The following is a 56273-nucleotide window of genomic DNA, read 5'->3' as shown; positions in this document are numbered from 1 at the left end:
GCGGATCTGGTGTTCTCCGATTTGACGCGTCTCGGGGCCAGCGATCACCAGAGACTCGGGGCGCGTGCGCAAATCCGATGAGACCAGAGGTTCATCCGTCCAGCCCAGAACCGGCGATTGTGCCACGACCTCTCGCAGCGCTGTTTCGAAAATTTCGGCCGACATACCGCGTTCCAGCGTCACGATCAGATCGACTGCTGACACGCTGGCCGTGGGAACCCGTACCGCCGCGCCCGAGATACGGCCCGCAAGATGGGGCAAAACCTCGTCGATCAGATGCATGGCGCTGGTGGTTGTCGGAACCATCGACAGCGCCCCCGCCCGCGACCGGGTCAGATCACCGCGGGGCGCGTCCACCATGGGCTGGCTGTTGGTATAACAGTGAATGGTGGTCATGTGCCCGGAAACGACGCCGCCGATCCCGTCCAGCACCTTGACCAGAGGCGCTAACCCGTTGGTCGTGCACGAGGCATTCGAAACGATGCGCGCAGACCCAAGCTGATCTTCGTTTGCTCCAAGAACAATCGTAACTTCGGTCGCAGGTGATGGGCCCGAGATCAAGACCTTGCCTGCACCTGCCACCAACCCTTGACCAGCCACATCCGAAGTTCGGGCAACGCCGGTGCAATCCATCAGCACATCCACGCCTGTCAGATCAACGCGCGACAGGTCGGGGCTGTGCGTCACGGGAATCCTGCGCCCGTCCACGACCAAATGGGCGGCGTCCTGTTCTACCTGTCCCGTATACGGACCAAAGGTGCTGTCATATTTGAACAGATAGGCACAGGTCTCCAGCGGTGCGATATCATTGATCAGCACCAGGTCGATACCATTGTCCTGCGGCATGGCCAGCAGCTGCCGCAGGATCGTGCGGCCAATGCGGCCGAATCCGTTGATCGCAAGTTTCATGCGCAAGCTATGGCAGCGCGTTGCGTTGACCTCAATGCCCGTTTTGTGCCGGGTTCAGTTACAGCTAACTTGGGAAAAGAACTGGCCCGAGATGTTCTGATACATGCTGGACACGATAGGTTTGCACCCGGTGGCCTGCTGGATCGCCGCAATGGCCTGTAGCGTGCGCAGTCGCGGCGGCGGGCCAAATGGATTGAGGTTATTGTTATCCCGCGTCGCACGATATACGATCGGACCATCCGAGACTTGGGTGATCGCCCAGGTACGGCTGAAGACCGAGACGGACTTGGTCTCTTCCTTGGCGACAACAGGGGTTGCGTTAAAAGCCGTCAAGCCGATGACAGCGGCCAGCGCCAACAGGGTTCCACGCAGTACCATTGAACAATCTCCAGTGCTAAAAAACTACGCGTATTTCATCAGATTCAACTCATCCTGTGAAGCCCTGCGCCAAAGAAACCGCTCGGAAACACACTGTTTTTACAGGGTTATGGGCATGCGACGCTACTTGTCCCAGAAGGTCGGGTATCAAAAACGTCCTGAAAAGCTGGAATGTGCGGCTTGCGGGCAGGGAGTGTGAGGGTGATGAGCGCGCAATTCTGGACCTGAGCCAAGCAGCGGCTTTGGAACTTGGGTCGTACCTATTGCGAAGGGTTCCGATGCCTTGGGACGGGGACGGCTGTGTTTGACTGATGGTCGCGGCGGGGGCTTGGACGCAAGGTCAGAGCCTGTATAGTGTTGATTGCAAATTCATTTCGAAAAAGAAGAGGCAGCCATGATGGCCCGGATTATTTCAGCTACGGTTTTGGCGGTGGCGTTGACCGCCGGCTCGTTGAGCTACGCGAAACCATTGTCGCGGATCATCGCAGAAATGGGGCTAAGCCCTGACGATTTCAAAGTCGTCAATGCGACGGCAGACGCGATGCTTGAATCCGGCACTCCGCAAGTAGGGGCCGAACAAAGCTGGAGCAATCCCGAAAGTGGGTCCAAAGGCACAATTCGGGTGCGAGGCGTGCGTGGTAATTGCGTGCAACTGCAACACTTTATCCAGCCCGACGGCACTGATCAAACGCGTGAGGTGGGCACACAGCGTTGCCGCAGCGCGGACGGCAAGTGGATTTTGACCCCTTGAACCGCCATCAATAGCCGCGTGTGCGGTCCACCTCATGAAGCAGGGGCGATCCTGCATTCAGCCGCCGGTAATTCTCGGCCACATCAGCCAATGCGTCGCCCAAATGCCAGCCGGAAACATGCGGGGTGATCGTGACACCGGAATGGGACCAGAGCGGGCTGTGCGACGGAAGCGGCTCGGTGCTTGTCACGTCCAGAACCGCGTGAGCCGGGCGGCCTACATCCAGCGCGTCAATCAGGGCCGCTTCGTCGATCAAGTCCCCGCGTCCAGCATTCAACAGCTGGCTACCCGGTTTCATAGTCCCCAGCATGTCGGCATCAAACAGGCCCTTGGTTTCAGGGGTCGAGGGCAAGATCGCGCAGACATGATCACATTGCCCCAGCAGTTCGGGTAGGGTATCGTCGCCGTGCAAACAGGTTACGCCGTCAATTTCCTTGGGCGAGCGGCTCCACCCCAGGATCTGAAAGCCGATTGCGCGCAGCATCAGGGCGCTGCGTGACCCGATATGACCCAGCCCCAGCACGCCGACCGTGGTATTGGGCGAATAGCCGGGCTCTTTTGGCAGCCATTCGGCTCGGGTCTGGGCGGCTTCGTAAAAAGGCATGTGGCGCTGGTGGCGTAGAACATAGGCCACGAACCACTCGGCAATGCCTTGCGCGGGCGCATCCGGTTTCAACCTTGCGACGCGGACGTGGTCTGGCAGATTTGGGTTGCCCACAATCGTTTCAACCCCTGCACCAAGCTTTTGCACCAGTTTAAGGTTGGGCAATTCTTTTAAGCGCGCGTCTCGCAGTCCAGCCACAGCCACCATGGTAATCTGATCCGCATCGCCGATCGTATCGGGCGTCCGCACATCCAGATCAGGGTCCACAGCTCGAATGTCACGGGCGATATCCGCATCACTCATCCAGCCGGTTAACCCGGTTTCGATCAACAGCGCCATTTTTGTCTCCACCTACTAATTTGATTGAGTTGACGTTTCGTCACCCAACTGGACATCATGTCGGCAGCTAAGTCATTCTCGGGCCGAAGGTAAAGCCCGTCTGCCGGGTGCAAGGAGGAAGCCCATGAACATGTCATTCACCCTGCGCGAGGAAAACCGCGCTCTGCTGCAACGGGTGGTCGAGATGATCCGTGACGAGGTGATGCCGCTGGAGGCAGAATATCAGGGCGAAATCGCCAAGGGCGACCGCTGGGAATATACCGAAAGACAGGCCGAGATTTTGGAAGGTCTGAAAGCCAAGGCCAAGGCGGCGGGGCTGTGGAACTTCTGGCTGACGGATAGCGAGAAGGGGATTGGGCTGACCACGGTTGAATATGCCTTTTTCGCTGAAGAGATGGGCAAGACCCCGTTGGGGGCCGAGGTGTTCAACTGCTCTGCGCCTGATACCGGCAACATGGAGGTGTTCGAACGCTACGGCTCGGAAAAGATGAAAGAGCAGTGGCTGAAGCCTCTGCTGGACGGCCAGATTCGCTCGGCTTATCTGATGACGGAACCAGATGTGGCCTCGTCGGATGCCACGAATGTGTCGATGTCCTGTGTTCGGGACGGGGACGACTATGTTCTGAACGGCGAAAAGTGGTGGTCGTCGGGGGCGGGTGATCCGCGCTGCAAGGTCTATATCGTGATGGTTAAGACCGCAGGCGAGGAACAGCCCAAGCACCAGCGTCAATCGATGATCGTCGTGCCTGCCGACACGCCGGGGATCGAGGTTCTGCGCCCGATGGAAGTTTATGGCCATGACGATGCGCCCCATGGGCATATGCATATCCGGTTCACCAATGTGCGCGTTCCTGCAGAAAACATCCTGCTGGGCGAAGGGCGGGGATTCGAAATCGCGCAGGGCCGTCTGGGGCCGGGACGTATCCACCACTGCATGCGCGCCATCGGTCAGGCAGAAAGCGCGCTGGAACAGATGTGCAAAAGGTCGCTTCAGCGCGAGGCATTTGGCAAGAAACTGGCGCAGCTTGGGGCGAATTTCGATATCATCGCCGAATGCCGGATGGAGATCGAGATGGCCCGCCTGCTGTGCCTCAAGGCCGCGTGGTACATGGATCAGGGCGATGCGCGGGCCGCTGCGCCGTGGATCAGCCAGATCAAGGTCGTGGCCCCTCGGGTCGCGTTGAAGGTGATTGACGAGGCGGTCCAGATGTTTGGTGCGCAAGGGATCAGTCAGGATACGCCGTTGGCCACGGCCTGGACCCACGTGCGCACGCTGCGTCTGGCCGATGGGCCGGATGCAGTGCACCGCCGTCAGGTCGCGCGGGCCGAGTTGAAGAAACACACGCAGGAAAAGGTGTAAGCATCGGTATGCAGGCAGAGCTCGACGGGAGCCAACCCGCCTATTTCCAAATCAGCCCGGATGGCGCATTTGTGGGCAATGACGCGGCTCGGGGACCTTGGTCCGCCGATCATTGCCATGCGGGTCCCGTCAGCGGCCTGATCGTGCGTGCAGCCGAAACCGAGGTCGGGCCCGAGAAGATGCTGACCCGGCTGACAGTGGATTTGTTGCGCCCGCTACCGCTGGCCGGACTGCGTGTCGCCGCCGAAACGACCCGCCACACCAAGACATTGGCGACCACTCGAGTGACGGTGCATGACCTTGACGACACGCTTTGCGCGACGGCCACGACCATGCATCTGGTGCGCCGTGACCTTGGTCCCGTTGCGAATGTGACCATGCCGCCGCCGCAGTTGGATGACGCAGTGACCGGGCCGTTTCCGATTGGAGAGACCCGCCACAACCTGCCCGGTTTCGCCAATCACTCCGATATCCTCTACCCCAAAGGCGGCAATCAGGGCCCGGGGCCCAAAACCATCTGGATGCGGACGCCGCCGCTGTTGGCGGACGAAGTGCAATCTCCTATCCAGGCGCTCTGTCCGCTGGCCGATTGCGGCAACGGAATTTCGTGGAACGCGCCGACAACCGAGATGGGCTTCATGAACACTGACCTGACGGTTCAAATCCACCGCGAACCGGTCTCGGACTGGCTGGCGTCAGAGTCGGTCTGCCATTGGCAGCCATCGGGTATCGGCATGTCGCAGTCGGTTTTGTTCGACACCCAAGGCCCCGTGGGCACGGCCCTGCAAACACTGGTTCTGTTTCCTCCGGCCTGAAGGTGGGCCGGTTTCTGCGCGTTGGCTTGAATGTGCATTGTCGCGGCGGGGACAAGGCCCTATCTTTGGATCATGCGTTTGTTGATCTCCTTGTTGACCTGTTGCCTGCCGATCCCGGCATTGGCCCACCCTCATGTTTTCATCGACACGGGGCTGGAGTTTATCGTGGATGACGCGGGCAACCTGACCCATGTGCGCGTCACTTGGGCCTATGATGAGCTGTATTCCCTGTTCGAGCTTGAAGACAGAAAGCTGGATCAAGATGGTGATGGTCTGCTGAGCGAAAGCGAGCAGGCGTTTCTGGCCGGGTTCGACGCCCAATGGCTGGAAGGCTACAACGGTGATCTGGTTCTTTGGTCCGAGGGGCGCATCGTACCTTTGTCGGGTCCGGCAGAGCCCACGGCCACCACCGAAAACGGCCGCATCGTCTCGACCCACCTGAGGGCGGTTGAGGGCGCACCAGTGGCGGCATCTGCGCTTTCTGCCAAGGCGTTCGACGAGACCTACTACACCGCCTACGAAGTGACGCGCCCTGTGACGGTCACGGGAAATATATCGTGCAATATCGAAAAGATTGTTCCCGACATTGACGGCCAGCTTGCGCAGATGCGGGCGTTCCTTCTGACATTGGATGCTGATTATGATCTTGAGGAAAACGATATCCCGCTGGTGGGCGAAGACTTTGCGACTGAGATCCGCGTTTCATGTCCAAGTACCTGATTGTCCCTGTCGCCTTGGCTTTGGGCCTGCTGCTGTGGTTCTGGGGCAGCGGAGGGTTTGACAACCTTGCCGCTTGGGCTGCTGGGGAACAGCGGGAATTTCAGAACCAGATCGCCCGATCCCTGCGCGCTGCGCGGGCAGAACAACCTCAGGCCGTAGCCACTCTGTTGACCGTATGTTTCGCCTATGGGTTTTTTCACGCCATCGGTCCCGGTCACGGCAAGGTGCTGATCGGAGGCTATGGGCTGGGCCGTAACATCGCCTTTTGGCGTTTGTCCGCGATCAGCGTGCTGTCCAGTCTGGGCCAGGCCGTCACGGCTGTTGTGCTGGTTTATGCGGGTGTTCTGGTGTTCCAGATGTCGCGGGACAGTCTGGTTGGCACGACCGAGCAGGTCATGGCCCCGGTCAGCTACGGCGCCATCGCTGCAATCGGTCTGTGGCTGGTGTTCCGGGGCCTGCGTAGTTTCGCCCGCCGAAACCGGGCCGAGAAATCTCACGCGCATCATCACCACGATCATCATCACCATGATCATGAGGTCTGTTCCGATTGCGGCCACCGCCACGGCCCCACCGCTGAAGAAGTGGCGCAGATCGGCAATTGGAAAGAGGCGGCATTGCTAATCGCAGGCATCGCGGCGCGCCCCTGTACCGGCGCTTTGTTCGTACTGATCCTGACGTGGCAGATGGGCATCGCCATGGTGGGTATTGCCGGTGCGTTCGCCATGGCACTGGGCACGGCGACAGTGACAACTCTGGTCGGTTGGACTTCGTTTGGCTTGCGTGGCGGGTTGTTGGCCTCAGCCTCTGCCACCCGTTTCGCGCAGGTGCTGGCCCCCACGATTGAACTGGTGGCAGGGTTGTTGATTGCCGTTATTGCTAGCGGGCTGCTGCTGCGTGCGATCTAGTTGAAGATGGGTTCGGGATAGCCGACCCGCGCCAGATACAGCCCCTGCGGCGGGCATACGGGCCCGCAGGCGGCGCGGTCTTGTGCCTCTAACGCGTCCCGCACATCTTCGGGTGACCAAGCACCGGCGCCCACCCGTTCCAGCGTGCCGACGAAACTGCGGACCTGATTGTGCAGGAAAGACCGCGCGCGGACGTGAAAGTGAATCTCGGGACCAGAGAAACCCTGCACCTGTTCAACCCGCAGCTCATCCAGCGTTTTCACCGGGCTGGCGGCCTGACAAATGGACGACCGGAAGGTGGTGAAATCATGCCGCCCGATCAGCATATCTGCCCCGGCCTGCATCGCCGCCACGTCCAGTTGGTGATTGATCTGCCAAACTTGCCCCGCGTCATGGGTCGCGGGCGCGCGGCGCATCAGGATACGGAACAGATACTGCCGCTCGACCGCTGAGAACCGGGCATGCCAATCGTCCTCGACCCGCGCGGCTTGCACAATCGCAACAGGGTCGGGCTTGAGGTGATAGTTCAGCGCCTCGGACAGGCGAAACGGGTCCCAATCCTTGACCAGATCGCAATGGGCGACCTGTCCCAGCGCGTGAACGCCCGCATCAGTACGACCAGCGGCGGCAATGGTATGCGCGCCGGGTTGAATGCGCGACAAGGCCTGCTCGATCGCCCCCTGAACCGAGGGTTGATCCTTTTGCCGCTGCCATCCGGCAAACGGTTCTCCAAGGTATTCGACTTTCAGCGCGTATCTGGGCATGTGCTGCTGGTAGCGCGCGGTGACGAGACGGGCAAGGGCAGGAAAGCGCTGGTATGTCGCGCACCGGCTACCTATCTTGGGAAAAACGATAAAAGCGGGACGACAATTTGGTCATTTCATCGCTGGCAGACAGTCTTGTGCGCGGATTTGAAACCGTGGGCGACAGCGTGTCCGAGGCATTGTTCGAACCGGTGATCCGTCTGGGTGTGACCGGCTTGGCACGGTCGGGTAAGACGGTGTTCATCACGTCACTTGTGGCCAACCTGCTGGACCGGGGCCGGATGCCCGGCTTAGTGGCGCAGCAAGAGGGGCGGATCAATGCAGCCTATCTGCAACCCCAGCCCGACGACACGGTGCCGCGGTTCGATTATGAAAACCATTTGGCAGCCCTGACCGGCCCAAAGCCGCATTGGCCGGACAGCACGCGGGCGGTTTCTGAACTGCGCCTGTCCTTCAAGGCCCGGCCTGCGGGGTTGCTGTCCGGCCTGCAAGGCCCGCGTAAGGTTCATCTGGACATCGTGGACTACCCCGGCGAATGGCTTTTGGACCTGGCTTTGCTGGACAAGTCCTTTGCCACTTGGTCGTCCGAGACACTGGACCGTATCGCCAACCGCGCCGAGGCAGCAGGCTACCTTGCGCAGGCCAAAGCCGCCGACCCAGAGGCCGAGCATGATGAGCCGCAGGCGCAGGCCCTGGCGAAGGCGTTTTCCGATTATCTCAACACCGCGCGCGATGCCGGTTACTATGATTGCACGCCCGGGCGGTTTTTGCTGCCGGGGGATTTGGCGGGGTCTCCGGTTTTGACCTTCGCGCCGCTACCTGTCGAAGGGAGTGGTGCAAGACGCAGCCTGCACCGCGAAATGGCCCGTCGGTTCGAGGCGTATAAATCGCAAGTGGTCAAACCCTTCTTCCACGATCACTTTTCGCGCATTGACCGGCAAGTGGTATTGGTGGATGCGCTGGGCGCGATTCACAAAGGGCCGCAGGCAGTTGAGGATATGCGCCGCGCGATGGGCGATATCCTGTCGGCGTTCCGGCCGGGGCGGAACGCGTGGCTCAGCCAGTTGCTGCTGGGAAAGCGTGTGGAACGCATCCTGTTTGCCGCCACCAAGGCGGATCATCTGCACCACCACCAACACGTCCGCCTAACCCACATCATGGAGGCGCTGACCCGCGACGCCCGCGACCGCGCCAGCTTTGCCGGGGCGGAAACGGCGGCATTGTCGCTGGCCTCGCTCCGCGCCACGACCGAGGAAATCCGCACACATGATGGGGTGGACTTGCCCTGCGTGCGCGGCACTTTACTGGACGGGAAGCAAGCCGCTTTCTATCCCGGCGAGTTGCCCGACGACCCCGCGCATCTGTTGGGGCCTGCGCGCAACGGGGCTGAAAGCTGGCTGGGCGAAGACTATGGGTTCATGGCCTTTGCGCCCGCGCAGTTGACCCTGCGCCCCGGTGACGGCCCTCCGCATATCCGGCTGGACCGCGCGGCCCAGTTCCTGGTCGGAGACCGGCTATGACTGTAGTCCTGCGCCCCGCCCGAAGCACCGATGCCGGAGCCACCGGAGAAATCCTGCACAGATTCGCCCGCGAGCATGACTGGATGCCCGAGCTGCATTCCCGCGCGGAAACCATCGCCTTTTGCGGCCGGATGATAGATCAGGATTGGGTCACCGTCGCGGAATCCGACGATGGTGTAATCGGGTTTCTGGCCCTGAACGGGGTCGAGGTACACTCACTATATCTAAGTGCCCCGGCACGTGGGCAGGGGATCGGACAGCGCTTGCTGGATCACGCCAAAGCCGAACGCTCACACCTGTCGCTGTTCGCCTTTCAGGCCAATCGTGGCGCGCGCCGGTTCTACGAACGCAACGGGTTTGCCGAGGTTGCCCGCAGCGATGGTTCTGACAACGACGAAAACCTGCCCGACATCAAATATGTCTGGCATCGAGAGGAACACGCAGATGGCTAAAGGTCCGGTCCTGATTGATCTGGAGGCCGAGGCCCCCGGTGCGGACGTGGCGCAGGCACCGCCGGTTCCGGATGTCGCCGCTCCGCAGGGGCAGGCGATGCAGACCGCTGCGCGGTTGGCAGCGCGAAAACCTTCGGCCTTGTCGCGTTGGTTCTGGGGGCTGGCGGCGGCCGTGATAGGGGCTGTAGTCTCGGTCGCGGCTTGGGATTTCGTGGCGTCTCTGTTGCTGCGCGCGCCGGTTCTGGGCTGGGTCGTAACGGGCCTGATCGGCGCGTTGCTGGTGGTCGGGCTGATCATCGCCCTGCGCGAGCTGGCTGCGATTGGGCGTCTGTCGCGGGTGGACGGGATGCGCCGCGCCGCCGATGCCGCGCTGGCCGAGGGTGATCTGGGGCAGGCACGGGCAGTCACGAACCGGCTGATTGCCTTCTACAAGGGGCGCGACGACACCAAATGGGGCCGCGATCGCCTGTCCGAACGCATGGGCGAGCAGTTTGATGCCTCCGGCCTGCTGACCCTGACAGAAGACGAACTGCTGGCCCCACTGGACGAAGCCGCCAGCCGCGAGGTTGAGGTCGCCGCCCGTCAGGTGGCCACGGTGACGGCGCTGGTTCCGCTGGCGCTGGCAGATGTGGTGACGGCACTGGCGGCGTCCCTGAGGATGATCCGGCGAATTGCCGAAATCTACGGGGGCCGCGCCGGATTTCTGGGCAGCTGGCGTTTGACTCGCGCCGTGTTCGTGCATCTGGTGGCGACGGGCGCGGTGGCTGTGGGCGATGACCTGCTGGAACCGGTTCTGGGCGGCTCGGTCCTAAGCAAACTGTCCCGCCGGTTCGGCGAAGGTCTGGTCAACGGCGCGCTCAGCGCGCGCGTCGGCGTGGCCGCGATGGAGGTCTGCCGCCCGCTGCCATTCTCTGACCGTCACAGGCCCTCGACCCGGCGGATCATCAAACGGGCGTTGGCGGGATTGTTTTCCAAGACTTGACCTGACGCAAAGACCTCTGCCCTGCTGGTTGCCATACCAAAGGTGGAGCCAGCCATGACCGAGCACGGACACAGCCAGCAGGAAATTGCAGCCCGGATCAACGCGCCCCCCGGTCGGGGCGTGTTGCGCGATGTCGTCTATGGCGGCATCGACGGATCGGTGACCACTTTTGCGATTGTCGCTGGCGTCGCGGGGGCAGGGCTGTCGCCGTTCATCATCGTGGCCTTGGGGCTGGCCAATGTGCTGGCTGATGGGTTTTCCATGGCGGCAGGCAACTACTCGGGTACCAAAGCCGAGTTGGACAATATCCGCCGCATCCGCGCAATCGAAGAGCGCCACATCCACCTTTACCCGGATGGTGAGCGCGATGAAGTCCGGGAAATCCTTTCGCAGAAGGGCCTTTCGGGGCGCGTTCTGGATGAGGCAACCGATGCCATCACCGCCAATCACGACAACTGGATCAACCTGATGATCGAGGGTGAATATGGTCTGGGCAGTGTGGACCCGCACCCGATGAAGGCCGCGATGGCGACGTTTCTGGCCTTTCTGGTTGCGGGCATGATCCCGCTCTTGCCGTTTCTGGCCGGGGTCGAGCGCGCCTTTGCGCTCTCAGCTTGGATGACGATGGGGGTCTTTTTTGCCATCGGCGCGCTCAAAAGCCGCTGGTCGCTAGCCCCGTGGTGGCGGTCGGGTGGTGAGACCTTGTTGATTGGGGGCGCTGCGGCATCAATCGCCTATCTGGTTGGATCGCTGTTTCATCCCTGACGACTAGAATTGTCGCAGGCGGCACAGTCCCCATGGCGGATATACCTCAGATGGCTAGGGTGAAGGCATCAACGTGGTGGCGAGGTGTGCTCTGACACTCACTGGGAAAAATATCCTTGTTCTAGGCGCTTACGGCTTCATAGGCGCGGCGGTGGTCCGCGCCTTGCGATGCCGGGGCGCGCAGGTCACGGGGCTTGTTCGTAAGCCTGTGCAAGGCGCGTTGCTACTGGACGGAATTAAGTTGGTTCAGGGCGATTTGCGCCGCTTTACGCACCCGCAGGATTGGGAGGCCGCACTCACTGGCATCGACTGCGTTGTGAACTGCGCAGGCGCGTTGCAGGACGGCCCCTCGGATGATCTTGCGGCGGTGCATCATCACGCCATTGCAGCGCTGGGTCAGGCCTGTGCAAAACAAAGTGTTTCGGTCGTACAAATATCAGCCATCGGGGCGACGCCCAATGCGGACACCGAGTTCATGCGCACGAAGGCCGCTGGTGATGCGGTCCTTGAAAGCAGCGGTGCGGACCTGTGGATTTTGCGCCCCGGGCTGGTTATCGGGCAATCAGATTTCGGTGGAACGGCCCTACTGCGGATGCTGGCAGCGGTTCCGCTGGTACAGCCGATTGCCTATCCAGCGACACCGGTCCAGTGCGTTGGGATGGAGGATTTGTGCCATGCCGTGGTTACCTGCTGCGCCGACGAAATACCGCAAGGCGCCTACGATCTGGTTGAGGATCAAGCCCAATCGTTGGGGGATGTCCTGGCCACCACGCGCCGTTGGCTGGGTTTCCCAGCGGCCCGTTTTCGGCTTGTCATGCCTCCGGTCTTGACCAAGGCAGTTGCACGGTGTGCTGACGCGCTGGGCTATCTTGGGTGGTGCTCGCCCCTGCGCAGCACGGCGATGACGGTCATGGCTTCGGGTGTTGTGGGTGATCCCGCGCCCTATCGCGCAGCAACGGGTCGCTCGCTCAGGCCGCTGCCCGAAATTTATGGGTCAATGACCAGCGCGCGTGAACACAGGCTGACCGCGCGCATGTCCCTGCTGGCCCCGCTCGTCATAGCTGTACTGAGTCTCTTCTGGGTCCTGTCCGGCATTTTCGGATTGGTCGGACTGCCCGAGGCTGCCGGTGTTCTGACCGAGGCCGGATGGACCGATGCCGCTGCCGTCAGTTCTGTCGTGTTCTGGTCTTTCGTCGATATCGCTTTGGGACTGGCCGTTCTATATCGTCCTTGGACCGCGCGCGTGTGCCTGGCGCAAGTTGGGGTGGCAGCGTTCTATGTGCTGGCGGCAACGGTCGTGACACCAGGCCTGTGGCTGGACCCGTTGGGCCCACTCGTCAAAGTGCTGCCTGCAATGCTGCTGTCGCTGGTTGCCTGGCCTATGGTGCAAAGCCGATGATGGATCCAGACCTGATCCTGCGATGGCTGCACGTCATCGGTGCAAGCGTTCTGCTGGGCACCGGAGCCGGGATCGCGTTTTTCATGCTGATGGCGCATCGGTCCGGCGACGCGCGGTTTGTTGCGCAAACTGCCCGTGTGGTCATTCTGGCTGACCTGCTGTTCACGACGACCGCCGTAATCGTCCAACCCGTGACCGGGACCCTGCTGGCTTGGCGGCTGGGTTGGTCCCTTGCCGACGGGTGGATCATGCTGTCGCTGGTGCTTTACGTCGTGGCGGGCGTGTTCTGGCTGCCCGTGGTGTGGATACAGGTCCGCCTGCGGGATCTGGCACAGACGGCTGCTGCACAGGGTGCACCGTTGCCTGATAGCTATCACCGCTTGTTCCGCATCTGGTTTCTATGCGGCATCCCGGCCTTTCTTTCGGTGCTGAGCATCCTCTGGTTGATGATCGCGCGCCCCGCGATCGAGCTGTTTTGAACCGCACCATTCACCGCAGGGGGCGGAAGCTCTGGACCATCCGCCAAGGGCGCCTTATAAGCGCGGCCATGTATGACCGGATGGCCATCATTATTCGAATTATATCCCCGGCGCTCTGACATCCTGAGACGCCGGGCAAAGGTGTTTGAGACTTCGCACCGACCGCTTCGATCCATACGACGACCAGATCATTCAAAGGACGCCCCCAATGTGCGCCGACACGATCCAGACACCTGACTACAAAGACACGCTGAACCTACCCAAAACCGATTTCCCCATGCGCGCTGGCCTGCCCAAGCGCGAACCTGCATGGCTGGAGCGTTGGGAAACCATCGGCGTCTATGACCGCCTGCGTGAGAAAAAGGGTCGGACGCCCTTTACCCTGCACGATGGCCCCCCCTATGCGAACGGCCACCTGCATATCGGACACGCGTTGAACAAGACCATCAAGGACATGATCGTGCGCTCGCACCAAATGATGGGCCATGACGCGCGCTATGTGCCGGGTTGGGACTGCCACGGCCTGCCGATCGAATGGAAGATCGAAGAGCAGTACCGCAAGAAGGGCAAGAACAAGGACGAGGTGAACGTCGTCGATTTTCGTCAGGAATGCCGCAAGTTCGCCGAGGGCTGGATCGATATCCAGCGCGACGAGTTCAAGCGCCTTGGCATCACCGGCAACTGGGCCGATCCCTATATCACCATGGACTACCACGCCGAGGCCGTGATCGCCGATGAGTTCATGAAGTTCCTGATGAACGGCACGCTCTATCAGGGGTCCAAACCCGTGATGTGGTCGCCGGTCGAAAAGACCGCTCTGGCCGAGGCTGAGGTCGAGTATCACGACAAGGAAAGCTTCACCATCTGGGTGAAGTTCAAAGTCGTGAATGCAGGCGATCTGGATGATGCGTTTGTGGTGATCTGGACGACGACCCCTTGGACGATGCCGTCGAACAAGGCGGTCGTTTACGGCAAGGACATCGCGTATGGCCTTTACGAAGTCACTGGCGCGCCGGATGAATGCTGGGCCAAAGTAGGTGACAAATTCCTGCTGGCCGACAATCTGGCGGCGGATGTTCTGGGCCGTGCCCGTTTGAACGACGATCAGTGGACCCGCGTCCGCGACGTAACCACGGATGAGCTGGCAGGCGTGCAACTGACCCACCCGCTGGCCGGGGCCGAGGGCGGCAATGGCAAATGGGATGACATCCGCGATTTCCGCGCCGCTGAATTTGTGACCGATACCGAAGGGACCGGTTTCGTTCACTGTGCGCCGTCGCACGGGATGGAGGAATTCGAACTCTACCGTGATCTGGGGATGCTGGAACAGGTCATCACCTATAACGTGATGGACGATGGCTCTTTCCGTGCTGACTTGCCGTTCTTTGGCGGCAAATACATCCTGTCCCGCAAAGGCGGTGAGGGTGACGCCAACAAGGCCGTGATCGACAAGCTCGCCGAGGTCGGCGGGCTGCTGGCGCGCGGCAAGATCAAGCACAGCTATCCGCATTCGTGGCGCTCGAAGGCTCCGATCATCTATCGCAACACGCCGCAGTGGTTTGCATCCGTGGACCGCAAGCTGGACGATGGCATGGGAGAGATGGGGGACACCATCCGTGAACGCGCCCTGCGCTCGATTGATGAACTGGTGAAATGGACCCCGCAGACGGGCCGTAATCGCCTGTATTCCATGATCGAAGCGCGCCCGGACTGGGTTCTGTCCCGCCAGCGCGCGTGGGGCGTTCCGCTGACCTGTTTCACCAAGAAGGGCGCCTTGCCCACCGACGCGGATTACCTGCTGCGTAACGAAGAGCTCAACGCGCGCATCAAGGCGGCGTTCGAGAAAGACGGCGCGGATATCTGGTACACCGACGGTTTCAAAGAGAAGATCCTCGATGGCATCGCGAACCCGGGCGAGTACGATCAGGTCTTTGACGTTCTGGACGTGTGGTTCGACTCAGGCTCGACCCACGCCTTCGTTCTGCGCGACCGCGAGGACGGGACCGAGGATGGTATCGCCGACGTCTACATGGAAGGCACCGACCAGCACCGTGGGTGGTTCCACTCGTCGATGCTGCAGGCCTGCGGCACCAAGGGGCGTGCGCCCTATCGGAACGTGGTGACCCATGGCTTTACGCTGGATGCCAAGGGCAACAAGATGTCCAAATCGCTGGGCAACACTATCGTGCCCGAAGAGGTCATCAAGCAATACGGGGCTGATATCCTGCGTCTTTGGGTGGCTCAGACCGACTATACCGCCGACCAGCGGATCGGGCCTGAGATCTTGAAAGGCACCGCCGACAGCTATCGTCGCCTGCGGAACACTATGCGCTTCATGCTGGGGTCCTTGGCGGACTTCACCGTGGCAGATCGTGTTGCGCCCGAGGACATGCCGCGTCTCGAACGCTGGGTTCTGAGCCGTCTGGCCGATCTGGATGAACAGGTGCGCAAGGGCTATGCGGCGTTCGATTTCCAGGGCGTGTTCAGCGCTGTGTTCACCTTTGCGACGGTAGATCTGTCCTCGTTCTATTTCGACGTGCGCAAGGATGCGCTGTATTGCGACGGAGACAATCTACGTCGCCGCGCAGCCCGCACCGTGCTGGATATCCTGTTCCACCGTCTGACCACGTGGCTGGCGCCGGTTCTGGTCTTTACCATGGAAGAGGTCTGGCTGGAGCGGTTTGGCGGTGATGACAGCTCGGTTCATCTGGTGGATTTCCCGGACACGCCAGCCGATTGGCGCGATGCGGAACTGGAAACAAGCATGGCCAAGGTGCGCCGCGTGCGTCGTGCGGTGACGGCTGCGCTGGAGGTTCAGCGTCAGGACAAAGTCATCGGCTCCAGTCTTGAGGCCGCGCCGATCGTCTATGTTGAGGACCAGGAAACCCGTGATCTGCTGGCTACTTTCGATGTGGACGATATGTGCATCACCTCGGGGTTGACTGTTACGGGTGATCCGGCCCCGGCCGAGGCTTTCCGCGTGCCCGAGATTGAGGGCGTTGCGGTGGTGTTCGAAAAGGCCGAGGGCGAGAAGTGTCAGCGGTGCTGGAAAATCCTGCCGGATGTCGGGCGTCATGCCCATACGGGTGTCTGCGGGCGCTGTGACGAGGCGTTGGCGTAACGTCTCTGGATTTGGAGTTCTGCGAGGCGCTGCCTCGCGCTCCGAGGTATTTTTGAACAGAAGAAGATTGGGGCGCAGCCTGTTGGGGGTTGCGCCTTTTCTCAATTCGCGGTCAGGTTCTGGCTATGCCGATGATTGCTGTCGATACGCGATTTGGACGTCTGGGGATTGAAGAGACGGGTGGTGCGATTACCCGTTTGGTCTGGGATGGACGCAATGAAGGTGAGGCGTCAGCCTTGTTGCGTGAGGCGGCAGCGCAGATGGCGGCCTATGATCAGGCGCGGTTGGAGCGGTTTGATCTGCCTTATCGTGTGGCCGGTTCTGACTTTCAGCGGCAGGTATGTGATCTGATGTATGCGATTCCACTGGGCGAGACTGTGACCTATGGGGATATTGCCAAACAGCTTGGACGCCCGGCGCAACCTGTGGGGCAGGCCTGTGGGGCGAACCCGATCCCGGTCATTATTCCGTGCCATCGGGTGTTGGGGGCAAATGGATTGGGTGGGTTTTCCGGTGACGGCGGCGTGGAGACCAAGGTGGCCTTGTTGCGGCACGAGGGCGCGGCAGGGTTGCTGATCTGAGAGTGGAAAGCTATTGCAATCCATCCGCTTGCGTCCCAACTTGTATCACATAGAGAATTCGAAGGATGTTTTTGGCATGACCGTTCAAGCCGACCCCGCCGCGCGCAAGAAAGCCATTATTGACCGTTTGATGTCACTGGAAGAACAGGAGCTGGCGACCGCGCAGGCGCATTACGATGCGTTTCTGAAGGATTCTCAGTTGGACGACCGGGAAGGGCACGACAAGGACGATATCGCGGCTTCGCGTGAAAATGCGGATCTGGCGGCGGCTTTCGACGCGCCCTTGCAAGCGCATCATGCCAAGATCGACGTGATCGAGAACACCGATTTTGGGCTGACCGATACAGTCCAGCCCGGTGCCGTGGTAAAGTTCAACAACCGGAGTTTTGTGGTCTGCGTGTCGACAACGCGGTTTGATGTGGACGGGACGACCTATATGGGGATTTCGACCCAAAGCCCGATCTATCTGGCGATGTCCGGCCTGCAGGAGGGCGACGTGTTCACCCATAACGGGACCGAGTTTGAGGTCGAGGAAATCCTTTAGGCTTTTTGCTGTGGGATCACCTGTTGGGCGATCCCTGCAAAGACCAGATACAGGCTGGTGATCACCAGCCCCCAATGCGCCCAGCTTTCGGGATGAAAATCCACCCAGGCGGCCCATCCGGCGAAAAAGGTCCAGGCGAGGGCCATGGGGAGGGTGACGCTGCGCCAACGCTCGGTCCGGACGGGATGTACGAATTTCAACGGCAGGAACATGGCCAGAGCCAGTAGGGAGACCATGAGCAGGATGACCCAAAAATTGGGTTCGAGCGCGAAGATCACAATGACGAACATGTTCCAGCAGCCGGGAAAGCCCGAGAACGAGTTGTCCTTGGTCTTCATCCGAGTGTCCGCGAAATACATTGCGCTGGCGAAGGTGATGACGATGATCGCAAACCAGCCGGTCCAGCCATCCATCAGCCCGGATTTAAACAGGGCGAAGGCGGGAATGAATACATAAGTCAGGTAATCGATAATCAGATCCAGCAATACGCCGTCAAACTCGGGGGCGTTTTTCTTGACGTGATAGTGCCGCGCCAGTGGGCCGTCGATGCCATCGACAATAAAGGACACGACCAGCCACAGATACATCAGACTCCATTTTTCTTCGACAGCGGCCAGCATGGCCAGCATCGCGAAAACGGCGCCGGTTGCAGTAAAGAGATGGACGGAGAGAGCTTTGAATCTGAGTGTCATGCGCGTGTCATGTACGATGCGTGTCCAAGATGCAAAGCAAAATGCCCTGTTTGGTGAAATTGCAATTGTGTCAGGCTTTCGGGTGAGTGCGGTCGTAGACTTCCATCAGCCGGGCGGTGTCCACGGCGGTGTAGGTTTGCGTGGTCGACAGAGAGGCATGCCCCAGCAATTCCTGTATGGTGCGAAGATCGCCGCCCGCAGACAGCAGGTGCGTGGCAAAGCTGTGGCGCAACGCATGTGGGGTGGCCGTCGCGGGCAGGCCCAACTGCTGACGCGCCTTGGCCATGACGCCCTGAATGGCACGCGGGTTCAGCGCCCCGCCGCGGACACCACGAAACAGTGGCTTGGTCTTGTCCAGCGGATGAGGGCAGAGCACCAGATACCGGTCCAGAGCTGCTTGTGCGGCGGGCAGGACCGGGACGATGCGCTCCTTGTTGCCTTTGCCAACAATTCGCAGCGATTGTGGCAGGGGGGCGTCAGCGCCGGTCAGCGACAGCGCCTCGGAAATCCGCAACCCGCAACCATAGAGCAATGTGACCACGGCCACGTCGCGCGCAGAGACCCAATCATTGGTCGATTGCAGTTCGACCGTTTCGATCAGGGCGCGGGCAGCATCTTCGTCGACGGGGCGGGGCAGTTTCTTGGTGAATTTGGGCGCGCGGGTCGACAAGACCGCGGTCGGCTCGAACCCTTCACGTTCTGCCAGCCAGCGGTAGAAGCTTTTGACAGCCGACAACTTGCGCGCCAGCGAACGCGCGCCGACGCCCGAGCCGCGCTGATCCGCCATCCAGGCCCGCATATCGGATACGGTGATCCGAGCCAGTGCTGCCAAACCCTGACGCTCGCTATGGTGCAGGGTCATAAAGGATAGGAAATCATTCACGTCGCTGCGGTAGGCGGCCTGAGTATTGGTTGATCGGCCTGAAAGCGCGACGAGACCCTCCAGCCAGTGCTGCAACGCGTCGCGGCAGGCCGGAGAGATCAGGCTCATGACAGCCAGTTGCGCATGGATCGTTCAAAAACACCGGCAAAGAAGGTCAGCAGGTCGGTGCCAAGTTGCGGTGAAAAGTGGTTGGGGTCTTTCGCGCTCATGATGATCATGCCGGGCAGGCGGCCTTCGCCCAAGTCCAGCCGCATGCAGGCTTCGGACCGCAGGTGATCGGCCTGATCGCCGAAGATACGGTGTGTGGGGTGGATGACCTCGCGCAGCACTACTTCGCGGGCGGGGCCGCTGCGATCGAAAGTCAGGTAGTTGTCGACAAAGCCGGGCTCGACTACGGCCAGCGCTCCGCCCAGTTTTTCGATCGCGGGGTCTTCCTGCAGGACGGTGGTTTCCAGGACCAGCGTGATCCGATCCACGCGCAGAATTTCGGCGACGTCTGAGCCAAGGGTGGTCAGGAAGTCCTCGAACCCTGTGGGCTCCAGCAGGCGCAGGATGGCGCGGTGCACCTGATTGGTACCCGCAAGGTTTTCATAAGCGGCCGCGATGACCGAGCGGTGGGTGTCTTCAAGCCGATCCAGCCGCGCTTCGAGCCGCTGCATGGCGATGCCGCGCAGGTCGACGATGTTATCTCCGCGCGCTTGTTCATTGGCGGCGACGAGGGCCTGCATCAGGTCCTTGTCGTCCAGCACGGCGTCAGGCTCGGCCAGAATCGCCTCGCGGAGAGTGTCCTTGAGTTTGGTATTGCTGCTCATGTCCCGTCCGGTCTTTTTTATGTTTTGCGGCCTTATAACACGGCTGGACCGATTTGCCTTGGGAAAAGTGAGCTTGCGGAAGGATTTCACGTCTTTTGCGCGACGGGGGCCTCTCCCGCCTGCAAGACCCTGATCTGCGATCAGGGCTGGCAGTTGGCCGGGCGCGGAGCCTTGCGGCACCGCGCGGCAGTGTCAAGGATCAGAGGATTTTCTGACCGGTTTTGGCCCAGTCCGCCAGGAAGGTTTCAAGCCCCTTGTCGGTCAGCGGGTGATCGGCCAGTTTCTTGATCACGGCGGGCGGGGCAGTGATCACGTCGGCGCCGATGCGAGCGCTGTCGGTCACGTGGTTCACGGTGCGGATCGAGGCGGCCAGAATTTCGGTCTCGAATCCGTAGTTGTCATAGATCTGGCGGATATCAGCGATCAGATCCATGCCGTCGAGGTTGATATCGTCCAGACGGCCGATGAAGGGCGAGATAAAGGTCGCGCCCGCCTTGGCGGCGAGCAGTGCCTGATTGGCCGAGAAGCAGAGCGTGACGTTGACCATCTGGCCTTCGTCGGACAGGGTTTTACAGGTTTTCAGCCCTGCCCATGTCAGCGGAACTTTCACGGCGATATTCGGCGCGATCTGGGCCAGCTTGCGGCCTTCGGCGATCATGTCGTCAGCTTCGGTGGCGACGACTTCGGCGGATACGGGGCCGTCGACCAGATCACAGATCTCTTTGGTGACTTCTAGAATATCGCGGCCCGATTTCAGGATCAGCGAGGGGTTGGTGGTCACACCGTCTACCATTCCCAGATCGTTCAGTTCGGCGATGGCGTCGATCTCGGCGGTATCTACGAAGAATTTCATGCGGGCAGTCCTTTGATGGGTTGGCCTTGGTTGCGGATGGCTTTACCCCAATAACACCGATGCTGAAACCCCCGACCCGAGGAGATGCGGTGAGCGCGCAGGAATATTTCGATCAGGGTGAGCTGGTGGCTGTGCTGACCACACAGCCCTTGGACCGGACGCTGGATTACAAAGCGCCCGAGGGCGGGTGTTTTCTGGGCGCGTTTGTCGAGGTGCCGCTGGGCCCGCGCAAGGTTCTGGGTGTGGTTTGGGGGCCGGGGCTGGGCGGTTTTGATCTGGCCAAGGCGCGATCCGTGATCCGTGTGCTAGAGGTCGCGCCGATGCGCGAAGAGATGCGTTTGTTTCTGGGCAAGGTGGCCGACTACACGCTTACACCGATGCCTGCGATGCTGCGGTTGGCGACCCGTGCGCCGGGGCTGAGCGATCCGCCGTCGATGCGGAAAATCTATCGTTTGGGAGATGCCGAGCCAGACCGCATGACCGATGCGCGGACCCGCGTGCTTGAGGTGCTGCGCGACTACGGCGGTTTGGCGTTCACGTTAAAGGAGTTGGCCGAGCAGGCGGGGGTGACGTCCTCGGTCGTCAAGGGGTTGGTCAAGCAAGGCGCAGTGCGCGAGGAAGACAGCCCACGTGATTTGCCCTATCCCCGGCTGGACCCGGACTTGCCGGGCAAGGCGTTGACTGACGATCAGGCCGCCGCGGTCGCGCGCCTGCAGGCTGGGCAACGTTCCGGGGATTATGGGACAACGTTGCTGAAGGGTGTCACCGGCTCGGGCAAGACCGAGGTTTACCTAGAGGCCGTCGCCGAAGCCCTGCGCATGGGGCGGCAAGCGCTGGTTCTGCTGCCCGAGATCGCCCTGACCGCCGAATTCCTGACGCGGGTCGAGGCTCGGTTCGGCGCGCGGCCTGCCGAATGGCACTCGGGTGCAACCATGACCGAACGCCGGCGGGTCTGGCGCATGGTCGGGCAGGGGGAAGCGCAACTGGTCGTCGGCGCGCGTTCGGCGCTGTTTCTTCCGTTCCGCGATCTCGGGCTGGTGGTGGTCGATGAAGAACACGACACCTCTTACAAACAGGAAGACGGCGTGCATTACAGCGCGCGGGATATGGCGGTGCTGCGGTCCTCGGTCTGCGGCGCGCTGGTTGTTCTGGCCAGTGCCACGCCGTCGCTGGAAAGCTGGGCCAATGCCGAGGCCGGCAAGTATGAGCGGCTGGACCTGACCTCGCGCTTTGGGGCGGCGGTGCTGCCCGAGATGAAACCCATCGATATGCGGGCCGAGCAGATGCAGCCGGGGACATGGATTTCGCCGTCGCTGCGGCAGGCGGTGCGGCAGCGGATCGAACGCGGGGAACAATCGCTGCTGTTCATCAACCGCCGTGGCTATGCGCCAGTGACGCTGTGCCGGGCGTGCGGGGAGCAGATCGCCTGTGATCATTGCGATGCGCGGATGGTTGAACACCGGTTTCTCAAACGACTGATGTGCCACCAGTGCGGTGAGACAAAGCCCATGCCGGATACCTGCCCGTCATGCGGGGTCGAAGGCAAGCTTGCCCCGGTCGGGCCGGGGATCGAGCGGCTGGCAGAAGAGGCGGAGGCCACTTTCCCCGAGGCTAAGATCGCGATGCTGAGTTCCGATCTGTTCGGTTCAGCCCGTGCATTGAAGGCCAAGATCGAAGAGATCGCCGAGGGCGACGCGGATATCGTCATCGGCACGCAACTGGTGGCTAAGGGGCACAACTTTCCCAAACTGACGCTGGTGGGGGTGATTGATGCCGACCTTTCTCTGCACGGGGCGGACCTGCGAGCGGCGGAACGCACGTTCCAGCTTATGCGGCAAGTTGCGGGCCGGGCCGGGCGGGCGGATAAGCCGGGGCAGGCACTGTTGCAGACGTTTCAGCCTGAACACCCGGTGATCCGCGCCATTCTGTCAGGCGATGAAGAAGGGTTCTGGAAGGCCGAGGCCGCCGGGCGTCAGGCCGCAGGCGTCCCGCCCTATGGGCGCATGGCCGGGATCGTGCTGTCCGGGCCCGAGGTCGGTCCGGTTTTCGACATCGGCAACGCGATGGCACGCAACGATGCGCCGCTACGTGCTATAGATGCCCAAGTCTTCGGACCTGCGCCCGCGCCAATAGCACGAATACGCGGGCGGCACCGTGTACGCCTGCTGGTCAAAGCCCCCAAAGGCGCGCCGATTCAGGATGCTATCGCCCGCTGGATTGCGCCCCTGCGTCTGAAGGGCGATATCCGCCTGACCGTCGATATCGACCCGCAGAGTTTTTACTGACCTCTGCACCGGTGCAGACCGCCTGTGCGTCTGCCCCCTCGCCAAACCGAAAAAATGAGCGTAGAGCGGTGTCATGCTGAAACCCATGCCGCTCTCTGATGCGCAGAGCCTTCCGTTCTGGCGCCGTCCCATAACGCTCTTGTTCATGATGGCGTTGATGATGCCCATTGCGTTTAACGCATGGAGCGCGCTGCTGAACAATTTTGTCATCGAGGTCGCGAATTTCGACGGCGCAGACATAGGCCTGCTGCATACGGTGCGTGAAATTCCCGGATTTCTGGCCGTAGGCGTGATCGCGGTGATCATCTTTATCCGCGAGCAAGTGCTGGCGATGATCTCGCTGATGATGCTGGGCGTTGCGACGGCAATCACTGCGTGGTTCCCCAGCCTTGGCGGGCTGCTGTTCGTGACGCTGTTCAGCTCGATCGGGTTTCACTATTACGAGACGGTAAACCAGTCGCTGCAACTGCAATGGTTGCCCAAGGATCGTGCGCCGCAGGTGTTGGGCTGGCTGGTCGCGATGGGCTCAGCGGCGACAGCAGTGGTGTACGGTTTGATCGTACTGACATGGGACCGGTTCGATCTGTCCTATAACTTCGTCTTCATGGCGGCGGGCGGCGTGACGGCCCTGTTGGCGCTGTTCTGCCTGCTGGCTTACCCGCAATTCGATGCGCCGACGCCGCAGACCAAGAAACTGATCCTGCGCAAACGCTATTGGCTGTATTACGCCCTGCAATTCATGGCCGGTGCCCGGCGGCAGATCTTTGTCGTCTTCGCAGGCTTCATGATGGTCGAGAAATTTGGGTTCGAGGTGCATGAGCTGACCAGCCTGTATCTGATCAATCTGGTGATCAACATGGCCGCCGCTCCGATGCTGGGCAAAGCCGTGTCCGTGTTCGGCGAGCGCCGCACGCTGATCTTTGAATATGCCGGTCTGGCCATCGTGTTCGCGGCCTATGGCGGTATCTACTGGTTCGGTTGGGGCGTGGTGCTGGCCGCGATCCTTTACGTGATCGACCATGTGCTGTTCGCGCTGGCGCTGGCGCTGAAAACATATTTCCAGAAAATCGCCGACCCTGCCGATATCGCACCAACCGCAGCCGTGGCGTTCACGATCAACCACATCGCCGCCGTGTTCCTGCCGGCGTTGCTGGGTTTGCTGTGGGTGGTCTCGCCTGGCGCGGTGTTTACGCTGGCGGCAGCGATGGCGATGATCTCGCTGGCCTTGTCGTTGCTGATCCCGCGCCACCCCGAGCCGGGCAATGAAACCATCCTGTCAAAATACGCCCCGGCCCCTGCGGAATAAGCCAGCGCTTGACCTTGCCTGCCCGGCGGCCTAGGCGCAGGGGAAACCCAAACAGGAGGCCCCCATGCCCACATTCACTGCCCTGACCACTCTGATGGGCAAGAAAGCCGCCGAAGGCTTGGGCGAAGCAATGGAGCGTCTGGAGCCGGAACCTACCGGCGTTGGTGTGTTCGAGGTCGAGGACGGCTCGGGCCTATGGGAGGTTGGCGGCTATTTCACCGAAACCCCAGATGAAACCGCGCTGGCCGTTCTGGCCGCCGCGTTCGAAGCCAAGCCCTTTGTCGTCTCGGAACTGCCCGAAACCGATTGGGTCGCCCATGTGCGTCGCGAACTGGCTCCGGTCGAGGCCGGGCGCTTCTTTGTTTACGGCAGTCACGACGCCGACAAATTGCCTGAAGATCGCATCCCTCTGCTGATCGAGGCCGCGATGGCCTTTGGCACTGGGCATCACGGTACCACTCTGGGCTGCCTCAAGGCGCTGGATTATCTACTGAATGAGGGGTTCGAGGCCACAAAAGTGGCCGATATCGGCTGTGGCACTGCCGTTCTGGCCATGGCCGCCGCGCGGGTCTGGCAGGGTGATATCATTGCCAGTGATATTGATCAGGTGGCCGTCGATGTGGCCGAGGCGAACCTGAAAGCCAATGGCATGGCCGGTCAGGTGCAGTGCGTCGAGGCTGCCGGGTTCGATCACACCGACCTGAGGGCCCACGCGCCCTATGACTTGATCTTTGCCAATATCCTCAAGGGGCCGCTGGTCGCGTTGTCGCCGGAAATTGGGGCGAATCTGCGGGCAGGGGGTTACGCGATCCTGTCGGGAATCCTCAATGAACAGGCCGATGATGTGGTTTCCGTTTATTCACAAAACGGGTTCAATCTGGCCCGTCGGGACGAGATTGGCGAATGGACGACGCTAATCTTAAGCAAACAGGGCTAAAATCGGGCCATTTACAGGAGTTTTATGGATTCCTGCCACTTTTTTGGCGCAATCTCTGTCTACCGTTCAAAGATGCATATCGGGGGCGGTTATTGGAGGCTGCCATGACTGGAAAACAACTGGAATTTGATCAGCGCGTTCATCGTCTGAACAAAAAACACGCGAAACTCAGCCGTGGTTATCGTGCGACGATGCGCAAAGATGGCCTGGTGGTGATGAGGCCGCAGCGCGTTCAGTCTGCGGTGCCTGCCAAAGTGCTGCTGATGTGCCTTGTGGGCTTTTTTGCATTCAAGACCTTTCTTTTAGCGAGCCTTGGGCCGTCCGCCTATGAATACCGCGTTGACAGTCTGAGCCAAGGGACGTCGGTCGAACAGGCTGGGGCCTGGATCATGCAGATTGACCCGATTTCTGCCTTTCTGGCCGCGCAGGTCTCAAGCTATCTGCCCTGATTTTTTGCAAATCTGAATCAGAAACGCCGCGCATAAATCAATGCGCGGCGTTCTGCTTTGCCCCCGAGGGAGGAGATAGGGGCGTGTGAGTGGTGGTCTAAATCTTACCGGCGGCTATCCGCTACGACGTCAATATCGCCGCGGCACATGCCAATATCGTCCAGTTCACGGTCACTCAGACCGCTCAGCGCGTTGCGGGTCACGCGGGCGTCGTTCCATTCCACAACGGCGTTCACAACCGCTGCAAAAAATCCGCCGATACGGCCAGCAAGGCCGAACGAGCCAGTGGTGGCGCGGGTGGTATCCAGTACGGCCATATCCTGTTTCCTTCTGGTTAGAGTTCAGTTTCAATCCTTCGTTTGAGCGGCATTTAGGGATGTCGATCTGACACCACAAGCGACGAAATTGCATGTGTCCTATGCGTTTTTTGCAAGGCTCTGAAAACGTGAAAGCCCCTTAATTCATTGGTCATTTTTGCTTAATCAAACACGTCGAATTCAGGCATTTCGCGGTCGCAAACAGGCCATTGTGTCGCCCCTCGAGCAGGTCTGTCGTTTTTGGACTTTCCGTCAATTCGCTTGGAAAATGTTCACGCTTCGTGCTAACCCGTAAGAAAGATCACAAAAACCCGAGCAGGCTGGGGCACAACATGCGGATTTTGGGCATTGATCCGGGGCTGAGAACCCTGGGATGGGGCGTCATCGAATCGCATGGCAGCCGCCTGAGCCACGTGGCCAACGGGCTATGCAAATCCGACGGTGATGATTTGGGCGAGCGGTTGTTGTCTCTGCACAACCAGATTGTCGAGGTGATCGCCGAACACACGCCCGATCAGGCCGCGATCGAACAGACTTTCGTGAACAAGGACGGTGCGGGCACGTTGAAACTGGGCCAGGCGCGCGGGGTTGCGCTTCTGACGCTCGCGCAAGCCGGGTTGCCGGTAGGGGAATATGCGCCCAACCGGGTCAAGAAAACAGTTGTGGGAGTGGGGCATGCCGAGAAAGAGCAAGTCTTGCACATGGTCAAGCTGCAACTGCCGGGGTGTCAGCCCAAGGGCGCAGATGCGGCAGATGCGCTGGCGATTGCGATCTGCCATTCCTACTATGGCGCAGCGCCGCAGGCGCGGATGAAAGAGGTGCGGGCATGATCGGAAAACTCACTGGACGCCTGGATTACCGCGCAGCAGACCACGTGCTGATCGACGTGCGCGGGGTTGGTTATATCGTCTATTGCTCGGACCGGACCATGGCGGCTCTGCCGGGCGTGGGGGAGGCGGTCTCGATCTACACGGACATGGTGGTGCGCGAAGACCTGATGCAGCTTTATGGGTTTCTGTCTTTGGTCGAGAAGGAATGGCACCGCCTGCTGTGTTCGGTGCAGGGGGTGGGGGCCAAAGTGTCTTTGGCGATCCTGTCTGCGCTGGGCCCGGATGGGGTCAGCCGCGCGATTGCCTTGGGCGATTGGGGTGCGGTCAAGGCGGCCAAAGGCGTGGGGCCGAAAACTGCGCAGCGCATCGTATTGGACCTGAAGGACAAAGCGCCGGGCGTGATGGCCATGGGCGGCACCGTGACCGAGGCGATGGACGGCCCTGTGCCTGAGCCGGTCGAACTGATTGAGCCAGCGCCTGCGCCCAAACGCGCGGCGAAACCGGCCTCGGGCAATGCGGCGGCTTCGGCTGGGGCATTGTCGGCCCTGTCGAACCTTGGCTATGGCCCGTCCGAGGCGGCCTCGGCCGTGGCCGAAGCGGCCGCCAGCCTGCCGGACGCCGGTGAGGCTGATCTGATCCGGGCGGCGTTGAAACTGCTGGCTCCGAAAGGCTGAATGGATGACTGACGCCGATCCCACTCTGCGCCCGGACCCTTTGCCCGAGGATAATGACCGCGCCCTACGCCCTCAGGGGTTGGACGAGTTCATCGGTCAGGCCGAGGCGCGCGCGAACCTGCGCATTTTCATCCAGTCGGCTCGTCAGCGGGGCGAAGCAATGGATCATACACTGTTCCATGGTCCTCCGGGCCTTGGGAAGACGACGCTGGCGCAGATCATGGCGCGCGAGCTGGGGGTGAATTTCCGCATGACCTCTGGCCCGGTTCTGGCCAAGGCCGGGGATTTGGCCGCAATCCTGACCAATCTGGAATCGCGCGACGTGCTGTTCATCGACGAGATTCACCGCCTGAACCCCGCCGTCGAAGAGGTTCTGTACCCGGCGATGGAAGATTTTGAGCTGGATCTGGTGATCGGCGAAGGCCCCGCAGCGCGCACCGTCCGGATCGAACTTCAGCCCTTTACGCTCGTCGGTGCCACCACGCGAATGGGTCTGCTGACCACGCCCTTGCGCGACCGTTTCGGCATTCCGACTAGGCTGCAATTCTACACGGTCGATGAGCTGCACGAGATCGTCACCCGCAACGCCCGGAAACTTGGGGCACCAGCAGATGACGCAGGCGCGCGCGAGATCGCACGGAGGTCGCGCGGGACCCCTCGGATCGCGGGGCGGCTGCTGCGTCGGGTGGTGGATTTCGCTATCGTCGAAGGCGACGGGCGGATCACACGGGATCTGGCCGATGGTGCTTTGACCCGTTTGGGCGTGGACAATCTGGGGCTGGACGGGGCCGACCGGCGGTATCTTAAGCTGATCGCCGAGAACTACGCCGGTGGACCAGTTGGGATCGAAACCCTTTCAGCAGCGTTGTCGGAAAGCCGGGATTCGCTTGAGGAAGTGATTGAGCCCTATTTGTTGCAGCAGGGTTTGATCCAGCGCACACCGCGCGGGCGGATGCTGGCACAAAAGGCGTGGACGCATTTGGGTCTGGCGGCGCCTCGGGGGCAAAGCGATCTGTTTGGTTGAATTGTAGTGCTTAGGATTTTATGCCTCCGGCGGCCATATTTGAAACGAGAAGAAGGGTCTGCGCGTGACACCTGATCAAATCGAAGCGCTGTTCACCCGCGAAAGCGGCGAGTTTTTGTTCGCACGTTGGGGGCGTCCGATTGTGCCCATCGTTTTCGGGGTGGAAGATGACACCTTGGCCACGGTCAAAGGGGCGTTCGAAGCGGTCGTCACGCTGGCCGGTCACAAAATGGCGGAAACGGACCCTGAACTAGGGGCCAACTGCATGGTGTTCTTCTTCCGGGACTGGAATGAGCTGTTGGAAGTGCCGGACCTCGATCGTCTTGTCCCGGACCTAGCACCTTTGGTCGAACGGCTGGTTGCGGTAGATGCCAACCAATATCGTATCTTCCGGTTCGAGGAAGACGGCGCAATCCGTGCCGCGTTCGTGTTTTTGCGAATGGACAAAGAGCTGTCGAAGGTGCCTGCCGAAACCCTGGCGCTCAGCCAGGTGGTGCAGACCGTTTTGCTATGGTCCGACACGGCATTTCGCACGCAATCACCTTTGGCGGTGGCGGGTGAGGCTACGATTTTGAGACCTGATATTGCAGGGCTGATCCGCGCGGCCTACGATCCGGTATTGCCGGGTGCGGCGCAGGATGCCTCTCATGCGTTGCGCCTGTTTGCCAGATTGGAGCAACCGCAATGACCCATACCTATACCGTCCGGGTTTTCTATGAAGACACCGATATGGGGGGTGTCGTCTATCACGCGAACTATCTGAAATTCATCGAGAGGGCGCGCTCGGACTATGTGCGCAATATCGGTAACGACCAGAATGCGATGCGCGATGCGGGTATTGTCTGGGTCGTGCGTAAGATCGAGGCCGAATATCTGGCCCCTGCGAAATTCGATGATGAGTTGACGATTGAAACCTGGATCACGTCGCTGTCTGGCGCGCGGCTGACGATGGCGCAGCGGGTGACACGGGGCGAGACCGAAGTTTTCACCGCCTCGGTCACAGCGGTCTGCATGAATGAGCAGGGCAAACCGGTGCGTCTTCCGGCAGAGATTCGCGCATTGATGTAACATTTCGCGGGGCCGGGGTGGTTCTGTTGGCTTTTCATATCCAACTGCGTTAGCGTTTAGCAAAACAAGGCCAAACGAACGGCCATCAGGCAAAAACTAAAGAGCAGGTTCATGGAAGCTGAAACGCTGGCGCTGGCGCAGGAGATCGACTTCTCCATGTGGGGGCTTTATGCCCGCGCGACCTTTATCGTCAAACTGGTGATGTTGATGCTGATCGGTGCGTCGATTTGGTCTTGGGGGATTATCATCCAGAAAATCATCAACTACCGAGCCGCCCGGCGCGAGGCGCAGGTGTTTGATGAGGCGTTCTGGTCCGGCAACCCCTTGGATGAATTGTTTGAACAGATCGGCACGCAGCCCGATGGCAGTTCCGAAAAGATCTTCGCCGCAGGCATGATCGAATGGCGTCGTTCACATCGCACCGATGGCGGGCTGATCGCGGGGGCCACAGCGAGGATTGATCGGTCAATGGATGTGGCCATCGCCAAAGAGTCTGAGACGCTGCAAAAGGGTCTGCCGGTCTTGGCGACGGTTGGCTCGACCGCGCCCTTTATCGGGCTGTTCGGCACGGTTTGGGGCATCATGAACGCCTTTATCGAGATCGCTGAGCAGCAAAACACCAACCTGGCGGTTGTAGCCCCAGGTATTGCCGAGGCTTTGCTGGCGACCGGTCTGGGCCTGTTGGCCGCGATCCCGGCGGTGATTTTCTACAATAAACTCAGCGCGGATAGTGACCGGATCGTGGGCGGCTATGAGGCCTTTGCAGACGAATTCGCCACCATCCTGTCGCGTCAGTTGGACAGCTAGGATGGGCGCTGCGGTTCAGCAAAGCTCGGGCAGCAATGGACGCAGACGCGGACGGCGTCGCGGTCGTGCCCAGCCAATGGCTGAGATCAACGTCACGCCCTTTGTGGATGTTATGTTGGTGTTGCTGATCATCTTCATGGTCGCCGCACCATTGTTGACTGTCGGGGTGCCGGTGGACCTGCCCAAGACGGCGGCCAGTGCATTGCCCGGTGATAATGAGGAACCTTTGACCGTGACGCTGACCGCTGATGGTCAGGTTCAGATTCAGACGACAGATGTTCAGCATGATGAATTGATTGGCAGATTGCGCGCCATCGCGTCCGAGCGCAGCAGTGACCGTGTGTTCCTGCGGGCGGATGGCTCGATCCCTTATGCGCAGGTAATGCAGGTAATGGGTGCGTTGAATGCGGGTGGGTTTTCCAATGTCGGTCTCGTCACCGACACGGGCGGTCCGACGCTTGACGAAGGTGGAGAGTGAGGCGGCACGGTGGATACCGGCACCAAGATCTCGGCGATTGCCCATGTCAGTTTGATCGGATGGGCCTTGTTCGGCGGCACGTTCCGGTCCGAACCCTTGCCGATGGCCGTGCAGGATGTCTCGGTGATCTCGGCTGAGCAATTTGCGGCAATGACCGCTCAGCGGGATGCGCCAGAGGTGACAACGCCTGCGGCCTTGCAGCAGCCTGACACGCCGGTTGAAGAGGTGACGCCGCCCGAGCCGGTCGAAGAAGATCAGACGGTGCCCGAGGTGTCGGAGCCATCCGAGCCCGAGCCTGACCCGGTGCCCGAGGCGGTGGAACCGCCGCCCGAGCCGGTGGTAATCGAACAACCCCCAGCGCTTGAGCCGCCCGCGCCAGAGGTGGCCGCCTTGCCCGTGCCCCCCGGCCCCGAGGCGCAGCCGCGCCCGGCAGACAAGGTTGCGCCTGAACCCGTCGCGCCGCCTCCGCCCGAGGCTGCACCCGATGACATTGAAACGCCCGCTGTGTCTTTAGACGAAGGTGCCGAGATCCAGCAAGAGCAACAGGATCAGACCGCCCCCGAAGAAGCTACGGATGAGATCGTGACCGAGGCCGAGGAAGCCAAGGAATACGCGCCGCGCAGCTCTCCGCGTCCGCAGGTACGGTCAAACCGTCCGACCCCTCCTGCGCAGCCCGAAGTGGCGGAAACACCCGAAGCCGAGCCCGAGACACCTGCGCCGCAGCCTGCGGATGAAAGCGCCATCGAAGATGCGTTGGCCGAGGCGCTGGGGCAGGGCACAGAGCCCTCTGGCCCGCCGCTGACCAGTGGTGAGAAAGACGCGATGCGTTTGGCGGTGTCGCGGTGTTGGAACGTTGGGTCCTTGTCAACGGATGCGCTGCAAACGGTGGTAGTCGTTGGATTTTCGCTGACCCCCGATGGCAAGGTGGTGGGTGGCAGTTTGCGTTTGATCGACAGTTCAGGCGGTTCCGACGGCGCAGCAAGACAAGCCTATGAGGCCGCCCGACGTGCGATCCTGCGCTGCGGGGCAAAAGGATACAACCTGCCTGCTGACAAATACGCGCAATGGCAGGATATTGAGATTACATTCAATCCCGAGAGGATGCGGATCAAATGATGAGATTTCTGACCAGCCTGTTGCTCGGCCTGACGCTTCTGACAGCGCCGGTTCATGCCCAGAACGGACCGCTGCGCTTGGAACTGGATCAGGGGATCATCGAACCCTTGCCCTTCGCGGTGCCCAGTTTCGTGCCCGACGGTCCCGCTGCGGCTCAGTACGCGCAAGATATCACACGGGTTGTCGCAGCGGACCTCACCGGCACCGGGCTGTTCCGCGAAATCTCGTCTGATGCATTTATCAGCCGGGTCAGCAGCTTTGAGGCGCCACTGCAATTTGCCGACTGGAAGGCGATCAATGCCGAGGCGCTTGTTACTGGGGCGGTAAATGTCTCGGGCAACCGGCTAACGGTCCGCTTCCGGGTATGGGATGTATTCTCCGGGCAAGAGCTTGGTAACGGTTTGCAGTTCGCAGGCACTACGGATGGCTGGCGGCGCATGGCGCATAAGGTGGCCGATCAGGTCTATAGCCGCGTAACGGGTGAGGGCGGTTATTTCGATAGTCGCGTGGCCTTCGTGTCGGAAAGTGGCCCCAAGGATCAGCGCCTGAAACGTCTGGCGATCATGGATTACGACGGCGCTAATGTGCAGTACCTGACCGACAGCGCCGCCATCGTGCTGGCTCCGCGCTTTTCGCCGACGGGTGACCGGTTGCTCTATACCAGCTATGAAACCGGCCAGCCACGCATCTATGTGCTGGATGTGGATCGCGTCCGCCGCACCGAGCTGAACACGCCCGGCGGCACGATGAGCTTTTCACCTCGTTTCTCGCCTGATGGACGCTCGATTGTCTATTCGCTGATTCAAGGGGGGAATACGGATCTTTGGAAGATGGATCTGGCCTCGGGGCAGAGCGTACGTTTGACTAACACGCCGGCGATTGAGACCGCGCCCAGCTATTCGCCAGATGGGTCGCAAATCGTGTTCGAAAGCGACCGCTCGGGCACGCCGCAACTGTATATCATGCCCGCGAATGGGGGTGAGGCGACGCGGATCAGTTTCGGTCAGGGGCGTTATGGTACACCGGTCTGGTCCCCGCGGGGCGATCTGGTCGCCTTCACCAAGCAAAACAAAGGTCGGTTCCATATCGGCGTGATGCGCACCGATGGCAGCGAGGAACGGTTACTGACTTCGTCCTTTCTGGACGAAGGGCCGACATGGTCGCCCAATGGTCGTGTGATCATGTTCACCCGTGAAACCCAAGGCGCAAGCGGTCGGGCGACGCTTTATTCGGTGGATATCTCGGGGCGCAACCTGCGCCCGGTGCGCACGCCGGATGGCGGCAGCGATCCGTCCTGGGGGCCTTTGCAGAATTGATCGCGGGGGCGGTCGGAAAAGTTCACAAGAAACCCGCGCTGTGATACACAGGCGGCAATAAACAGAGAACACAACGAGGCACTTGAAATGAACGTATTGGGCAAAGTGGTAGCTTTGGGCGTGCTTGGCATTCTGGCCGCCTGTACCAGCAACGATCCCTCGACATTGGGAGGCGGCCTTGGCGGCGGCGCAAATGGTGGTGGTCTGGCCGCAGGATCGCCCAGCGATCCGCGCTCACCTGCTTATTTCCAGCAGACCGTCGGCGACCGGGTTCTGTTTGCGGTCAACGATTCGAATCTGTCGCCGCAGGCTCAGACCGTTCTGCAAGGTCAGGCGGACTGGCTGCTGGCGAACCCGGATTTCGTGGCAACCATCGAGGGCCACGCAGACGAACAGGGAACCCGCGAATACAACCTTGCACTGGGCGCACGTCGGGCCAATGAAGCTCGCGAATACCTGATCTCGCGCGGGGTGGCGGGCAACCGACTGACCACGGTCAGCTATGGCAAAGAACGCCCGATCGAGATTTGCAGTACCGAGGATTGTTATTCCAAGAACCGCCGTGCGGTAACGGTGCTGACCGGCTCAACACTGGGGTAAGATGATGAAAGTTGCAGGATGGGTTCTGGCCGCGGTTCTGGCGACCGCCGGGGTGGCACAAGCACAGGATCAGCAGACCCTGGCCGATATTCGGCAGGAACTGACCGTGCTGCATGTGGAGATCCAGCGTTTGAAACGTGAGTTTTCGACGACGGGATCTCCGTCACCCAACCTATCGGGCAGTTCGATTCTTGAACGTGTCGGTGCGATTGAGGCCGAGTTGCAGCGCCTGACCCGTCAGACCGAGCAGTTGAACCAGCGGGTGCAGAATATCGTCACCGACGGCACCAACCGCATCGGCGATCTGGAGTTCCGTTTGGTTGAGTTGGAAGGCGGCGATCTGAGCACGCTGGGCGAAACCTCAACCCTTGGGGGGGAGACGCAGATTACGGCGGCTGCTCCGACAACACCCGCTGCGCCCACGGCGATTGATCAGGGTGAATTGGCGATAGGTGAACGCGCGGATTTCGACGCTGCCGCGCAAGCGCTGGCCGAGGGCAATTTTCAGGCCGCAGCCGACCAGTTTGCAAGCTTTGATACCTCATATCCCGGCAGCCCTCTTGCGCCCGAAGCCAACCTGAAGCGCGGGCAAGCGCTGGAAGGGTTGGGCGACACACGCGAAGCGGCGCGTGCCTTTCTGGCCAGTTTCACCGGTGATTCCGAGGGGACTTTTGCGCCCGAGGCTTTGTTTGAGCTCGGCTCGGCCTTGGGTCGACTGGGACAAACCGATCAGGCCTGTATCACACTCAGCGAGGTTGGGGTGCGGTTCCCGGCATCCCCAGCGGCCTCTAGCGCGACACAGGAAATGGCGTCGCTGGGCTGTTCTTGACCACATTCCCCGACAAGTTGAAGGATGCGTTGCGCAGGCGACTGCCCGCGCAACTTCCTGCCCGCTTGGGGGTTGCAGTTTCAGGCGGCGGCGACTCGGTCGCTTTGCTGCACCTTCTTGCGGAGAACGCGCAGGGCGTTTCGCTGTACGTTGCAACGGTGGATCATGGATTGCGCCCTGAATCTCGCACTGAAGCCGATCGGGTTGCCGAAATGGCCCGAGACATGGGATTGGCTCATGAAGTGTTGCGGTGGACCGGATGGGATGGCAGCGGCAACTTGCAGGATCAAGCGCGGCAGGCCCGGTACAGGTTGCTGACCGACTGGGCCCGGCGCAATGATGTACCCGCTATCGCACTTGGTCACACTGCCGACGATCAGGCCGAAACCGTCCTGCTGCGGCTTGGTCGCGCGTCCGGCGTCACAGGCCTGTCTGGGATGCCTGCTGCGCGCGAGCTGAACGGGGTTCAACTGCTCAGACCGCTTTTGGATGTCACCCGACAGGAGTTGCGCGACTACCTGAATGCACACGGGTTGGACTGGATAGAAGACCCTTCGAATCACGACCTGCGCTTTGATCGGATCAAGGCGCGCGAGGCTCTGGCAGGGTTGGATGATATCGGCATAACCGCCCGATCCCTCAGCCGGGTGGCTGACAACCTTGCACAAGCGCGCGAGGCTTTGGACGTGTTTACGCAGGAAACCGCGCGTCGGGTTCTGCGGGCTGAGACGGGCGACATCTGCGTTGATCGCGCGGGCTTTGTCGCGCTGCCCAGCGAAATCCAACGGCGTCTGTTGGTGGGCAGTATCCAATGGATCGCGGGTGCAGGCTATCCGCCGCGGCAGATGGCGGTCGAACAGGCTCTGTCGGCTTTGCGCCAAGCAGAAACAACCACAATCGGGGGATGTATGGTGGTTGCCAAGGACGAGAACACGTGGATTTGCAGGGAACTAGGGGCGATTTCCGTACAACTTTCCAAGCCGGGCGATTTGTGGGATAGCCGCTGGATCTTGACCGGTCCGCAAAGATCAGACGCGCAAGTCCGCCCATTGGCAGAGGCTGGGCTGCGGCAGTTGCCCGACTGGCGTGCTTTGGGAAAACCGCGCGCGGCGCTTGTGGCATCGCCCGCGATTTGGGCAGAAGACACGCTGCTGTCGGCGCCTTTGGCGGGTTTTTCCAATGGATGGCGGGCGGAATTGGCGTCAGAAGTGCCCGAGTTGCACTCTTCTTTTTTATCGCATTGAACCTGCTTGAATCATCTCTATTTTATAGGGCAACCCGGCAGACCCCCATCTGCCGAAATCTTTTGGGAGATTTTCCTTGGGCAACGCTCGTAACATCGCCTTCTGGGTCGTTCTGTTTTTACTGATCCTAGCACTGTTCAATCTGTTCAGCGGACCGGGTGGAACGCTTCAGAGCAATGAAAGAACTTATTCCGATTTCGTCACAGCCGTTGAAAGCGGCGAGGTCAAGAATGTTACGCTGGATGGCGAACAGATTCGCTACACCACGCAAAGTGGTGCCAGCTATGTCACCATCAAACCCGCCGATGCCGAAGTCACCAAGCTGTTGATCGACGAGAACATCCCGGTGCGGGCGGAAAAACAGCAGCAGTCGGGCTTTCAGTCGTTCCTGATCACATTGCTGCCCTTCCTGCTGCTGATCGGTGTCTGGGTCTATTTCATGAACCGGATGCAAGGCGGCGGTAAAGGTGGCGCGATGGGTTTTGGCAAGTCCAAGGCCAAGATGCTGACCGAAAAGCATGGCCGAGTGACCTTTGACGACGTCGCCGGTATCGACGAGGCCAAGGAAGAGCTGGAGGAGATCGTCGAATTCCTGCGCAACCCGCAGAAATTCAGCCGTCTGGGCGGCAAGATTCCGAAAGGCGCTTTGCTGGTCGGCCCTCCGGGTACTGGTAAGACACTTCTGGCCCGTGCGATTGCAGGTGAGGCAGGCGTGCCCTTCTTCACAATCTCAGGATCGGACTTTGTCGAGATGTTCGTGGGTGTCGGTGCATCGCGTGTGCGCGACATGTTCGAACAGGCCAAGAAAAACGCGCCCTGTATCGTGTTCATCGACGAGATTGATGCCGTAGGCCGCCACCGTGGTGCCGGTTATGGCGGTGGCAACGATGAACGGGAACAAACGCTCAACCAGTTGCTGGTCGAGATGGACGGGTTCGAGGCCAATGAAGGCGTGATCATTCTGGCGGCCACCAACCGCAAGGACGTTTTGGACCCCGCGCTGCTGCGTCCGGGCCGGTTTGACCGCAACGTGACCGTCGGCAACCCGGACATCAAAGGCCGCGAGAAAATCTTGGGCGTTCACGCACGCAAGACACCTCTGGGCCCTGATGTCGATCTGCGCATCATCGCACGCGGTACGCCCGGTTTTTCGGGTGCTGATCTGGCGAACCTTGTGAATGAGGCCGCGTTGATGGCCGCGCGTGTTGGTCGCCGCTTTGTCACCATGGAAGATTTCGAGAACGCCAAAGACAAGGTGATGATGGGGGCTGAGCGCCGCAGTATGGTGCTGACGCAAGACCAGAAGGAAAAGACAGCGTATCACGAGGCTGGTCACGCTGTGGTCGGTCTGGAATTGCCGCTGTGCGATCCGGTTTACAAGGCCACGATCATCCCGCGCGGTGGTGCATTGGGTATGGTGGTCTCACTGCCCGAAATGGACCGCTTGAACTATCACCGAGATGAGTGCGAACAAAAGCTGGCCATGACCATGGCCGGTAAGGCCGCCGAAGTCATCAAATACGGTGAGGATCATGTGTCGAACGGTCCCGCTGGCGATATCATGCAGGCCAGCCAATTGGCGCGTGCGATGGTGATGCGCTGGGGCATGTCGGACAAAGTCGGCAATATCGACTATGCCGAGGCGCATGAAGGCTATCAGGGCAACACTGCTGGTTTCTCGGTTTCTGCCCATACCAAAGAGCTGATCGAGGAAGAGGTGAAGCGCCTGATCCAGCAAGGCTATGAGCGTGCCCACAAGATTCTGACCGACAAAAACGAAGAATGGGAACGCTTGGCGCAAGGCCTGCTGGAATACGAGACCCTGACCGGTGACGAGATCAAGCGCGTGATGAACGGCGACTCTCCGACCGAAGGTGACGACGAAGGCGATAGCCCTGACGAGGGCAACGCGCCCAGCGTTACGGCCATTCCGAAGACCAAGGTTAAGAAAACTCCGCCCGATGGCGGGATGGAGCCAGAACCGACCGCGTGACGGCAAAAACCCGAGCTAAGGCTCGGGTTTTTCTTTTCTTTCCGACGTGCCTGCCGTCTAGTGCCAGTGAAACGCTGTAAAGGGGATGATTATGCCTGTCATGCGCGAAACGGAATTCATGGGCGAAGTGGTCTGGTTGGGCCATGTATCGGCTGGTCAGTCCATCCGTGCCGACTCCGTACCCGCTTTGTCGCTGGGTTTTGCAGGTGTCGCCGGAGAGCGGCATGAGGGCGAAAACCGCGCTTCATGTGTGCGGATGACGAACCTCTACCCTAAAGGCACAGAAATCCGAAATGTGCGGCAACTCTCGGTGCTGTCTGAAGAGGAGATGCAGGCAACCGCTACCGAGATGGGGCTTGAAACGCTGGACGCGTCCTACCTGGGGGTCAGCATCCTGTTGCGCGGTATTCCTGACTTTACCCATATCCCGCCTTCGTCGCGTCTGCAGGGGCCGGATGGAGTAACGATCACGGTGGATATGGAAAACCGCCCTTGCGTGATTCCCGGCCGCGAGGTCGAGGCCGATTTGCCCGGCCATGGTGCCGCGTTCAAGCCCGCAGCCAAGGGGCGGCGTGGGGTGACTGCATGGGTTGAAAGGCCCGGAGCGCTACATCTGGGTGACCAGCTAAAGCTGTTCGTCCCCGATCAGCGCGCTTGGGCACCTTAAGACACAGGATTTCCGATGGGAAACGATCAAGCTTACGTTACGCGACCCCCTAAGTGACGCTACGCCGTTTCACGGCGTGATTATGTCGGAATCCATATCCATCGCTTTGGTACACAATTGTATGGATTGATCAGCACCGGGCTATTTGCGCCGGTTTGCAAGGCATTCAATCAGGGATCTTGCCCAATGAGCTACAAATCCGACATCGAAATCGCCCGCGAAGCGAATAAGAAACCGATTCAGGAAATCGGTGCCAAGATCGGCATCGAATCCGCCGATCTGCTGCCTTATGGCCACGACAAGGCAAAGGTCAGCCAGGACTTCATCAACTCGGTTCAGGACCGTGAAGACGGCAAGCTGATCCTTGTCACCGCGATCAACCCGACCCCTGCGGGTGAAGGCAAGACCACCACCACCGTGGGTCTGGGCGACGGCCTGAACCGCATCGGCAAAAACGCGATGATCTGTATCCGCGAAGCCTCGCTTGGCCCGAACTTCGGCATGAAGGGCGGCGCTGCAGGTGGCGGTTACGCGCAGGTTGTTCCGATGGAGGAAATGAACCTGCACTTCACCGGTGACTTCCACGCCATCACCTCGGCCCACTCGCTGCTGTCGGCGATGATCGACAACCACATCTATTGGGGCAACGAGTGTGACATCGACATCCGTCGCGTTGCATGGCGTCGTGTGGTCGACATGAACGACCGCGCTCTGCGTCAGATCACCGCCTCGCTGGGCGGCGTGTCGAACGGTTTCCCGCGTGAAGCTGGCTTTGACATCACCGTGGCGTCGGAAGTTATGGCGATCCTGTGCCTGGCCAACGACCTGAAAGACCTGGAAAAGCGCCTGGGCGACATCATCGTTGCTTACCGCCGCGACAAGACCCCGGTCTATTGCCGCGACATCAAAGCCGAAGGCGCAATGACCGTTCTGCTGAAAGACGCAATGCAGCCGAACCTGGTGCAGACGCTGGAAAACAACCCGGCCTTCGTCCATGGTGGTCCGTTCGCAAACATCGCACACGGCTGTAACTCGGTCATTGCGACCAAGACCGCGCTGAAAGTTGCTGACTATGTCGTGACCGAAGCAGGCTTCGGGGCCGACCTGGGTGCCGAGAAGTTCATGAACATCAAGTGCCGCAAGGCGGGCATTGCTCCGTCGGCAGTGGTGCTGGTTGCCACCGTGCGCGCTATGAAGATGAACGGCGGCGTTGCCAAGGCCGATCTGGGTGCCGAAAACGTCGACGCGGTTCAGTCCGGCTGCGCCAACCTGGGCCGTCACATCGAGAACGTGAAATCCTTCGGTGTTCCGGTCGTCGTCGCCATCAACCACTTCGTCACCGACACCGACGCCGAAGTGCAGGCCGTGAAAGACTATTGCGGTGAGCACGGCGTTGAAGCTGTCCTGTCGCGTCACTGGGAACTGGGCTCGGAAGGCTCGGCGCCGCTGGCCGAGAAAGTCGTCGAAATCGTCGAAGGCGGTTCCGCAAACTTCGCGCCGATCTACCCCGACGACATGCCGCTGTTTGAGAAGGTCGAAACCATCGCCAAGCGCATCTACCGCGCTGATGAAGTTCTGGCCGACAACAAAATCCGAAACCAGCTGCGCGAGTGGGAAGAAGCTGGCTACGGCAACCTGCCGGTATGCATGGCGAAAACCCAGTACTCGTTCTCAACGGATCCGACCCTGCGCGGTGCACCCACCGGCCACTCGGTTCCGGTGCGTGAAGTCCGCCTGTCCGCTGGTGCCGGCTTCATCGTGGTTGTCTGTGGTGAGATCATGACGATGCCTGGCCTGCCGCGTAAACCTGCTGCGGAAACCATCTGCCTTAACGACGCAGGTGAGATCGAAGGCTTGTTCTAAGCCGGTTTTTGAACCATCTCATGGTCCGGGGATATCCCCGGTCCATGAGGAGATCGCTATGCCCACTCTGACACCTCCGCAAGACTGTCATTCTATGCAGGAATTGCGGGTTCAGATCGATAAGCTGGACCGCCAACTGATCGAGATGTTGGTGACGCGCGCAGGTTACATCGACCGCGCCACGCAGCTTAAACCGGCCGAAGGGCTGCCAGCCCGTATCCCGGATCGTGTTGAAGAAGTGGTGCAGCGGGTGCGCGACAGCTCGGATGCGTTGGGTATGGATCCTGATCTGGCCGAGCAGTTGTGGCGCATTTTGATTGACTGGTCGATTGCGCGTGAGGAGCGCGTTCTTGGGCCGGAATGAATGACCGGGCGCTTTGCGCCCGATCCGTTTTTGGAAAGAAGGGATCACAGGATGGTAGCCCAGGTTATCGACGGTAAGGCCTTTGCAGCGAATGTGCGTGCACAAGTGGCTGATCAGGTTGCAAAGCTGAAAGAGGAAAACGGTATCACGCCCGGTCTGGCCGTGGTTCTGGTGGGCGAGGATCCGGCCAGCCAGGTTTATGTCCGCTCAAAGGGCAAGCAGACCGTCGAGGTCGGCATGAACTCGTACGAGCACAAGCTGGACGCCGAGACCTCGGAAGAAGACCTGCTGGCACTGATCGACAAGCTAAACAACGATCCGGCCGTGCACGGCATTCTGGTGCAGCTGCCGCTGCCCAAGCACCTGAACGAAGATCTGGTGATCAACTCGATCGACCCGGCCAAGGATGTGGATGGCTTTCACATCTCGAACGTGGGTCTGTTGGGCACGGGCCAGAAATCAATGGTGCCCTGCACCCCGCTGGGCTGCCTGATGATGCTGCGTGACCACCACGGCTCTTTGTCGGGCATGGATGCGGTTGTGATTGGCCGCTCGAACATCGTGGGCAAGCCGATGGCGCAACTGCTGCTGGGCGATAGCTGCACCGTGACCGTCGCGCATAGCCGCACCAAAGACTTGCCGGACGTTGTGCGCCGCGCCGATATCGTTGTCGCCGCTGTGGGCCGCCCCGAGATGGTTCCCGGCGACTGGATCAAAGAAGGTGCAACCGTGATCGACGTGGGCATCAACCGCATTGAGCGTGACGGCAAGAACAAGCTGGTCGGAGACGTCGACTACGCCAGCGCCGCCGAGCGCGCAGGCGCGATCACGCCGGTTCCGGGTGGCGTAGGTCCGATGACCATCGCCTGCCTGCTGGCCAACACTCTGACAGCGTGCTGCCGCGCGAATGGCCTGCCCGAGCCCGAGGGGCTGACGGCCTGACCTGAATTTTTACTCAGGGCGAATAGAAAAGGCCGTGGAGTTCATCGACTCTTCGGCCTCTTTTGCGATTCATTGTGGAAATATTAAATTTGCACGGTCAGGCTTTTACGTGGAAGGAAACGGTGATAAATCAGTAATCCCAGCTGGTTACGACCTAGGTCGATGGATTGGCCGGGGTCGGGGGGATTTGCAGAGCCAATATGAAGACCATACTGAACTCAATTCTGGCCGAGTTTACTTTGCGCCGAGTGATCGCGGGTTTCGTCTTTCTGCCTTTGTTGGCTTTTGCGCTCCAACCTTTCCCTGAACTAAGCCTGCCATTCCTGTCGCGTCTGGTGTTCTGGTCCGGTGTCACGGCTTTGGCGATCGCGGCAACATGGGCTGCGCGGAGGATCAGTTGCAACTGGTTCAGAAAGTTGGAATTGTCGCGGCGTGATCTGGCGGTAATTCCGGTAATATTGGTGCTGTTCCTTCCCTGCTTATGGGTGATGGTCTGGCTGCTCTTCGCCGCGCAGGGAGCCCAGTCGCCCGGATTTTTGCCGGTTGCCTCCTATGGGGCTTTGTTCGCGACCGGGCTATTGATTACGCGCAGCCCAATGCCCGAGGCACCGGGAGAGATTGCTGTTCAACCCCGTCTGACCCGACGCTTGCCCAAGGGGTTTACCGGACAGATCTACCGACTGACGGTGCAGGACCATTCCGTGGATGTCGTGACATCAGAGGGTACATTTACCATCCGGTCACGACTTTCAGATGCGATTGACGAGATGGAACCTGTCCTTGGGTATTGTACCCATCGGTCGCATTGGGTGGTTGGCAGCGCCATCTCTGGGGTCGAAAAACATGGTGGCAAGACGTTTCTGCGGCTTGAAAATGGCGATTTGGTTCCGATCAGCCGCAAGTACAAGCCCATGCTTGAAGAGCAAGGGATTGTCTGAATTCGCTATCTCGGCATAGGGACCATTTGGGGGTGCGTTCCGATCAAAATGGCCATTGCGTCAACCCCCATTAGTTCGGACACAGCAGCCTGTGTGCTGCGAAGACCGCCGGTATAGGTGCCATAGGCGGGCAGGATCAGGCGGCGTTCATCCAGCAGAAAGGCGGGGCGCGAGATTGATCGTCCTCGCAGCTTCAGCCGCACCTTGGGATGGTAGTGACCCGAGATTTCGGCCCTTTCGTCAGGGTGCGCGATGTGGCGAAAGGTCAGGCCCGAAACTGAATGCTCGGCCAGATGCGCGCCGCCCAGATCGACCGGTCCGGGGTCGTGATTGCCTTCGATCCAAATCCAGCGGCGACCGGCTTGCAAGGCTGCGATCTGCAACCTTTCGGCTTCGTTCAGGCCCTGCGTCGAGTCCAGGTCGTCAAAGCTGTCTCCTAAGCAAATTACCGTCTCGGCCTGCGTGTGGGCAATGTCCGAGGAAAGCCGCGCCAAGGTGTCCCGGTTTTCATAGGGCGGCAGGGTCAGGCCGGATCGGCGCGCCAGACGCTCTGACTTGCCCAGATGCAGGTCAGACACGCAAAGCAGGCTTTGATCGGGCCACCAAAGCGCCCCGCTGCCCAAAGCGCGCAGCGTGTGCTCGGCAAAGGTGAATGTCAGATCGTTCATGATACGTTCTTTGCGGGTTTTCTGCGGCGCTGCAAGCGGATTCGCTATGGTGCCAACCCTGCTTCTTGCAACAGCCGCGCGCTTTCTTCGGCCAAAAGTCGCTCCTCGGCGGCGCCTTTGACGGGGACTTTGCCAACTTCAAGGAACAGGGGCGCGGCCAGTGGTGAGACGCGATCCAACCGCAACAGGTCGATGCGGTCGCCAATCCGGGCAATCATGTCCTCGATCCGGCCAAAGTCGACCAGACCTCGCATCGCCTCTTCGCGGGTGATCTGCATCAGCAGGTGGGCGGGGTCGTATTTTAGCAACGTGTCATACAGAATGTCCGAGGAAAACGTCGCCTGCCGCCCGCTTTTGCGCTGCCCGCCGGTGTTGCGCTCGATCAGTCCCGCAATGGTCGCCGAACTGCGGAAGGTGCGTTTCATCACGGCATTGCCCGCCAGCCACGTGTCCAACCCATCGCGCAGCGTCTCGGCCTGAAACAGGGGGCGCGGGTCGGTGACGGCGTCCAACCCCCAGATCAGGGTGGCATAGTCGGTGGCGACAAACCCCAGCGGCGCAAGGCCGGTTTCCTCCATCCGTTTGGTCAGCAACAGACCCAGCGTTTGCTGTGCATTGCGCCCGGCAAACCCGTAAACACACAGATGTTCGCGCCCATCCGAGGGGAAGCTTTCGATCAGCAGCCTCTCACGACCAGGAAGGCGTGAAACCTGCCGTTGCAGGGCCAGCCACTCGGCCGTATGTGCGGGCAGTTGTGGCCAGTCCGGTTGTGCAAACATGCGCAGAATACGGTCGCTCAGCTGCGTCGAGGTGGCGAATTTCGTGCCCGAGAACACAGCGACTTTTGGCTTGCGATCCGCGCGTCGGCTGACCTCAACCGTCATCTCGCGCAGCCCTTCATAACGCACGATCTGACCACCGATCAGAAACGTGTCACCGGGGGTGAGCGTGGCGGCAAAGGCCTCTTCAACCTCGCCCAGCGGTTTGCCGCCGCGATTGCGTTTCAGCCGAACTTTCAGCGTGTCGGTGTCCTGAATAGTTCCCAAGTTCATACGGATACGTTGCGCCGCGCGTGGATCGCGCAACTGCCACATGCCATCGGGGCGTTGTTGCAGCCGCTGCCAACGGTCATAAGCGCGCAGGGCGTATCCTCCGGTGGCGCAGAACTCCAGACAATCATTGAATTGCGGGCGGGACAGATCGGCGAACGGTCCGGCGGCCACCATTTCCGAATAAAGCGCATCCGCATCAAACGGGCCTGCCGCCGCCGCGATCAGGATATGCTGACACAGCACATCGCGAGGCCCTGCGCCGCGAGGTTCCCCGTCCAAATCATGGGCTCGTGCAGCTTCGAGTGCTGCGACGCATTCCACCACCTCGAACCGGTTTGCGGGCACCAGCAGAGCCTTCGAGGGCGCGTTGTAGCGGTGATTGGCGCGCCCGATCCGCTGAACCAGACGTTTGACATTCTTGGGCGCACCGATCTGGATCACAAGGTCCACGTCGCCCCAGTCGATGCCCAGATCCAACGAACCGGTACACACAATCGCGCGCAAATCGCCCCGCACCATTGCGGCCTCGACCCGTTCACGCTGTTGCCGATCCAGACTGCCGTGGTGGATGCCAATGGGCAGGGCGTCGTCATTGGCGAGCCACAGGTTATGAAAGAAAACCTCGGCCTGCGCGCGGGTATTGTGAAAGATGAGCGTTGTTTTGTGCTCTTTGATCTGTTTCAGAACCGCAGGAATGGCATAGGCGGCCCCGCCGCCGGACCACGGCGGCAGCTCCTGAGTTTCAAGCATCTGAATGTCGGGGTCTGGTCCGGGGTCAGCCTGTACGATTTGGCAGGGGTCGGGGTGCCGGGCCAGAAACCGGGCGATGGCGTCCGGGTCCTCGACCGTAGCAGATAGCCCCACACGCCGCATAGTCGGGCCGAGTGTTTGCAGCCGCGCCAGCGCCAGCATCAACTGATCTCCCCGCTTGCTTTCGGCCAGCGCGTGAATCTCATCAACGATCACACGCTGTACCCCGTGAAACATGCGTTGCGCGTCTTCGTATGAGGTCAACAGGGCCAGGCTTTCCGGCGTGGTTAGTAGGATATGCGGAGGGTCCACCCGTTGGCGTTTCTTCTGCGTGGCCGAAGTGTCACCTGTGCGGTCCTCAATACGGATGGGCAGGCCGATCTCATCCGCTGGGCCCCGCAGGTTGCGCCGGATATCCGCCGCCAGCGCCTTGAGCGGCGAGACATAGATCGTATGCAGACCCTCTGGAGCACTTTCGGACAGTTCGGCCAATGTCGGCAGAAACCCGGCCATCGTCTTGCCGCCACCCGTGGGCGCGATCAGCAACGTTGCCGGGTCCATGGCCCGGTCGAACATATCTTGTTGGTGGGGGTGGATCGACCAGCCTTTGGTCGTGAACCAGTCGGTGATCCGGGCGGGAATCGGCGTCATGGCCGTATGATGGCCCGCCCGGCGTCAGAATGGCAGGGGTTAGTGAACGATCTTTTCTTCTTTGACGAACATGTTGGCCCAGGCGCGGTCGATCAGGTCGGGGCTCATCTGATAGGGGATGCCTTCGAATTCGCAGATCGAGATCATCTGGTCGATCAGGAAGATCGGTTGATAATTGGCGTAGATATTGTTGATGGTTGGGTATTTGACCTTCAACAAATGTACCAAAGCAGCTTCATCCAGCGGCATGCCGCGTTTGCGGGCGACCATGGCGAAGATTTTCAGGAAGTTTTCCTGGTTCGGGCCGTCGATCTTGATCTTAAAGAAGATCCGGCGCAGAGCCGCCTGGTCGAAAATCTCATTCGGGTGGAAGTTGGTCGAAAAGATCACCAGCGTGTCAAAAGGCACCTCAAACTTCTCGCCCGATTGCAGACCTAGGATATCCTTGCTTTCTTCCAGCGGAACAATCCAGCGGTTGATCAGTGCCTGGGGTGGCTCGGCCTGACGGCCAAGGTCGTCCACGATAAAGATGCCGCCGGTCGATTTCAGCTGCAGCGGGGCCTGATAGGTCCGTGCGGTGGGGTTGTAGACCAAGTCCAGCATGCTCAGCGACAGTTCACCACCGGTCACAACGGTCGGGCGCTCGCACTGCACGTAGCGGGTGTCGAACCGTTTGCGGCGGCGAAGGCTGTTGGGGTCGTCAGCCTCTTGTTCGATCGCCGTGTGTACGATCGGGTCATAAACGGTGATCACCTGACCGGCATATTCGATTGCGCGCGGAACATACACGCTGTCCCCCAACGCATCGCGAATCCCGTTCGAAATCGAGGATTTACCATTGCCCGGCGGTCCATACATCAGGATCGAGCGACCCGCGCTGACCGCAGGTCCAAGGTGATCCAACAGGCTGTCGGGCAGAACCAGATGGCCCATAGCACCGGTTAGCTGATCGCGTGTCACCTGAATATTGCGGATCGACTGGCGCTTGACCTGTTCGCGGTACACGTCCAGCGGAACCGGCATCGCGCCAAAGTATTCCGACTGGCTAAGCGCATCCAGCGCCCGCGCCTTACCGGCATCGGTCAACTGGTAACCCATCTCATTGCCGCTATTGGCGTTCAGCGTACCTGTCGCCTCAAGCAATTTTTGTTCGCGTGAGATATCGATCAATTCCTGTGTTACCGCACCGGGCAGGCAAATCGCTTCGGCCACTTCCGAAACGGTGTCTACGTTCTTGCGGAACATCGTTTTCAACAGAATGTCCCGCATCATCACGATCGGAAGCCGCATTTCACCCAGCCCTTTGGGGGCAGGAGGGGCCATGACCGAGGTTGTCTGCATATTCATGAGCGTCGCCCGTCCATCCAGTATTCACGCCAAAAGCCCCCACGGGGCCGCTTGGTAGAAAAACTGGCCTTGCTTTGTGGCAGTACCAAGGCATCGACAAGGCGGGTTAATGATAGTTTACGAGCCGTAAACAGTTCCCAGTATCAGATAAAGGGCGAGGCTACCGCCAAGCGCAAATCCCATGGGAAATTGCTTGCCCCTGTTCCAGCTTTCCCATTCGGGCGCGATGGCCCTTAAGGGGGTCGCCTTGGCCAACCGATGCGTGGCAAATGCCGCCAATGTAGTTGCCATCAAAATCAGGATCACCGCACGAAAATCGGCGGTCCACACAAACGGAGAAGCCGCCGCGATGAACTTGGCGTCCCCCGCGCCCATGACCCCGGCGACATTAAACAGGATGCCCAAAACCAGAAAGACGAGCGCGTGCAGAAGTTGCCAGATATAAGGTGGAAGGGAAATCGCAATTGGCCCCAGCCGCCCCTGCGTCCACTCCATTGACCAAGGAGGCAGTAGAAACAGACCGATCACCACAAAGACGCCAAACAACGCTACCACAGCGTGGTTCTTGATCAGCATCTCGCGCATGTCGGTGAAAGCAACGTAAAAACAGATCGGCAGGACGAACGGCAAAAACCAGGCCGCGGCCTCTGCTGGGATGTGCATCAATTAGGCTTCCTCGAGCGCACGGAGCGAACGAACCGCTTCCTCGTAGTGCTGCGGGTGCGTGGAAATCGCTTCCCGGAACAGGTTCTTCGCAGTGGCAACATCGCCTTGTTTGACTGCGGAAATCCCCATTGTGTTCAGCAACATAGCGCGTTCAACCTGCGTCATCGGGACAACCGGCATCGCATAGTTTCCCTGAGCCGCACGCGCCAGAACCAGATTGTTCTTGGCGGTAAAGAGGGTCCGGTCCTGACGAATTGCTTCAGCGAACAGACGCTCGGCGTCTTCGTAATCGCCGCGCGACAGTTTGGAATAGCCCCAATTGTTCATCACGCTTCCGGGACGGGTCGTCAAACCGACAGCGGTTTCATAAAAATGGTCCGCGCGGTTCCAATCTTTTTGAGAATCCGCGACAACCGCCTCCAGGCGATACCGTTTGAATGTCTCATAGGTTGGCGAAATACCGTCCAGCACCGTCTTGGCCTGCTTCCAATCGCCCGACCGGACCAGCGCGTCCGCATACTCCACACGGTCCACGTTGCCGGACCCTTTCATGGTGGTGACCTTTTTCCAAGCGGCCTTCGCCTCGGTGGTGCGCTTCGCGCGAGACAGTGAAATGGCCAGACCGCGCTGCAAATCAATCCGACCAGGGTTCTTTGCGGCTGCGCCCTGGAAATAGGTCACGGCTTCGTTCGGGTCTGCGGCGGTCAGCAGAACATCGTTCAAATTGGTCTCGTCGATGACGTTTACTTCCTGAAACGTCTTTTCGACCTTTTCCTCTTCGGTTTCTTTTTCGCAGGCCGACAGGATCAGCCCACACAAAACCATCGACGGAATCAAGAATTGTTGGCGCATTTTTGCGTCCCTTACTGCTCTGGCTCTGGTTCCGGGAGCTTGCGCAGCGTGAATTGCCCGTCGCCTTGCTGCTCCAGTGTGTATTCTTGTTCTTCTGGCGTAGTATTAACAGGATTTTCCATTTTTGCGAGAGCTAAGCGCAGATTGTCCAGAATTGCGTCACTTTCGCCATTGTCCAACGCGAAGGCGCGCCGAAAGACCTGAGCGGCCTCAGGATATTCGCCTTTTTCGATCAACAAAACGCCCAGATTGTTCCAGGCAACGGACCATTCAGGGTCCTCCTCGACCGCGCGGCGCAACAGGGTTTCAGCCGGCTTCAACTGCTTCAGACCCAGATTTGCAGTGCCCATACCGGTCAGGATTTCGGAGGTCATACCCTGATCCAGAGCGGCACGGGCAAAGGAATCCAAGGCAAGATCATATTCACCCGATACCAGCAGGCGATTGGCGACCACCAACGGATCCTCGGCCTCGCCATCCGGATCAAAGCTAGGCGGGGTGAGGTTGTCACTCTGTGTCGTTTCCGTGCAAGAGGCCACCATGGTAAAAACCATGATGGCCTGCAGCATGCGGCGCACCCTGTTTGAGACGCCCCTGTTTGTGTTTTTCATCGGTTTTTTTAACCACTGCCAGTGTTTGCGAAATCCGAGATAGCTTTTGCCGAAGGACCGACCAAAATGACCAGCAACGGCGGCACCGTCAAAATCATTGTGGCAAGTGTCATTTTGGTTGGCAACTTGTTAGCGGCCTCTTCGGCCCGCATAACACGTTTGTCACGCATTTCGCTGGCATAAACCCGCAGAGCGTCTGCGATCGACGTCCCGAAAGTGGCCGACTGGATCATCACAGTCACGAACGAGTTGACGTCCTGCACCCCGCATCGCGTCCCAAAGTCACGCAGAACAGTGTCTTTGTCCTTACCAGCCTTCAGCTCGTAGGCGACGACCTCGAACTCCTGCGCGATGTCAGGGTAGGAGGCTTTCATTTCGGACGCGACCCGGACGATGGCCTGGTCCAATGATTGGCCGGCCTCAACACAAACCAGCATCAAGTCCAACGTGTCAGGGAAGCCGGCTTCAATGGCACCCTGCCGCTCGGCGACGCGTCTGGTGATCCAATAGCGGGGCAGGAAGTAGAGAGCGGCCGCAGGGATCAAAACGCGAATGATCATCTGTTGCGAGGTGAACTCCTGGTCTCCGGCAAAAACGGTTACCAATGACATACCGATCAGTAGGCCGACGATGCCCAGAGCGAATTGCGCAAAGTGGAAGAAGCGAACGGCGTCCTTGGACTGATACCCCGCCTGACGCAGTTTGAGCTGCATTGCAGAGAGTTCTTCTTCATTTTTCGGCTCCAGAAAGCTAGAAAACTTTTCAAGCTGTTCGTTGCGGCCTGCGGTGCGCAGTTTGTCGCGCTTGTCCTTCTTGCTCTTCTTCGGTGCCGCTTGCGAACGCTGCAACTTTTTCAGCGGATCTTCACGCTGATTCATCATCAACGGAATGGCGACAAGGATCATTAGTACCCCCAGCGCGCCCACGATGATCAACGGGCCGAATTCGCCGAGATGTTCTGTGATCAAGTTGTTGATATGGGTCAGGAATTCCATGGGGTTCTCCTCAGACCTTAATGTTTGTGAGAATGCGCATGACGATCAGGTTCACCGTGAGCATGATGCCAACAAAGAAGCATGCCGGGATAAACCAGGGATGGTCCAGAACCTCGTCATAATATCCAGGGTCTTTCACCAGAATGAAGACCAGGCAAAAGACGGGGAAGCCGGACAGGAACTTACCGGACCATTTCGCCTCGGCCGTGATGGCTTTTACACGACGGAACAGACGGAACCGCGATCGAATGACAAGCGCCAAACCAGCAAGAACCTCGGCCAGGTTACCCCCGGATTGTTGCTGAATGCCGACGGCAACGGACAGAAAGCGCAGATCCTGCATGTCGAGCCGCTCGGCCAGATCCTTCAGGGCCTCGCCCACGTCGCGGCCATAGGCACATTCGTCCGCAATCACGCCAAACTCGGTTGCAAGTGGATCCTGAACCTCGTTCGCCACAATCTGGATGGTGGATACGAACGGATTACCGACCCGAAGCGAACGCACCATCAATTCCACAGCATCCGGCAATTGTTCTTCCAGCATGGCCATGCGCTTGCCGGCCTTGTGATTCACCCATGCATACACACCGCCAACGCCGATAGCGATTGAGAGCGCAATACGCAGGACCACATCTGTTGCGGTTCCGATGCTCAACCCCATGAAGGCAAAGCCCGACACCAGGACCATGATCATGATCAGTTGCCGCGGCGAAAACGCAATCGCCGCCTTCTGCGCCTTGTCGGCCAGAAGCGAGTAGAGCGGGATGCTCTGGGATTTCATGTGCTGCTGCATTTCCTTGCGCAGCTGTTCCAGAACCTGTTCGCGCCCGACACCTTTATCGAGCATGTCCAGACGTCGATTGACGCGGCTGTTTAAGCTGATGGATTTGCCGAAGGCGACCAGATAGATCCCTTCGACCAGTGCCAATACGGCGACGAAAATGACGACGTAAATAAGGGCCTCGACCGGCAGTTGCATAATGGGAACTCCTTACATTGTCGTCGGTTCATAGATCGCCGGAGGCAGGTCAAAGCCCCACAGACGGAACCGTTCCGAATAGTGGCTACGTACACCGGTGGCGGTGAAATGACCGATGATTTTGTTCTCAGGCGTCAACCCAACACGTTGAAATCTAAATATTTCTTGCATCGATATGACGTCACCTTCCATACCTGTGATCTCGGTGATCGAGGTCATTCGGCGCGAGCCATCCTGCAAGCGGCTGGCTTGCACGATCAGGTTCACAGCGCTTGAGATCTGGCTGCGGACCGCCTTGATCGGCATTTCGATCCCGGCCATCGCAATCATGTTTTCCAGACGCGAAATCCCGTCACGGGCCGAGTTGGCGTGGATCGTAGTCATGGACCCATCGTGGCCTGTGTTCATGGCCTGCAACATGTCGATCACCTCGGCGCCACGCGTCTCGCCCACGATGATGCGGTCAGGGCGCATACGCAGGGCGTTTTTCAGACAGTCGCGCGGGCTGACTTCGCCTTTGCCTTCCACGTTGGGCGGGCGGCTTTCCATCCGGCCCACATGGGTCTGTTGCAGCTGAAGTTCCGCCGTATCCTCGATTGTCAGGATACGCTCGGCGTCATCGATAAAGCTGGACAGGGCGTTCAGCGTGGTGGTTTTACCCGAACCGGTACCTCCGGAGACGATCACGTTCAGCCGGGTCGACACGGCGGCTTGCAAATAGGCCGCCATTTCTTCGGTGAACGCGCCGAAATTGACCAGGTCGTCAATGCCCAGCTTGTCCTTTTTGAACTTACGAATGGACACAAGCGAGCCATCCACCGCAATTGGCGGCACCATAGCGTTGAAACGCGAACCATCGGCCAGACGGGCGTCAACATACGGGTTGGATTCATCCACACGACGACCCACGGCGGACACGATCTTGTCGATGATCCGCATCAGGTGCTTTTCATCTTTGAACGTGATGTCGCTGATTTCCAGCTTACCATGACGTTCCACGAAAATCTGTTGAGGGCCGTTTACCAGAATATCGTTTACGGTATCGTCCTGAAGCAACGTTTCCAGCGGCCCAAGCCCGGTGACTTCGTCATATAGTTCTTTGTTCAGTTGCGAACGGTCATCGCGGTTGAGCACGATGTTCTTGTCTTCCAGAACCTCGCTGGCGATCGAGCTGATCTCGGCCCGCAGTTCGGCTTCGCCCGCATTCTCAAGGGCCGCCAGGTTCAGGTTCTCAAGCAGTTCACGATGCAACTCGATCTTGATCTCGCCCAACCGCTCCTTACGCTTGCGTTCCTTGTCACTTGCGACCGGCTCGGCGGTTTTTTTCTTGAGCGGACGCCGCGCGACCGCAGTCGCCGAAGCTGCTTTTTCCGGCGCCGGGGCAGGTGTCGCGGCTTGCGCCTTGATTGCTTCGACCGGCTGTCCGGCGGGCTGTTTCTTGTATCTTGAAAACACGTCGGATCCCCCTTTGGGATGATGTTACGCGGCCTCGGCGCTGCTGCTGCCAAGGGTGTGAAGTGACTTTGCCAGTTTTGCGATTTCCTTGCGCAATGGGTTCTTTGCTGCCGAATTGGCCAGCGGCAGACCGTGATCGCCGCTTTGCATCACCGGCTTGCCGCCGTCGGGCAGTTGCAGATCAATCGAAATACCCAGGCTTTCGCCCATACGTTTCACGCGGCTTTTACCGTTTAGATCAGTGAATTTCGGGGCCCGGTTTAGGGCAAACCGTAGCTTGTTGAAGGGCAGTTCCTCGGCCTGCAACGCGCGCTTGAGGCGCAGAGCGTTTTGGGCCGAGCGCATATCCAGCTCGATCAGGGCGAAATACACATGCGCGGCCTGAAGAACGGTTTCCGACCACTGCACCAGCGTACTCGGCATATCGACGATCACATAGTCAAAGTGCTTGCGCGCGGTATCAATCACGCGCTGGATGTCTTCGGGAGTGATCAGATCCAGCGGCACCATGTCCGAAGGGGCCGTCAGAACCTGCATCTTGTCTTCGTAGCTTTGCAGCGCTTGCGAGAAGACATCGTCATCCATCGAATCCGTGTCTGACAGCATCTCGAACACCGTTTCGCGACGCGGCAGGTCCAGATAGGTCGACACGGTGCCGAACTGCAAATCCAGATCCAACAGGCAGACCTTCGGGGTTTCCTTGTCCGATGCGGTTGCCAATTCCCAGGCAAGGTTGACGGCCATTGTCGTCGATCCGACGCCGCCAGCCAGCCCATGCACAACGAACAAAGCACCTTCTTTCGACTCGCCCTGCGTCAGCTGAACCGCAGCTTGTTGTGCGACAACGACGGGGTCAGGCTGATTCATGCGCGCGATTGCTTCTTGCAGTTCGCCTTCGGGAAGAGGGTAGGGAACAAATTCGTCCGCGCCCTTGCGCAGCAACTGATGCAGCGATGCCGGAGTCACATCTTCGGCAATAAGGACGACTTTGATTTTCTTTTCTTTAGCGCGCGAGATGATCTCGCCCATCTGGGTCAGGTTGTCCTCGTCTTCGCCGTCAATGGCCAATGCGACGAATTCCAGGTTGTCCGCCTCGGGCTGTCCAAAGAAAGCAAGTGCTTCCGCAAATCCCAGATCGCCCCAGCGCTCACCCAGAGCGGCTTCCATATCTTCGATGAGCAAGTCGAAATTCTGGACATCTCTGCTGATCGTGCAGGCCAGAATGGCGGTGTTATCATCTTGCGTCGTTGCGCTTGTCATTAACCCAATCCTCATCATGAGGGCAGCCATCCCGGCGAACGCAATCGTTCGATCAGGCTGGCTGTTGCCCTGCTGCGACCTTTTACGGCCGACTTCACCCAATTGTTGAAAATGTGGCTTGGAACTTAGGCAAGATTTAGGCGCAAAAGAACCAATTGTAGGGAATTGGGCGACGATGTCGCCCAATTCAAGTTTATTGTTTTATTCGCCGCCGTCGGAGGTGTCACCGAGGTTCGTTTCAGCGCGCAACTGGCTTTCATACGTCGCGCTTCCGACATATTCGCGGTAGATCACTTCGGCGTATTTACCGTCCAGAATCAGCGGGTTACCGTCCACAAAGCCGGAAACCTCTGTCACGGTCCGGCGGTTGCGGCGGTCCCTGTTCGGCGTGTCGATTAACGGACGCGTTTTGCCGAAGGATACAACAGCCTCAAGACGGGAGCGTGAAATGCCCTGTTGAGTCAGGAATGCCACTGCTGCGTTTGCCCGGCGTTGACCCAAGGCTTGGTTGTAAGCCTGAGAGCCGACCGCGTCGGTGTGACCGTAAACCCGGAAGCGCGCTTCTGGGAATTGTTTGATCCAAGCCGCTTGCCGCAACAGAATCCGCCGTGCCGATTCATCCAGCTGTGCGCTGTCGAAGGCAAAGTTGATCTGCGTCGGCACCTCGGCGGCGAATCTCTGACCCAGAATCTGGGCGTAGCTCAGGTCGCCGTTCAGGACACGCGTGTTGTGCAGTGTCGCATTTCCGAATGCGCCTTGGTCGATTTCATATCCGGCCTCTCGCGTACACGCGGTGACAGAGACCGAAAGACCCAGTGCGATTATCCACTTTTGCATTGGTCCTATCCTCCTATCAATCCAGGACGTAGCCGTAAGAGCTACCGAAGTCCTGCTTGGCGACCTCAGAAGCCGCGCCGGCTCCGGCGGGTTCGGTTCGTGCGACACGGCCATTGATAAACAGATCAAATTCGCTGGGTGGTTTGACCCGATCTGTCGGCAATGCCAAAGCTTCGCCACGTGTGGGCGACACCAGGTGTGCCGTCACAATGATGACCAACTCACTTTGCGCACGCTGGTATTCCGCGCTGCGGAACAGGGCACCCAAAACCGGCACATCGCCGATCCAGGGAACCTGGCTGTTGATGTCGGTAAAGTCATCCTGAATCAGCCCAGCGATTGCGAAGCTCTCACCATCGCGCAGTTCAACAGTTGTGCTGGTTTGGCGAACGATGAAGGTGGGAACATTGTCACCCTGGATTGTGAAGTCCGAGTTTCCGTCAATGGCCGACACAGAGGCCGCCATTTCAAGATTAATAATGCCGTCATCCAGAACGCGGGGGATAAAGTCCATCTCTACGCCGAAGGCGCGATATTCGATCGCGATGACGCCATCGTCCTGTGGCACAGGAATCGGGACCTCACCACCGGCAAGGAAGGTGGCTTCCTGACCGGACAGGGCCGAGAGATTCGGTTCTGCCAGGCTGCGGGCCAGGCCTTTGGATTCCAACGCTTCAAGCAGCAGGCGAACCTGAGTAGACCCTGCGCCAAATCCAAAGAGGATTGCGCCGGTATTCGTCTGAACGACTGGAATGTTATTGTTCAACGCATTCGTCAGAGCCGGAAGGTTGTTCAACGTGTTGAAACCACCTGATGTGTCAGTCCCGGCAAAGCCCAGCGACGCGGTCAGGCTTTTGGCAACCGACCGGTTCATCTCGGCAAAGCGAACTTTCAGCATCACTTGTTGAACACCACCGACCGACATCAGGTTGGACACACGTTCGGGCGCGTAGCGCTCGGCCAACTCCAATGCGCGGGCCAGTTTGCCGGAACTGGATACTGTCCCGGACAATACGATCCCGTCATTGGCAGTTCGTACTTCAATCCGCTCATTGGGAAGGATCTGACGCAGACGCTCTTTGAACTCCGATACATCCGGCGAAACCCGGACCCGAACATTCGCAAGCAAGTTACCTGCACCGTCGAACAATGTCAGAGTGGTCAGACCGGGCGCTTTACCCAATACATAGATCGTGCGATCCGAAAGCGACGAAATATCAGCGATGCCAGCGTTGGCAATGCTGAGCTCGGCGAACGGCTGCTCACTCTCAACAACAATGGCGCGGTTCATCGGGACATCCAGCGTTTCCGCTGTTCCCTTCTTTACCACGCGAAGACTTTCAGCCCAGGCGGTCTCACCGATTGAACTGATAACAAGCGTCAACCCCAGCAGGGTTGCGCTGATCCAAGAATATATTTTCATGTGACCTGCCTCTCCGATCACGCCTCGTTTTAGGTTTAGCACCTTATGCCTG

General features: G+C 59.6%; 57 protein-coding genes (1 of these 57 cut by a window edge). 36 read left to right on the top strand and 21 right to left on the bottom strand.

Annotated features, from left to right (window positions below):
- Positions 1-909, bottom strand: partial view of a type I glyceraldehyde-3-phosphate dehydrogenase gene (locus tag ACR0DB_RS03650; protein WP_480548939.1) — the 5' portion only. Its footprint begins 78 nt before the window's first position; the window shows 909 of its 987 coding nt (coding positions 1-909); it begins with the start codon at positions 907-909; the stop codon falls past the left edge of the window.
- Positions 910-963: 54 nt separating this feature from the next.
- Positions 964-1287 carry a hypothetical protein gene (locus tag ACR0DB_RS03645; RefSeq protein WP_480548937.1) on the bottom strand — a complete coding sequence of 108 codons (324 nt, stop codon included), beginning with the start codon at positions 1285-1287 and terminating at the stop codon, positions 964-966.
- Positions 1288-1681: 394 nt separating this feature from the next.
- Here ACR0DB_RS03645 and ACR0DB_RS03640 point away from each other — a divergent pair, with 394 nt between their 5' ends.
- A complete protein-coding gene (locus ACR0DB_RS03640; RefSeq protein WP_237215611.1) occupies positions 1682-2038 on the top strand; it encodes a hypothetical protein in 357 nt (118 codons plus the stop codon).
- A 7-nt stretch (positions 2039-2045) separates the two neighbouring features.
- Here ACR0DB_RS03640 and ACR0DB_RS03635 read toward each other — a convergent pair whose 3' ends face one another.
- On the bottom strand, positions 2046-2981 hold the full coding sequence (locus ACR0DB_RS03635) for a 2-hydroxyacid dehydrogenase (RefSeq protein ID WP_480548935.1): 936 nt from the start codon (positions 2979-2981) through the stop codon (positions 2046-2048).
- A gap of 124 nt (positions 2982-3105) precedes the next feature.
- On the opposite strand from ACR0DB_RS03635, the gene ACR0DB_RS03630 reads away from it, so the two are divergent.
- The 4 genes from ACR0DB_RS03630 (at position 3106) to ACR0DB_RS03615 (ending at position 6781) form a co-directional block, all read left to right on the top strand.
- On the top strand, positions 3106-4341 hold the full coding sequence (locus ACR0DB_RS03630; protein ID WP_480548933.1) for an acyl-CoA dehydrogenase family protein: 1236 nt from the start codon (positions 3106-3108) through the stop codon (positions 4339-4341).
- 8 nt (positions 4342-4349) lie between these two features.
- Positions 4350-5156: a thioesterase family protein gene (locus tag ACR0DB_RS03625; protein WP_480548931.1), complete on the top strand. Its 807-nt coding sequence runs from the start codon at positions 4350-4352 to the stop codon at positions 5154-5156.
- A gap of 72 nt (positions 5157-5228) precedes the next feature.
- On the top strand, positions 5229-5876 hold the full coding sequence (locus ACR0DB_RS03620) for a DUF1007 family protein (RefSeq protein ID WP_170790368.1): 648 nt from the start codon (positions 5229-5231) through the stop codon (positions 5874-5876).
- Complete coding sequence (locus ACR0DB_RS03615; RefSeq protein ID WP_480548929.1) at positions 5861-6781, top strand: nickel/cobalt transporter; 921 nt, start codon at positions 5861-5863, stop codon at positions 6779-6781. Before ACR0DB_RS03620 ends, ACR0DB_RS03615 begins: the two co-directional genes overlap by 16 nt.
- Here ACR0DB_RS03615 and truA read toward each other — a convergent pair.
- A complete protein-coding gene (truA, locus tag ACR0DB_RS03610) occupies positions 6778-7545 on the bottom strand; it encodes a tRNA pseudouridine(38-40) synthase TruA (RefSeq protein WP_170790370.1) in 768 nt (255 codons plus the stop codon). The genes ACR0DB_RS03615 and truA overlap by 4 nt on opposite strands.
- Positions 7546-7652: 107 nt before the next feature.
- Between truA and ACR0DB_RS03605 the strand changes: the two genes are divergently transcribed.
- The 9 genes from ACR0DB_RS03605 (at position 7653) to ACR0DB_RS03565 (ending at position 17388) form a co-directional block, all read left to right on the top strand.
- Positions 7653-9065, top strand: a complete 1413-nt coding sequence (locus ACR0DB_RS03605) for a YcjX family GTP-binding protein (RefSeq protein ID WP_480548927.1) — start codon at positions 7653-7655, stop codon at positions 9063-9065.
- Positions 9062-9517: an N-acetyltransferase family protein gene (locus ACR0DB_RS03600; RefSeq protein WP_480548925.1), complete on the top strand. Its 456-nt coding sequence runs from the start codon at positions 9062-9064 to the stop codon at positions 9515-9517. The genes ACR0DB_RS03605 and ACR0DB_RS03600 overlap by 4 nt, the downstream gene beginning before the upstream one ends.
- Positions 9510-10499 (top strand): YcjF family protein, encoded by a 990-nt coding sequence (locus ACR0DB_RS03595; protein WP_480548923.1) that lies wholly within the window; start codon positions 9510-9512, stop codon positions 10497-10499. The genes ACR0DB_RS03600 and ACR0DB_RS03595 overlap by 8 nt, the downstream gene beginning before the upstream one ends.
- A gap of 54 nt (positions 10500-10553) precedes the next feature.
- On the top strand, positions 10554-11264 hold the full coding sequence (locus ACR0DB_RS03590) for a VIT1/CCC1 transporter family protein (protein WP_170790373.1): 711 nt from the start codon (positions 10554-10556) through the stop codon (positions 11262-11264).
- Positions 11265-11337: 73 nt separating this feature from the next.
- Positions 11338-12663 carry an SDR family oxidoreductase gene (locus tag ACR0DB_RS03585; protein WP_480548921.1) on the top strand — a complete coding sequence of 442 codons (1326 nt, stop codon included), beginning with the start codon at positions 11338-11340 and terminating at the stop codon, positions 12661-12663.
- A complete protein-coding gene (locus tag ACR0DB_RS03580) occupies positions 12663-13142 on the top strand; it encodes a DUF2269 family protein (protein WP_480549103.1) in 480 nt (159 codons plus the stop codon). Before ACR0DB_RS03585 ends, ACR0DB_RS03580 begins: the two co-directional genes overlap by 1 nt.
- Positions 13143-13350: 208 nt before the next feature.
- A complete protein-coding gene (ileS, locus tag ACR0DB_RS03575; protein ID WP_480548919.1) occupies positions 13351-16263 on the top strand; it encodes an isoleucine--tRNA ligase in 2913 nt (970 codons plus the stop codon).
- Positions 16264-16388: 125 nt separating this feature from the next.
- Positions 16389-16844, top strand: coding sequence for a methylated-DNA--[protein]-cysteine S-methyltransferase (locus ACR0DB_RS03570; RefSeq protein ID WP_170790375.1), 456 nt, complete (start codon positions 16389-16391; stop codon positions 16842-16844).
- A gap of 76 nt (positions 16845-16920) precedes the next feature.
- Positions 16921-17388, top strand: a complete 468-nt coding sequence (locus tag ACR0DB_RS03565; RefSeq protein ID WP_480548917.1) for a hypothetical protein — start codon at positions 16921-16923, stop codon at positions 17386-17388.
- Here the strand turns inward: ACR0DB_RS03565 and ACR0DB_RS03560 are convergent.
- The 4 genes from ACR0DB_RS03560 to fsa all read right to left on the bottom strand — a co-directional run bounded on the left by ACR0DB_RS03560 (position 17385) and on the right by fsa (position 20628).
- The gene (locus ACR0DB_RS03560) at positions 17385-18080 is read right to left on the bottom strand and encodes a CDP-alcohol phosphatidyltransferase family protein (protein ID WP_170769949.1); all 696 of its coding nucleotides are present in this window, start codon (positions 18078-18080) and stop codon (positions 17385-17387) included. The two genes, ACR0DB_RS03565 and ACR0DB_RS03560, sit on opposite strands and share 4 nt — an antisense overlap.
- A gap of 70 nt (positions 18081-18150) precedes the next feature.
- On the bottom strand, positions 18151-19071 hold the full coding sequence (locus tag ACR0DB_RS03555) for a tyrosine recombinase XerC (protein ID WP_480548915.1): 921 nt from the start codon (positions 19069-19071) through the stop codon (positions 18151-18153).
- Positions 19068-19775 carry a DUF484 family protein gene (locus ACR0DB_RS03550; protein WP_170769951.1) on the bottom strand — a complete coding sequence of 236 codons (708 nt, stop codon included), beginning with the start codon at positions 19773-19775 and terminating at the stop codon, positions 19068-19070. The genes ACR0DB_RS03555 and ACR0DB_RS03550 overlap by 4 nt, the downstream gene beginning before the upstream one ends.
- Positions 19776-19974: 199 nt before the next feature.
- On the bottom strand, positions 19975-20628 hold the full coding sequence (gene fsa / locus ACR0DB_RS03545) for a fructose-6-phosphate aldolase (protein WP_170354905.1): 654 nt from the start codon (positions 20626-20628) through the stop codon (positions 19975-19977).
- 59 nt (positions 20629-20687) lie between these two features.
- On the opposite strand from fsa, the gene ACR0DB_RS03540 reads away from it, so the two are divergent.
- The 4 genes from ACR0DB_RS03540 (at position 20688) to ACR0DB_RS03525 (ending at position 25605) form a co-directional block, all read left to right on the top strand.
- Positions 20688-22913, top strand: a complete 2226-nt coding sequence (locus ACR0DB_RS03540) for a primosomal protein N' (protein WP_480548913.1) — start codon at positions 20688-20690, stop codon at positions 22911-22913.
- A gap of 73 nt (positions 22914-22986) precedes the next feature.
- Positions 22987-24219, top strand: coding sequence for an MFS transporter (locus tag ACR0DB_RS03535; RefSeq protein WP_170769953.1), 1233 nt, complete (start codon positions 22987-22989; stop codon positions 24217-24219).
- A 64-nt stretch (positions 24220-24283) separates the two neighbouring features.
- Positions 24284-25156, top strand: a complete 873-nt coding sequence (locus ACR0DB_RS03530) for a 50S ribosomal protein L11 methyltransferase (protein ID WP_480548911.1) — start codon at positions 24284-24286, stop codon at positions 25154-25156.
- A gap of 104 nt (positions 25157-25260) precedes the next feature.
- Complete coding sequence (locus tag ACR0DB_RS03525) at positions 25261-25605, top strand: hypothetical protein (protein ID WP_170769955.1); 345 nt, start codon at positions 25261-25263, stop codon at positions 25603-25605.
- Positions 25606-25709: 104 nt separating this feature from the next.
- Here the strand turns inward: ACR0DB_RS03525 and ACR0DB_RS03520 are convergent, their stop codons facing one another.
- Positions 25710-25922: a DUF1127 domain-containing protein gene (locus tag ACR0DB_RS03520; RefSeq protein ID WP_170769956.1), complete on the bottom strand. Its 213-nt coding sequence runs from the start codon at positions 25920-25922 to the stop codon at positions 25710-25712.
- A gap of 332 nt (positions 25923-26254) precedes the next feature.
- Here ACR0DB_RS03520 and ruvC point away from each other — a divergent pair, with 332 nt between their 5' ends.
- The 18 genes from ruvC (at position 26255) to ACR0DB_RS03430 (ending at position 42675) form a co-directional block, all read left to right on the top strand.
- Positions 26255-26752 carry a crossover junction endodeoxyribonuclease RuvC gene (ruvC, locus tag ACR0DB_RS03515; protein WP_170769957.1) on the top strand — a complete coding sequence of 166 codons (498 nt, stop codon included), beginning with the start codon at positions 26255-26257 and terminating at the stop codon, positions 26750-26752.
- Positions 26749-27426, top strand: a complete 678-nt coding sequence (ruvA, locus tag ACR0DB_RS03510) for a Holliday junction branch migration protein RuvA (RefSeq protein ID WP_170790379.1) — start codon at positions 26749-26751, stop codon at positions 27424-27426. The genes ruvC and ruvA overlap by 4 nt, the downstream gene beginning before the upstream one ends.
- A 4-nt stretch (positions 27427-27430) precedes the next feature.
- Entirely contained in the window at positions 27431-28450 is a 1020-nt protein-coding gene (gene ruvB / locus ACR0DB_RS03505) for a Holliday junction branch migration DNA helicase RuvB (protein ID WP_480548909.1), read from the top strand.
- A gap of 64 nt (positions 28451-28514) precedes the next feature.
- Positions 28515-29138, top strand: coding sequence for a hypothetical protein (locus ACR0DB_RS03500; protein ID WP_170782890.1), 624 nt, complete (start codon positions 28515-28517; stop codon positions 29136-29138).
- Positions 29135-29518 (top strand): tol-pal system-associated acyl-CoA thioesterase, encoded by a 384-nt coding sequence (gene ybgC / locus ACR0DB_RS03495; RefSeq protein WP_480548907.1) that lies wholly within the window; start codon positions 29135-29137, stop codon positions 29516-29518. The genes ACR0DB_RS03500 and ybgC overlap by 4 nt, the downstream gene beginning before the upstream one ends.
- Before the next feature lie 111 nt (positions 29519-29629).
- Positions 29630-30325 (top strand): protein TolQ, encoded by a 696-nt coding sequence (gene tolQ, locus ACR0DB_RS03490; protein WP_170769962.1) that lies wholly within the window; start codon positions 29630-29632, stop codon positions 30323-30325.
- 1 nt (position 30326) lies between these two features.
- Positions 30327-30803, top strand: a complete 477-nt coding sequence (gene tolR, locus ACR0DB_RS03485) for a protein TolR (protein ID WP_480548905.1) — start codon at positions 30327-30329, stop codon at positions 30801-30803.
- 9 nt (positions 30804-30812) lie between these two features.
- Positions 30813-31919: an energy transducer TonB gene (locus tag ACR0DB_RS03480; RefSeq protein WP_480548903.1), complete on the top strand. Its 1107-nt coding sequence runs from the start codon at positions 30813-30815 to the stop codon at positions 31917-31919.
- Positions 31916-33235 (top strand): Tol-Pal system beta propeller repeat protein TolB, encoded by a 1320-nt coding sequence (gene tolB, locus ACR0DB_RS03475; protein ID WP_480548902.1) that lies wholly within the window; start codon positions 31916-31918, stop codon positions 33233-33235. Before ACR0DB_RS03480 ends, tolB begins: the two co-directional genes overlap by 4 nt.
- Positions 33236-33322: 87 nt before the next feature.
- A complete protein-coding gene (gene pal / locus ACR0DB_RS03470) occupies positions 33323-33835 on the top strand; it encodes a peptidoglycan-associated lipoprotein Pal (protein WP_480548900.1) in 513 nt (170 codons plus the stop codon).
- 4 nt (positions 33836-33839) lie between these two features.
- Positions 33840-34664: a tol-pal system protein YbgF gene (gene ybgF / locus ACR0DB_RS03465; RefSeq protein WP_480548898.1), complete on the top strand. Its 825-nt coding sequence runs from the start codon at positions 33840-33842 to the stop codon at positions 34662-34664.
- Positions 34661-35908 carry a tRNA lysidine(34) synthetase TilS gene (gene tilS, locus ACR0DB_RS03460; protein WP_480548896.1) on the top strand — a complete coding sequence of 416 codons (1248 nt, stop codon included), beginning with the start codon at positions 34661-34663 and terminating at the stop codon, positions 35906-35908. Before ybgF ends, tilS begins: the two co-directional genes overlap by 4 nt.
- A gap of 76 nt (positions 35909-35984) precedes the next feature.
- A complete protein-coding gene (gene ftsH, locus ACR0DB_RS03455; RefSeq protein WP_170769968.1) occupies positions 35985-37901 on the top strand; it encodes an ATP-dependent zinc metalloprotease FtsH in 1917 nt (638 codons plus the stop codon).
- Between the two features lie 91 nt (positions 37902-37992).
- Positions 37993-38568, top strand: a complete 576-nt coding sequence (locus ACR0DB_RS03450) for an MOSC domain-containing protein (RefSeq protein WP_480548893.1) — start codon at positions 37993-37995, stop codon at positions 38566-38568.
- 186 nt (positions 38569-38754) lie between these two features.
- On the top strand, positions 38755-40431 hold the full coding sequence (locus ACR0DB_RS03445) for a formate--tetrahydrofolate ligase (protein ID WP_480548892.1): 1677 nt from the start codon (positions 38755-38757) through the stop codon (positions 40429-40431).
- 58 nt (positions 40432-40489) lie between these two features.
- Complete coding sequence (locus ACR0DB_RS03440; RefSeq protein WP_170769971.1) at positions 40490-40795, top strand: chorismate mutase; 306 nt, start codon at positions 40490-40492, stop codon at positions 40793-40795.
- Between the two features lie 51 nt (positions 40796-40846).
- The gene (gene folD, locus ACR0DB_RS03435) at positions 40847-41737 is read left to right on the top strand and encodes a bifunctional methylenetetrahydrofolate dehydrogenase/methenyltetrahydrofolate cyclohydrolase FolD (protein WP_480548890.1); all 891 of its coding nucleotides are present in this window, start codon (positions 40847-40849) and stop codon (positions 41735-41737) included.
- A gap of 200 nt (positions 41738-41937) precedes the next feature.
- The gene (locus ACR0DB_RS03430; protein ID WP_480548888.1) at positions 41938-42675 is read left to right on the top strand and encodes a LytTR family DNA-binding domain-containing protein; all 738 of its coding nucleotides are present in this window, start codon (positions 41938-41940) and stop codon (positions 42673-42675) included.
- Positions 42676-42680: 5 nt separating this feature from the next.
- On the opposite strand, the gene pdeM is transcribed toward ACR0DB_RS03430, so the two are convergent.
- From pdeM to ACR0DB_RS03370, 12 genes are all read right to left on the bottom strand, one after another.
- Positions 42681-43343 carry a ligase-associated DNA damage response endonuclease PdeM gene (gene pdeM, locus ACR0DB_RS03425; protein WP_480548886.1) on the bottom strand — a complete coding sequence of 221 codons (663 nt, stop codon included), beginning with the start codon at positions 43341-43343 and terminating at the stop codon, positions 42681-42683.
- Positions 43344-43387: 44 nt separating this feature from the next.
- Positions 43388-45796, bottom strand: a complete 2409-nt coding sequence (locus ACR0DB_RS03420; RefSeq protein ID WP_480548884.1) for a ligase-associated DNA damage response DEXH box helicase — start codon at positions 45794-45796, stop codon at positions 43388-43390.
- A gap of 39 nt (positions 45797-45835) precedes the next feature.
- Positions 45836-47143, bottom strand: a complete 1308-nt coding sequence (locus tag ACR0DB_RS03415) for an ATPase (RefSeq protein ID WP_170769976.1) — start codon at positions 47141-47143, stop codon at positions 45836-45838.
- A gap of 117 nt (positions 47144-47260) precedes the next feature.
- Positions 47261-47806: a prepilin peptidase gene (locus ACR0DB_RS03410; protein ID WP_170769977.1), complete on the bottom strand. Its 546-nt coding sequence runs from the start codon at positions 47804-47806 to the stop codon at positions 47261-47263.
- 3 nt (positions 47807-47809) lie between these two features.
- Positions 47810-48661: a tetratricopeptide repeat protein gene (locus ACR0DB_RS03405; RefSeq protein WP_480548882.1), complete on the bottom strand. Its 852-nt coding sequence runs from the start codon at positions 48659-48661 to the stop codon at positions 47810-47812.
- Positions 48662-48672: 11 nt separating this feature from the next.
- On the bottom strand, positions 48673-49230 hold the full coding sequence (locus ACR0DB_RS03400) for a tetratricopeptide repeat protein (protein WP_237218035.1): 558 nt from the start codon (positions 49228-49230) through the stop codon (positions 48673-48675).
- Between the two features lie 50 nt (positions 49231-49280).
- The gene (locus tag ACR0DB_RS03395; protein ID WP_170769979.1) at positions 49281-50267 is read right to left on the bottom strand and encodes a type II secretion system F family protein; all 987 of its coding nucleotides are present in this window, start codon (positions 50265-50267) and stop codon (positions 49281-49283) included.
- A 10-nt stretch (positions 50268-50277) separates the two neighbouring features.
- Positions 50278-51246, bottom strand: coding sequence for a type II secretion system F family protein (locus ACR0DB_RS03390; RefSeq protein ID WP_170769980.1), 969 nt, complete (start codon positions 51244-51246; stop codon positions 50278-50280).
- 12 nt (positions 51247-51258) lie between these two features.
- Complete coding sequence (locus ACR0DB_RS03385; protein ID WP_170769981.1) at positions 51259-52701, bottom strand: TadA family conjugal transfer-associated ATPase; 1443 nt, start codon at positions 52699-52701, stop codon at positions 51259-51261.
- A gap of 24 nt (positions 52702-52725) precedes the next feature.
- Entirely contained in the window at positions 52726-53961 is a 1236-nt protein-coding gene (locus ACR0DB_RS03380) for a CpaE/TadZ family protein (RefSeq protein WP_170769982.1), read from the bottom strand.
- A gap of 201 nt (positions 53962-54162) precedes the next feature.
- A complete protein-coding gene (locus ACR0DB_RS03375; RefSeq protein ID WP_170782874.1) occupies positions 54163-54798 on the bottom strand; it encodes an OmpA family protein in 636 nt (211 codons plus the stop codon).
- A 16-nt stretch (positions 54799-54814) separates the two neighbouring features.
- On the bottom strand, positions 54815-56221 hold the full coding sequence (locus ACR0DB_RS03370; protein ID WP_170782873.1) for a type II and III secretion system protein family protein: 1407 nt from the start codon (positions 56219-56221) through the stop codon (positions 54815-54817).
- Positions 56222-56273: the final 52 nt, after the last annotated feature.

The sequence above is a fragment of the Ruegeria sp. AB6 genome (assembly GCF_056542685.1).
Note: the sequence above shows the minus strand (reverse complement) of the source record. Positions and strands in the feature narration are given on the sequence as shown.

What these genes read in the sequence shown, in the direction of transcription:
- ACR0DB_RS03645 (WP_480548937.1), bottom strand. Translation starts at nt 1,287, where the DNA reads ATGGTACTGCGTGGAACCCTGTTGGCGCTGGCCGCTGTCATCGGCTTG.
- ACR0DB_RS03640 (WP_237215611.1), top strand. Translation starts at nt 1,682, where the DNA reads ATGATGGCCCGGATTATTTCAGCTACGGTTTTGGCGGTGGCGTTGACC.
- ACR0DB_RS03635 (WP_480548935.1), bottom strand. Translation starts at nt 2,981, where the DNA reads ATGGCGCTGTTGATCGAAACCGGGTTAACCGGCTGGATGAGTGATGCG.
- ACR0DB_RS03630 (WP_480548933.1), top strand. Translation starts at nt 3,106, where the DNA reads ATGAACATGTCATTCACCCTGCGCGAGGAAAACCGCGCTCTGCTGCAA.
- ACR0DB_RS03625 (WP_480548931.1), top strand. Translation starts at nt 4,350, where the DNA reads ATGCAGGCAGAGCTCGACGGGAGCCAACCCGCCTATTTCCAAATCAGC.
- ACR0DB_RS03620 (WP_170790368.1), top strand. Translation starts at nt 5,229, where the DNA reads ATGCGTTTGTTGATCTCCTTGTTGACCTGTTGCCTGCCGATCCCGGCA.
- ACR0DB_RS03615 (WP_480548929.1), top strand. Translation starts at nt 5,861, where the DNA reads ATGTCCAAGTACCTGATTGTCCCTGTCGCCTTGGCTTTGGGCCTGCTG.
- truA (WP_170790370.1), bottom strand. Translation starts at nt 7,545, where the DNA reads ATGCCCAGATACGCGCTGAAAGTCGAATACCTTGGAGAACCGTTTGCC.
- ACR0DB_RS03600 (WP_480548925.1), top strand. Translation starts at nt 9,062, where the DNA reads ATGACTGTAGTCCTGCGCCCCGCCCGAAGCACCGATGCCGGAGCCACC.
- ACR0DB_RS03595 (WP_480548923.1), top strand. Translation starts at nt 9,510, where the DNA reads ATGGCTAAAGGTCCGGTCCTGATTGATCTGGAGGCCGAGGCCCCCGGT.
- ACR0DB_RS03590 (WP_170790373.1), top strand. Translation starts at nt 10,554, where the DNA reads ATGACCGAGCACGGACACAGCCAGCAGGAAATTGCAGCCCGGATCAAC.
- ACR0DB_RS03580 (WP_480549103.1), top strand. Translation starts at nt 12,663, where the DNA reads ATGGATCCAGACCTGATCCTGCGATGGCTGCACGTCATCGGTGCAAGC.
- ileS (WP_480548919.1), top strand. Translation starts at nt 13,351, where the DNA reads ATGTGCGCCGACACGATCCAGACACCTGACTACAAAGACACGCTGAAC.
- ACR0DB_RS03570 (WP_170790375.1), top strand. Translation starts at nt 16,389, where the DNA reads ATGCCGATGATTGCTGTCGATACGCGATTTGGACGTCTGGGGATTGAA.
- ACR0DB_RS03565 (WP_480548917.1), top strand. Translation starts at nt 16,921, where the DNA reads ATGACCGTTCAAGCCGACCCCGCCGCGCGCAAGAAAGCCATTATTGAC.
- ACR0DB_RS03560 (WP_170769949.1), bottom strand. Translation starts at nt 18,080, where the DNA reads ATGACACTCAGATTCAAAGCTCTCTCCGTCCATCTCTTTACTGCAACC.
- ACR0DB_RS03555 (WP_480548915.1), bottom strand. Translation starts at nt 19,071, where the DNA reads ATGAGCCTGATCTCTCCGGCCTGCCGCGACGCGTTGCAGCACTGGCTG.
- ACR0DB_RS03550 (WP_170769951.1), bottom strand. Translation starts at nt 19,775, where the DNA reads ATGAGCAGCAATACCAAACTCAAGGACACTCTCCGCGAGGCGATTCTG.
- fsa (WP_170354905.1), bottom strand. Translation starts at nt 20,628, where the DNA reads ATGAAATTCTTCGTAGATACCGCCGAGATCGACGCCATCGCCGAACTG.
- ACR0DB_RS03540 (WP_480548913.1), top strand. Translation starts at nt 20,688, where the DNA reads ATGCTGAAACCCCCGACCCGAGGAGATGCGGTGAGCGCGCAGGAATAT.
- ACR0DB_RS03535 (WP_170769953.1), top strand. Translation starts at nt 22,987, where the DNA reads ATGCTGAAACCCATGCCGCTCTCTGATGCGCAGAGCCTTCCGTTCTGG.
- ACR0DB_RS03530 (WP_480548911.1), top strand. Translation starts at nt 24,284, where the DNA reads ATGCCCACATTCACTGCCCTGACCACTCTGATGGGCAAGAAAGCCGCC.
- ACR0DB_RS03525 (WP_170769955.1), top strand. Translation starts at nt 25,261, where the DNA reads ATGACTGGAAAACAACTGGAATTTGATCAGCGCGTTCATCGTCTGAAC.
- ACR0DB_RS03520 (WP_170769956.1), bottom strand. Translation starts at nt 25,922, where the DNA reads ATGGCCGTACTGGATACCACCCGCGCCACCACTGGCTCGTTCGGCCTT.
- ruvC (WP_170769957.1), top strand. Translation starts at nt 26,255, where the DNA reads ATGCGGATTTTGGGCATTGATCCGGGGCTGAGAACCCTGGGATGGGGC.
- ruvA (WP_170790379.1), top strand. Translation starts at nt 26,749, where the DNA reads ATGATCGGAAAACTCACTGGACGCCTGGATTACCGCGCAGCAGACCAC.
- ruvB (WP_480548909.1), top strand. Translation starts at nt 27,431, where the DNA reads ATGACTGACGCCGATCCCACTCTGCGCCCGGACCCTTTGCCCGAGGAT.
- ybgC (WP_480548907.1), top strand. Translation starts at nt 29,135, where the DNA reads ATGACCCATACCTATACCGTCCGGGTTTTCTATGAAGACACCGATATG.
- tolQ (WP_170769962.1), top strand. Translation starts at nt 29,630, where the DNA reads ATGGAAGCTGAAACGCTGGCGCTGGCGCAGGAGATCGACTTCTCCATG.
- tolR (WP_480548905.1), top strand. Translation starts at nt 30,327, where the DNA reads ATGGGCGCTGCGGTTCAGCAAAGCTCGGGCAGCAATGGACGCAGACGC.
- tolB (WP_480548902.1), top strand. Translation starts at nt 31,916, where the DNA reads ATGATGAGATTTCTGACCAGCCTGTTGCTCGGCCTGACGCTTCTGACA.
- pal (WP_480548900.1), top strand. Translation starts at nt 33,323, where the DNA reads ATGAACGTATTGGGCAAAGTGGTAGCTTTGGGCGTGCTTGGCATTCTG.
- ybgF (WP_480548898.1), top strand. Translation starts at nt 33,840, where the DNA reads ATGAAAGTTGCAGGATGGGTTCTGGCCGCGGTTCTGGCGACCGCCGGG.
- ACR0DB_RS03450 (WP_480548893.1), top strand. Translation starts at nt 37,993, where the DNA reads ATGCCTGTCATGCGCGAAACGGAATTCATGGGCGAAGTGGTCTGGTTG.
- ACR0DB_RS03445 (WP_480548892.1), top strand. Translation starts at nt 38,755, where the DNA reads ATGAGCTACAAATCCGACATCGAAATCGCCCGCGAAGCGAATAAGAAA.
- ACR0DB_RS03440 (WP_170769971.1), top strand. Translation starts at nt 40,490, where the DNA reads ATGCCCACTCTGACACCTCCGCAAGACTGTCATTCTATGCAGGAATTG.
- folD (WP_480548890.1), top strand. Translation starts at nt 40,847, where the DNA reads ATGGTAGCCCAGGTTATCGACGGTAAGGCCTTTGCAGCGAATGTGCGT.
- ACR0DB_RS03430 (WP_480548888.1), top strand. Translation starts at nt 41,938, where the DNA reads ATGAAGACCATACTGAACTCAATTCTGGCCGAGTTTACTTTGCGCCGA.
- pdeM (WP_480548886.1), bottom strand. Translation starts at nt 43,343, where the DNA reads ATGAACGATCTGACATTCACCTTTGCCGAGCACACGCTGCGCGCTTTG.
- ACR0DB_RS03420 (WP_480548884.1), bottom strand. Translation starts at nt 45,796, where the DNA reads ATGACGCCGATTCCCGCCCGGATCACCGACTGGTTCACGACCAAAGGC.
- ACR0DB_RS03415 (WP_170769976.1), bottom strand. Translation starts at nt 47,143, where the DNA reads ATGAATATGCAGACAACCTCGGTCATGGCCCCTCCTGCCCCCAAAGGG.
- ACR0DB_RS03410 (WP_170769977.1), bottom strand. Translation starts at nt 47,806, where the DNA reads ATGCACATCCCAGCAGAGGCCGCGGCCTGGTTTTTGCCGTTCGTCCTG.
- ACR0DB_RS03405 (WP_480548882.1), bottom strand. Translation starts at nt 48,661, where the DNA reads ATGCGCCAACAATTCTTGATTCCGTCGATGGTTTTGTGTGGGCTGATC.
- ACR0DB_RS03400 (WP_237218035.1), bottom strand. Translation starts at nt 49,230, where the DNA reads ATGCTGCAGGCCATCATGGTTTTTACCATGGTGGCCTCTTGCACGGAA.
- ACR0DB_RS03395 (WP_170769979.1), bottom strand. Translation starts at nt 50,267, where the DNA reads ATGGAATTCCTGACCCATATCAACAACTTGATCACAGAACATCTCGGC.
- ACR0DB_RS03390 (WP_170769980.1), bottom strand. Translation starts at nt 51,246, where the DNA reads ATGCAACTGCCGGTCGAGGCCCTTATTTACGTCGTCATTTTCGTCGCC.
- ACR0DB_RS03380 (WP_170769982.1), bottom strand. Translation starts at nt 53,961, where the DNA reads ATGACAAGCGCAACGACGCAAGATGATAACACCGCCATTCTGGCCTGC.
- ACR0DB_RS03375 (WP_170782874.1), bottom strand. Translation starts at nt 54,798, where the DNA reads ATGCAAAAGTGGATAATCGCACTGGGTCTTTCGGTCTCTGTCACCGCG.
- ACR0DB_RS03370 (WP_170782873.1), bottom strand. Translation starts at nt 56,221, where the DNA reads ATGAAAATATATTCTTGGATCAGCGCAACCCTGCTGGGGTTGACGCTT.